Source organism: Litchfieldia salsa (assembly GCF_900104555.1).
Lineage (GTDB): Bacteria > Bacillota > Bacilli > Bacillales > Bacillaceae_L > Litchfieldia > Litchfieldia salsa.
Genome location: NZ_FNJU01000009.1, coordinates 115,343 through 173,013, shown reverse-complemented (window position 1 = coordinate 173,013; position 57,671 = coordinate 115,343). Strand labels below are relative to the sequence as shown.

Here is a 57,671-nt window from a genome sequence, read left to right as displayed (position 1 = left end):
GATTCTTTATCAACTCCCAAATTCTGATACACTGTACTCTTATCCCATACAATCTTCTCGTTTAATATGTCTGGATTTGAGTAATTTTCATTCACAAAACGAATCTTATTCACCTGACTAGTTTCTTCATAGTTTACCTCGTAGTAGTCACCTTGATCAATCACTTCAACTGTATCTTTTCCCATCATATACTCGATTGCCTGTTTATATCCATAATGGAATAGATTGAACGTCAAGATCGGGGTCTGGCTTTTCGGAAAAGCATACCAGGTATCTGGATCGTCTGCAGAGCGTACATATAACTCCTTTGTATTCCCTACATATTCTACTTCTACTCCCTCTTCCTCTGATTCAATTTGATACACAAATGGTTCAAAATTAATCGTATGGACTTCAAACCATTCTTCTTGAACTTCATCATTTTCGACTTCATAGTTAATGAAATCATATTGAACACTTGTTATGGTGTTTAGTTGATCAACCACGTTCTGAAGAATCTCTGTACTGTTCAGGTCTTCACTATTTTCCGTAACTACCGCTTCTACCTCTGTATCCTCAGTAGCGACTTCCTCTGTAGCTTGTGAATCTACATCCTTAGCTACTTTTTCCTGAACTCCACATCCAGTAATTACAAACAAAGCCATACAACCAATTAACCACTTATTCACATGAACACCCCTATATATTTGTGTAAATTCCACATATTTCTAGTTTAATTCTCCATAATCGACGAAATCTCCTTTTTTTCTGCTAAAAATGACAAAAGTCGAGGGCTCGGGTGCACGGGGACGGTTCTCGTGCACCATTTTCTCTGCTGAATTTGAGTTTTAAATCAAAATAAGGTTCAAACCCAAACCCTGATAAATGAAACACGAGAACCGTCCCTATGCACCAAAAACAGCACCCTGTCCTAGATGTAGGACAGGGTGCTGTTATGATGGATGCTTATTTGGTCTCCATCATCTGAATTAAGTTTCCGCATGTGTCGTCGAATACTGCTATTGTGATTTCACCCATTTTTGTTGGCTCCATTGTGAACTTCACACCGTTTTCCACTAATCGTTCATATTCTTTGCGAATATCTGGAACACCGAACATTGTTGCTGGTATGCCTTCTGCGAATATCTTTTTTTGATACTCATTAGCGGCTGGGTGTTGATTTGGTTCAAGCAAAAGCTCAGTGCCGTTTTGTTCATCGGGTGAAACAAGGGTGATCCACCTAAATTCTCCTGTGGGAACATCATGCTTTTTTACGAAACCTAGAATTTCTGTATAAAATGTTAGTGCCTTGTCTTGGTCTTGCACGAATAGACTGGTAACAATAATTTTCATTGATTTTTGCCCCTTTGGATCGTTGTGGTGTATGTAGACCTTGTCTTCTAACGATCTTTTTTAATTAATTCAACCCATTTTCATCCGGACTTTCAACCACATGTTTAAGAATAGACAATTTGTTATTCCAAAATTGTTCATAGTAGGATAGCCATTGTTTTACTTCAGTTAAGGGCTCAGGCTGCAGGTGATAGATCTTTTCTCTGCCAACTTTTTTTCCAGTGACTAAATTCGCTTCTGATAGGATTTGCAGATGTTTTGCTATGGCAGTACGACTAATTGGAAAATGAGATGTTATTTCTGAAATCGCTAGTTCTTTGTTGGCAAGTAAACGGAGGACTTCTCTTCTAGTGGGGTCAGCAATCGCTTGAAATACATCATGCTTTGCAGCTCCCACTTATTCTTCAACAACCTTTTGAAGGCCACTAATGATGCCAACCCAGCCATGATTCATTCGTTCACGGATAACAGAGCTTTTCTCGTTCGCTTTAGGAAGGACAACGTCTGGAGACTTCCAGCCACTATGTATAAGTGTGAATTCTGTCTTTTCACCTAAATCTTTAAGTAAAAAGGAAACAATCCAGCCGTCTGTATCCCATGAAAAAGAAATTTTGTTTGGCTCATCGATTTCTAATACTTTACAAGGTGATGGACCAAATGGGGATTGTATATGAAAGTCATGTCCAACTTTAGGCTCAAAGTCATTTGGCATAAACCAAGATTCAATTCCTGTAGAAGTTGATACTGTCTCCCAAACCTTTTGGATAGGTGCTTCAAATACAACTGTTTGTTTAATATCTTGTAATGTTTCCATGTTCATTTCTCCTTTTGAGTAAAGTGAAACCATTTGGTTTCGTTTTATACAATATAACACCTTTTGGTTTCATGTCAAGCGTGGCGGTCCTCAGGCATGTCAAACAGGGACGGTTCTCGTGCACCATAAATATTAGGATTATTATTTCCATTGGTCTCTATTTTACTACCTTGAAATGTTATCCAAACAAGGGTCAGTAGAATAGATCTGTTTTGATTATTTTTCACTTGGTTGGGGAAAATAAAATTTCGAAAGGTCTTTAAGAATTAGAGTGATTATTTTCGGATGACCCAACCATATTTAATTCCTGCATAAACATATTAAACATTATTGGGAGGTCGCAATCCATGACTCAGTCAGATGAAATATTATTATTACCTGCCGTTGCAGAATCTGTTTTACAAGCAGAACAAGCTGTGGCAAATGCTCAATCGAACGATCTTGAGGGGCTATTAGAGGAAGCAGAACAAGCAGTTTATTTTGCACAACAGCAGGTGCAAAATTATCAAACATCAGATGTGCAAGAACTTAAGCAATTAGAGAAATTACAGCAACAGGTTCAACAGGCGTTCCAGAAGCTTCAAACAGAAAATCAGCAGCTACTACAAGCTCAACAAAAGGTTCAAACGGAAAGCCAACACTTATATCAAGCTCAACAGCAGGTAAATCAGGAACAGCAAGATGTTCAAAAAGCACAACAAGAGCTTCAACAAGCTCAAGCAGCTGCGATGGATTTTCAAGATCATCGTAACCAATAATCTTAACTCCACCTCGGTGGGGTTTTTAAATTTGGGGACGGTTCCGATGTCTCAGTGGAAAATCACTTAAAAGATTACGCTTGATGAAGGTTCATTTATTTAAATCATAAACAAGAGCAGAAATGGGGCGCGAGAACCGTCCCCTGTTCTAACTAATAACAATGGATAATTTATAGTTAGCATGCTCGTTTAACTCTTCTAAATATTGACTCATTATTTCATTAGATGGAAATTTACATTCAAGAAGGTAACAACCATCTCCACTGATTTTATAGTTTCGCACGAGGTATTCTTCCTGCGTTTTGATAAATGCTAAGTATGGTTTATGATTCATGCTTTGAGTAATAATGGTTAGAAAAGCATGTATATGATACCCTAATTTAACTTGATTAACGGTAATGGTGTAGCCCTCAATGACCCCTTGTTCCTCTAATTTCGTCACTCTTGCTGAAGCTGCTGGTCCAGTTAAATGGACTTTTTCACCCAGTTCTTTCATCGTCATCCGACTATTCTTGGATAGTTCATTTATGATCAGCATATCTGTATGATCTAACATTTCGTTAACTCCTTTCACAAATAAAGTAAAACCGCTAAAAGACTTTATTTAAGCTATGTATCCGTCATTGTTCATAGTATAGAATATACACTGTTCGAAGGAATTTACAAATAAAAGGAGCTTATTAATATGAATATACAGCAAATCCGTAATGCAACAATCATTGTTGAATTTGCAGGGATAAAGTTTTTAATTGATCCGTATTTAGCGGAAAAAGGAACATATCCCCCGATCCCAAATTCAGTCAGACAGGACCAAAACAATCCACTAGTAGAATTGCCAATATCGATCGACAAGATTATTGAGGGTATTGATGCAGTGATCGTGACTCATACACATCCTGATCATTGGGATGAAAAAGCGGTAGAGGTATTGCCGAAGAATCTGAAAATATTTGTCCAAAATGAAAAGGATGCGACTAGAATTCAAGACGCAGGTTTCAACAATATCGAGATTTTACAAGAGGACACAGTCTTTGAAGGAATCTCTTTAGTGAAAACAAAGGGTGAGCATGGAAGAGGAGAAATCTTAAAGCTTGCAGGAGATGTGTGTGGTGTTGTGTTTAAGCACAATAAGGAGAAGACGTTATATGTTGCAGGTGATACAGTTTGGTATAAGGGTGTTCAAGAAGTGATCAGAACACATAAGCCAGAAGTGATTGTAGTGAATGCTGGAGCAAATCAGTTCCATGAAGGCGGATTACTAGTCATGGGGAAAGAGGATGTTTATGAAGTGTCCAAGGCTGCTCCAGATGCAAAGATCATTTGTGTTCATATGGAAGCTGTTAATCATTGGACATTATCCAGAGAAGAATTAAAGGGCTTTGCTAGTGAACAAGGAATCTCGTCTAATGTTTTAGTACCAGATGATGGTACAGCATACAGATTTTAATAGGATAGATAATCAAAGACCTCTTTTGGGGTCTTTTTTTGAATATAGAAAAAAGGTACCGTCGTTTTAAACAATACCTCTTTGTCAGGGGAATTTTATATTGCCTGGTCGAACATTTCAAATTCCACCCAAGCCCTGTTGCCTATTCAACTTGACCCTCAAGCGTAATATAATTCTTACGATTCTTCAGTTGATATAAAATGGATAAAATCCATATTGAAAATATAACCACATAGGATAATGTTGCCCAGGAATGAGATAAACCTTGGGTTTTAATTAATGTGATCGAGTTTGTAAAGATAATTAAGCCTCCTACTAAAACCCCTAGCATGTAAGAAGGGATGATTCTTACTAGATATGCTGCGATTGGTGCGGCAATAACTCCCCCAATCATGAAGGCAGCAACCCAAAGCCATTGGAAGTGTTCTACACCTAGGAACAAAACGAATCCTAATGTGGCTGATACGGCGACTGCAAACTCACTAGTAGCAACTGTTCCAATCACCTTATTAGGTGCGATCCCTTTTCTGGAAAGCAAAATTGGAGTAGTAATTGGTCCCCATCCTCCACCGCCAACAGCATCAAAGAATCCTCCAACTAACCCTAATGGAGTCATAAATTTTTTTGAGAAAGTTTTGGACTGGTCACTAGATGATGAATGATTAAAGAACAGAAATCTTACTAAAATATAGATGCCTAATAGGATAAGAAAGATTGAAATAAAAGGTTTTATTTTATCTGCTGGTATACTGCTAAGAAATGCTGCTCCAACAAATGCACTAATAGCTCCAGGAATTGTTAACTTAAATAAGATGTTCCGGTCAACATTTTTGAACCAAATATGAGATGCTCCTGAAGCTGCTGTTGTAGCAATCTCAGCCATATGAATGGAGGCGGAGGCAACGGCTGGAGCTATGCCAAACATTAGTAATAATGAAGCGGATGTGGCACCAAAACCCATCCCCAAAGAACCGTCAACAAGTTGTGCTAGAAAACCAATGATTGAAAAAACAATAAGCTTATTCATTTTTACTCCGCCACCCTTAATCCTAAGTATTCTTATCAGGATTATATGTTATAAAAGTTAGATTTGTAAACAAAAAAATTTTTTTAATGAAAAAGCCTAATCCATGGGCGTTTTTAAACGGTGCATGGGTGGTGCATAGGGACGGTTCTCGTGCGTCATCCATTGAAATAATAAAACCAAAATCCTTGGCCGAGTTCACAAGCTTATTAGAAGAATCAAGGAGACTATTAGACATTAATCAAACGGTAGTACAAGCGAGCTGAATACACGTAGACTCCTGCGGGACAAGTGGCCAAAGCTAGGCCCCGCAGGAGTTATGCTGTGAGGAGGCTCACTGGCTACGTCTCCATAGCACAATTCATATGAAAACAGCCTTTATAAAAAAACTTAAATGAAATAACCCTTTTTCCACCTCCAACCCTATAACTAGTGTGAAGGAGGTGGTAAACATGGCAGAGCAATTCTTAGCAAGTTCACAACTACGTTTAGTATTTGAGCTTGGTGTCGATGAGAAGGGTGAAATGAAGTACAAGAACAAGAACTACAACGTGAAAACAACTTCTACACCTGAACAGCTTTTCGCAGCGGCATCAGCAATCTTAGGTCTTCAAAGCCTGAAGAACGCGGGGTTCGTTCGTAATGATTCACATGACTTGATCTAAATTTGGATTATGAATTAATGAAGAAAGGAGGGACCTTATATGGCAAAAACATTAGAAATGAGCTTTGGTACAGCTGATGGAAAAATTGCGAAGGTAACAATCGAAAACCCAATCGAGCCTGTAGACCAAGTTGCATTAGCATCAGCAATGGACGCAATTATCGCATCAAACGTGTTTTACTCAGCTGGTGGTGATTTCACTGACAAGCGCGGAGCACGTGTGGTTGAGCGAAATGTAACAGAAGTGGTTATTGGTTAATAAGCATTTATCATAAGAGTCTGTCCCCTAAGACATCATGACGACAGTCTGTGGGGGATGGGCTTTTTCTAATAATTAAAATTGGTAAATAGTAAACTTTGTTATCGTGTCTAGCTCCAGGCGCCTAGCCCCTCGGGGTCATAAGTCAAATCACTTCAGAAACCAAGGTTTCCTGCGTGATTCGCCTTATGCCTGTCGGGGCTGAACGAGGCGCCTTGCGCATTTCAAATAGAAAGGAGGCAACCTTATGGAGCAATGGATTCCATTTATTCAAGAAATCGGATTTCCGATCATCGTCACGTTCTATCTTCTTCATCGAATTGAGACGAAGTTAGATACCCTGATTGATTCAATTCAATCCCTTTCTGATCACATGGCCCCTGAGCAATATCAGGTGAAGAAGATTATTTAACATAATGGGTAACCACGTAAAAGGTGCTGTTACCTGAAGGTAGTAGTCGATTTCCACTCCAGGTGTGATCCTTGGTGTAGGGCTGAACCTTTCGTTGCAAGCTCCTGTAGGGTCTCATCAGTCCTGCGCATCCCACAGGAGTCTCACACCTTACGTTCCATCGACTAGTGCTAGTAATTTTGCATAAATTAACACTCTTTTAGAAAAGAGTCAAAGTTTTGATTCTCTGCTGCGCCAAACAAAAATAGGCTCGTATCTCTAGGTCAAACGTCTAGTCATAATGCTCACCCTCTACATATGTTGTAAAGTGACTAGAGTGGAGGTGAAGTAAAAATGCATTGTGGATATGGTTACGCAGCTCCTGTTGCAGCAGCTCCAGTTGGTGGTATGAACCCATTCGTATTGATCGTTGTATTGTTCATTTTATTAATCATCGTTGGTGCTTCTTGGTTATAAAATAAACTTATAAATGAAAAAATCCTATTGCGGGTCAGCAATAGGATTTTTTGAGACTATTTAGGTTCGAATTCAAACTGGTTTAATAAATAAGCGGAGAAACTTCCCTTAATTTAGGACTAGCACAGTAAATCGCTTAGATAGACGGAAACATTCCGCCTATTTGCTCAAAAAAAGTGAAAATGAATAGTTTTTCTCTGCTTAGGCGGAAACCCTCCGCCTATTTCCACCAAACCAACCTTCCTCTGAAAAATAACCGGAAACCCTCCGCTTATTTTTGTAAATATATGATGTTTAGACAAACCATTAAAATGTTACTTACAAGCAGGCTGAAGACCCGGAGACTCCAGCGGGCTACTTGTCACCCACCGACGCGGAGTGCATTCAGCCTGCATGTTTTAAAAGCAGCAGCACGCAGATACCCCAGCCATCAGCCCTTCACCAATAAAAAAGAGCATCAATTCCAAAAAGGAAACTGACACTCTAGGCTAAGCTGATTTCTCCATTTTCACTTTTACTTTTAGTAGCTTAATACTCGTTAGTTTTTTCCCTAAAGTCATTGAAGGTAATTCAACATATTGATAATAAACAACTGAAAGTAAGACTGAAAGCAATGGTACAACTATGATGATAGAATAAAGTGGTAATAAATTCTGAAAGAAAAATACATACACTAATAACACAATAGGGTGAATTAAATATAAACTATATGAAATTTTCCCTAGGAAAAGGAATGATTTTTTATTTAAGAAAGTTTTAAGTTCCTTGGTTGATATGACAAATACGAATAAAATAATGACTCCTACGGAAATAAAGAAATCGATAATAAATTTACTTGCGACAAAGTTGCCGGCATATTTCAATTGCCCAAGCACTGGAAAGTTCCATTCAATCGTATAAAGGATGATACAAAGCGTCATTAGTACGTATTTATATGCTTTTCTCGTTTGTTTAAAGAAAGCAATCACAACATCCAAATACTTTGCTAAAAGAGCCCCTAGAATAAAGAAAATCGTATAGTAAACAGTTTGTGCAAAAACAGCCAAAAATGTTGCAATCATTCCATTATTGATATGCCATGAAGCATAAGTTGTGCCTAGATAGATTAAGGCCCATGCCAAACCACCGAAGGTTAACAACGGTGTAAATGAATATCTATTAATAAAATACATTAAAAATGGAAAAATAATAGAGATTCTTAGTTCTAACACAAGTGTCCATGTAACGGTATTTATATTATGTGTATCAATACCCGTCATTAGTAAAAAATGTAGAAGGGTCTCAAATGTGACTGGACTTGACCACATGTCATTAAACCAATAACTTAACTGTTTATTGTCATTTTGCCCTAAGAAAGAATAAAGGGCTATAGATACAAAAATGGTAATGATATAAGGTAAATAGATCCTACAAAATCTCTTAATGATATATGTTAGATAAGTTGGTTTATTTTCTTTAAGAAAAGCTAAAGCAAGCACAAAACCACTTAATATGAAAAATAGGATAACAGCTTCATGACCAGCCCATAAAATATGCAAAGGTGAATATGTGAAAATATTCAAGAAGATGTTTTCTACAGCGGTGTGTTTGTGAGCCAATAAGAAAACGCTAAAAGCTAGCAAACAATGATGAAAAACTACAGATATTGCCGCTATACCCCTAAGCGAATCTAGTTCATAGAACCGTTTATTGTTCAATATAGTGGTCTCCTTTTTGAAAAAGTATAATTCATATACTATCAGATTACCGACTACTATAAAATAAAATTTTTTTGGAAATTGGGGAATAGTCCTATGAATATAAAGGCTTTCACACAGTAATTCCCATAAAAGGAAAGCGTTTCCCAAAATTCTCAGGTCAACATCCATTTCTTTTTCCTCAAGTTCAAAATCGACAGGGTTCGATAAATTAAGCGGAGAACCTTCCCTTATAAGGAACAAGCACTGAGAAACGATTAATATAGAAGGAAAGATTCCTCCTATTATCTTATAAAAAGTGAATATGGGTTGTATTTCTTTACTTAGCCGGAAAAAATCCGCTTATTTCCTCCGACCAAAGCTCTATTCTGAAAATAACCAGAAAACCTCCGCCTATTTGCATTTTACATACAACGCACAAAAAATCCTATCGCAAATCAGCAATAGGATATCAAGTATATCATTTTTCATAAAGCTCTAACGGCAGTCCATCTGGATCTGCGAAAAAGGTAAAGCGTTTCTCCGTGATTTCATCAATTCGAATCGGTTCAACTTCAATCCCTTTTTCCTCAAGTTCACTAACGGCTGAGTCGAGGTCATCCACTTCAAATGCAAGATGGCGCAACCCACGTGCTTCAGGATAGGAAGGTCTTTCAGCTGGGTTAGGGAAGGAGAATAGTTCGATCTGATACTCGTTTCCTACCGCAAGATCTAATTTATAGGAATTTCGTTCAGCACGAAACGTTTCCTTCACGATTGTAAGACCTAGCGTATGTACGTAGAATTCTTTTGATCTTTCGTAGTTTGAGCATATGATGGCGATGTGGTGGATTTTATTCAGTTTCATGTATTGCCTCCGTGGTTTTGTTTGGTTATATTTTACCAAAATAGAGTGGGAGTGTGATACTCCCAAGTAATTTATAATAATTTAAAGAAGCCCGTTAAGTATAATACGAGTGCAAATATGGTGAAGGAAAATAAATAATTACTAATGGTGACTTTAAATGCATTAGGATTTTCTGCATACTTTCGTTCCATAACGGCTCTAACTATTTCAGTGATAGAAAGAAAAATAATAATGATCACCCATGGTTGAAAATATAAGTCCGCATCTCCAGGAGCTCTCGTCATGTTTAAGGGGATTGTTAACAAAATACAAGCTGCTGCGATAATTCTAATTGTAATGTCAATCTTCTTATGTTTTTCATTAACATAGTTGTATGAAAAGAACTTTTTTCTCTCGACCTTTAACCGTTTTCTGATGATGATATCGAACGCATGCACTAACAGTATACCGATACCTAATACCAAGATGAAATTCAGTGGACTAGTAGAATCTTCAACAACCATCATTAACCCTCCAATACTTACTTATCTCCAATTATTGTAAGTCATCGTTTCCTCTAATGCTAACATAAATTCCCTAATCGCTCATTTTATTCTTCCCACTGAATAAATATTCGACTAAAACGTGAAAATAGACCTATTAAAACTTCGACATTTTTCGCCGATATCTATTAAACGTACATGATGAACTTATTCTTCTTATGATTTTGGGGTGATCTGTAGTGTTAAAACGTGTATTCATCATCTGGCATACCTTACATATTAAGTACTACAAAACGCTACTTAAAGATTGTCTTGATGAACAAATAAAGGAGAAATTAATACAAAAGGTGATTGCACATAGTAATAAAATAAATAGATTAAACAAAAGTAAATAACTTTCGACAAATTATGAGGGTAATAAGTTATATAGGATGTTTATCCTACAATATTCCTATTTTATTTCCATGTATTTTTATGTAAGATAGTCATAAATAATCACATCTAGGAGAAAATGATCAAATGATTACTGAAGAGATCTATAAAGATATAGAGAAACTTAGATTGAAATTGATAAAGTGTGGTTTAAAAGAAGGACTAAACTCGCCGCAAACAATCCGTTTGAGTGAAGAGTTAGATAAGATTATTCTAAAAGTGCTCTTAAACAAGGTTTCATAGATCCCTATTTTAGAGTATTACTATAGCTCCTATATGCTCTACCCACGTGGTAAAGAATCCCCCCTAATGATTATTATGGTTAGGGGTAGTGTAGCATCAATCCATAGACTTCCGATCTAACCTAGCTAATGCAGCCTGAATTAACTCTGTCTTAACCTTTCCACGCTCAACAACCATACGATGGTCATTTCTCGCATAAACCTCAAACTGATTATCGATATTGAAAATATCCACACGTATTCTCCCTTTTTCTGTTGGGATCAATATGATCTCTGACCTGGCCCCTGCAATCACAAACATCCATCCTTCCATTAAAAATGTTATTCGATAACATTCGACAAGAATCAGCTCAATCCCTTGTGAAAGTATTGTGAACTAACTATTAAACAAAATCTACTAAACTAAATTTAGCTAGATGAAGGACAAAATGTGGCTGAACACGATTAAAATGTCATTCATAAGCAAGCTGAAAGACAAAATATAGCTGGGGCACAATAAAATGTCTTTCATAAGGCAGCTGAAAGACAAAATGTAGTAAAACAAGCTCAACAATGTCTTTCATAACGAAGGAAACAACGAAACCTTCAAAATCCATCCAATAAAAAAAGACTCCCCACAAGGAATCTTCCACTCTACTACAAACTGCTTAATACAAATGTAATGATTAATCCAACTGCAATTGAGATGATTGGCAGTGAAAGGTAGAATAGTAGCTTCTCTCTCTGCTTTTTTAAGATTGCTTGTTCTGGTGTTAGAAATCCATGGCTCATGTCCTAATCCTCCTCATATTCGGTAACAGGGCCGGCTTGGTACTAAGACTTTAGCCCCTCTGTTTTGCGTCATCACCTTTCAGTGACTTTGCCTTTTCGTTTGAGACTTACCTACTATATTAATCGACAGGATTTGTAAGTTGTTAATAGGAATATATACCTATCTTTTGTCGGTTTTTAGTACTATTTGTAGAGTTGCTAAATCGCTTAAGAGAAACCGCTAGGAATAAGGTTGTGTAAATGTGGAATTAATTTACTTATAGTGAAGTGAAGGATTTGAAAATTTTTTCATAAAGTTTACATGCCGTAATGTAAGCGTTAACAACCTTGCGTTTCCTGCTAAAACCTATATTAAAATAAAATCTCTCCACTGACATTTTCTGCAAATAATGTAAGTGTTTATAAGAGAATTTGACGTTTGTTGTAGATATCTATCAGTGGATTGATTTATAATGAGGGCATTGTAAGTTATTAGGAAGTTTTCCATGCAATTCAAATATACATATCACCGGAGGTCAAAATGGAAGAAACGATTAGTTTAAAAGAGTTATTTCAGACGATTCGAAAGCGTCTTTGGATGATTATCATCTTAGCGGCGTTTACAACAGGAGTGGCTGGTGTTGCAAGTTATCTATTAATCACCCCAATCTATCAATCTTCTACGCAAATTCTCGTCAGTCAAAAAGCGTCAGATCAAGCAATGTTTAATCAACAAGATATTAGAGCAAACCTAGATTTGATCTCTACCTACACTGTGATTATTAAAAGTCCAGCAATACTAGAATTAGTAAAAGAAGAATTAGATCTTGAACGTTCAACCAGTCAGTTAAATGGTCAAATTTCGGTTGGTGCAGAAGGTAATTCACAGGTTGTCAAGATTACCGTTGAGGATGAAGATCCACAAAAAGCGGTTGATATTGCAAATACGACAGCGACTGTCTTCCAAGATGAAATAAAGTCGCTTATGAATGTAGATAATGTAAGTATTCTAGCAGAAGCTGAAAATGCAGAGAACCCTGCACCAGTTAAGCCACAACCAGCTTTAAACATGGCGATTGCTTTAATGGTTGGAACGATGATCGGAGTGGGACTAGCGTTTCTATTAGAATACTTGGATAACACGATTAAGACAGAACAAGATATTGAGAAGTTATTAGGAATACCAGTCTTAGGGGCGGTTACGGAAATTGATCTTGCAGCAGAAGGATTAGATCGTAAACTACCACAACAACGTACAGTAAGAGGTGAAACCATTGGCTCGTGATAAGAATACTCGTAAAATGCAATTTGCCGCACAAAATCGTAGCTTAGTATCGCTCAAGAATCCGAAATCACCGATTGCGGAGCAATTCCGGACAATACGAACAAATATTGAATTCTCATCAGTGGATCATGAAATGAAGAAGATTATGGTTACCTCTTCTGGTCCTGCGGAAGGGAAGTCAACAACGACCAATAACCTCGCAGTTGTCTTTGCTCAGCAAGGGAAAAGAGTGTTATTAGTAGATGCGGATTTAAGAAAGCCAACTGCACATTATTCTTTTCGATTAGAAAATCATACAGGCTTGTCGAATGTGTTAACAAGACAATCAACCTTTGATCGTGCTGTTCGCGAAACCGAGCAGGAAAATCTATTTGTCTTAACAAGTGGACCAGTTCCACCAAATCCATCAGAGCTATTAGGTTCAAAAAGAATGGCAGAGCTGTTAGAAGAAATAACGGAGATATTCGACATTGTCATTTTCGACACACCTCCAGTGCTTGCGGTAACAGATGCCCAAATCTTAGCGAACAAATGTGATGGTGTCGTTCTAGTAACGAGTAGCGGAAGAACGGAGAATGAAGCAGCATTAAAGGCAAAGGAATTAATTGAGAGTGCAAAAGGAAAGCTAATCGGAGCGATCTTAAATAATAAAAAGGCGAAGGATAGCCAATATTATTATTACTATGGTTCGAGTTAACTACCAAGGATATGTCAATTTAATAGTCAAAAAGATACAAAAAGTCATGATTCGACAAAATAACCCCGTTTCATGACTTTTTTTTCTATGATACTATTAATTTCGAGCCCCAAAATGGTAGTGAAATCCAACAAAGGATACAGTTGTAAAAAATACAATTATCTTGAAAAAGTTATGAGACATAGAGGTGAGCATCATGATTGATATCCATTGTCATATTCTTCCTAGTCTTGATGACGGTGCTAAGAGCTTAAATGATAGTCTTTCGATGGCTAAATTAGCTGTTGAAGAAGGGATTACATCTATTATTGCCACACCTCATCATCATAGTGGACGGTATGAAACAAATAAGAACCAAATCCTACAAGAAGTTGAAAAGCTTAACCAAGAATTAGTCCAACATCAAATACCACTAACCATCCTTCCAGGGCAGGAGCCTCGAATTTATGGAGAAATGGTAGAGGGGTATCATACAGGACAGCTACTCTCACTTAATAACACGGGGAAATACATCTTTGTCGAATTACCATCAAACCACGTGCCAAGATATACAGAGAAGCTTTTGTTTGATATTCAGCTACAAGGACTCACACCAATCATCGTTCATCCAGAACGAAACACTGAAATCATTGAAAATCCGGACCTTTTATATAACCTTGTGAAAAAGGGTGCATATACCCAAGTTACAGCAGGAAGTATAACTGGACACTTCGGAAAGAAAATAAAAAAGTTCTCCTATCAACTCATTGATTCAAACCTGACTCATTTCCTTGCATCTGATGCACATAATGTGACAAATCGAAGTTTTAAGATGAGAGATGCGATGACTGAATTAGAAAAAGAGTATGGAATGGATCTCATTTATATGTTTCGTGAGAATGCTGAATTAGTGAAAGAGGCAAAAATGATTTATGCGGATTCTCCAACAAAGATTGGTCGAAAGAAGTTTTTAGGGATTTTTTAATATGATCTTTATGGGAAAACGACCAAAAGAATAGAGAGATTTTGGGTTTGCTATAAAAGTATCTAGCTATGTTGTTTTGTGGAAGACTATATAGCTAGATACTTTAATGCGTTAATTTGAAAAGGAGGGATAACCATGACTTATAAAATGAGGATGGGATTATTAATTGCAGTTGATTCGATAATTGTACTTTCTGCCATTTATTTTAGTTATTTTATGTTTCAACCATATTTAGGGATTTTTACATATCCATTACTTATGGTCAGCTCAATTAATCTATTAGTATTCCATCACTTATTTGCTTCAATATATAAGCTGTATCATAAAGCATGGGAGTATGCGAGTGTTGGAGAATTAGTTATTATCTTGAAAGCTGTGACGTTCTCGATTCTCTGTGTGTCTGTTGTTCAACAGATTATCTTTGGACATATTTATCTTCGAGTCTTATTTGTGACTTGGATGGTTCATATGATTTTCATTGGTGGTTCCCGATTTTCATGGAGAATTGTTAGAGATTCTTTAATTAAAGACAATGAAGTAAAAAAGCGTGCATTAATCATTGGTGCGGGAGCAGCAGGATCAATGGTTGTGAGACAGCTCGTGAAATATCATGATTCAGAGCTTGTCCCAGTAGCCATCATTGATGACGATGTGAAAAAGCATCACTTACAAATCTTCGGGATTCCAGTCATCGGTGGCATTGAAAAAATAGAAGATGTCGTAAAAGAACTAGAAATTGAAAATATCATTATTGCGATTCCCTCCATGAGTAAAAAAGAACTGAATGCGATCTATGCAGAATGTCGTAATACAAAGGCAAAAACGCAAATTATGCCAATGCTTGAAGACTTAATGCTTGGGAAGGTGTCAGTTAACCAGCTTCGTGAAGTAGAGGTAGAGGATCTACTAGGAAGAGAACCAATCGAACTAGATATGATTACAATCTCTGAGACGATTACAGATAAGGTTGTTCTTGTGACAGGTGCAGGTGGATCGATTGGGTCTGAAATTTGTAGACAAATCTCAGCGTTCCAGCCAAAGACACTTGTATTACTTGGCCATGGTGAAAATAGTATTTATCAGATTGATATGGAGTTACGGAATACATATAAAGACCAGTTTGAAATTGTCCCTGTGATTGCAGATGTTCAGGATCGAAATCGTATTTTTGAAGTAGTGAGTTCATTCAAACCACATGTAATCTATCATGCAGCTGCACATAAGCATGTTCCGTTAATGGAGTACAACCCAAAAGAAGCGGTGAAAAACAATGTGATTGGCACAAAGAATGTTGCAGAGGCAGCAGATACATTTGCGGTTGAGTCGTTTGTATTAGTGTCTACTGATAAAGCAGTCAACCCACCCAACGTGATGGGTGCATCAAAACGATTTGCTGAAATGGTTGTTCAATCATTGGCATTAACAAGTAAGACGAAATTTGCTGCGGTGAGATTTGGAAATGTATTAGGAAGTCGTGGGAGTGTTATTCCACTTTTCAAAAAGCAAATTCAAGCAGGTGGACCCGTAACGGTTACGCATCCTGATATGACTAGATACTTTATGACGATACCAGAAGCATCGCGCTTAGTCATCCAAGCAGGATCTCTTGCAAGAGGTGGAGAGATTTTCGTTTTGGATATGGGAGAACCAGTGAAAATTGTTGATCTTGCGAAGAACTTGATTAAGCTTTCAGGCTACTCTGTCGATGAAATGGGAATCCATTTCACAGGAATTCGTCCTGGAGAAAAGATGTATGAAGAGTTGTTAGATGAAGATGAGATCCATGAAAAACAAGTATTTCCTAAGATTCATATTGGGAAGGCTAGAGTATTTGATTATCATGTGGTTCAAGATTTGGTCGACCAGTATGAAGCAATGAGTATTGATGACATTCGAGCGTATTTATTGGGATATGCAAATAAAAAGGCTGTTGTAGGAGAGTTAGATCAAGTATCTGTATAAATAGGTTATGAGGTGGATGTTTGATGAAAAAAGTAAGAAAAGCGATTATTCCAGCAGCAGGACTTGGGACAAGATTCTTACCTGCAACAAAGGCAATGCCAAAGGAAATGTTACCGATCGTTGATAAACCAACGATTCAATATATTGTTGAAGAAGCAATTGAGTCCGGGATTGAAGATATTATTATTGTCACTGGTAAGGGGAAACGCGCAATTGAAGATCATTTTGATCATTCATTTGAACTGGAACAGAACCTGATTGAAAAGGGGAAGTTAGAGTTATTAGATGAAGTGCAAAAATCTTCGAAAGTGGATATTCACTATATTCGTCAAAAAGAGCCAAGAGGACTAGGACATGCTGTGTGGTGTGCGAGAAAGTTTATTGGAGATGAGCCGTTTGCAGTGTTGCTTGGGGATGATATTGTTCAAGCGGAAAAGCCGTGTTTGAAGCAGTTGATGGATGAGTATGAAGAGACGTTAGGTTCGGTGATTGGGGTACAGACGGTTCCTTCGGAACAGACGCATCGGTATGGGATCATTGATCCATTGGTTCAGAATGGTCGTAGGTATCAAGTAAGTAAGTTTGTTGAAAAGCCAGAACAAGGTACGGCTCCTTCTAATCTTGCGATTATGGGGAGATATATTTTGACTCCTGAGATTTTTATGTTTCTTGAGAAGCAAGAAACGGGTGCGGGTGGAGAAATTCAGCTGACAGATGCGATTCAGGGGTTGAATGAGATTCAGAGGGTGTTTGCTTATGATTTTGAAGGGACACGCTTTGATGTTGGGGAGAAGTTAGGGTTTATTCAGACGACGATTGAAATGGCATTGAGACGTGATGAGCTTAGAGGGGATTTGTTGGAGTATTTGTCTTCTGTTTTGGAGCGGAGTGTAGTGAGATAAGGAATAAGTTAGTTGATATATACATATGATGGTAGATTTGTTCCTTGGTTAGGGATGAATCTACTATGGTGATGTCTCTTTACCTTTATCAATGGGGGCACTCGGCTGTGCTGTGGGTTATGGACCTTAGATGCTGGTAGTTGTCATTGGTGTGGTGTGAGGGTGGGTTGGATGCCCGGTTTTTTAAATAATTTATACTAAATACGTTTAGGATTTAGATTTAAATGAAGAATCGTTTGGAGGTGCTACATCATGGGACCTACAACTGAGAGACAAGATATTAGAAGTGATGTGAGTGGTTTCATTTTAATTGAAGTGATTTCAATACTTTCAGTATTGATGATTATTAGTTTAATTGCTGTTCTTTCTGTTCGAGGAATTGTTGCTAAAGCAGAGAGTGATGTTTGTGAGGTTAATAGGTTAGAAGTAGAAAGAATGTATGAGGCTCAATTGGATCTTAATGAGATTGAACATTCAGATACAGTATTTGAGCAATATATATAAGGGTATGGAGATAAAGAAGTATGTCCAGTTCATGGTCAGATAACTTATGTTGAAGGGGTGATAGAGTGTAGTGTTCACCCAAGTGATAATGATAGTGAACAGGATGATGAGGAAGAGGAGAGTGTTCCTTTTTTATGAATGAAAGGTTTGGGGGCTGAACAGAGTAGATTGTATGGAATTTTTTTACAGCAGTTTCAGCTTTAACTTGTAATTTTAGGATGGGTATGGAATAAGGATTGAATGGGATAGGGGAACTGACTATCGTAAATAGATTTGATGTTGGAAACCTTGCAGGATAAGGGTTTGAGGCGTTTTTAGTGAGAATTATAGATTGATTGAATGGTTTATATAATAGGAAGAAACTCCGTTAGAAGTGACAAAAACCTAAATATCTATTTCGTATTTGCCTTATAGATTGAATAGATATTACGAGGTGGCTATTAGTAGTAGATAACAATTTTAGTGGTTTAGTAGTTGGTTAGAAGGAAGATCTTCTAAATAAGTCCTAATCTACTAAAATATTAACTTAACTAGGGAAGGAAGTCTAGAAAATGGAATCGACAAAAGTGAAAGAAAGAATATTCCTCTCTTCACCACATATGAGTGATGAGGGTTATGAAATGCGATATGTTAAGGAGGCTTTTGATACAAACTGGATTGCCCCCCTTGGTGAAAACGTAAATGGATTTGAAAGAGAACTTGCTGAGAAGGTTGGTTCTAAAGCTGCTGCAGCACTGTCTTCAGGAACAGCTGCTATTCATCTAGCTCTTAAAGCTGCAGGAGTCGAAGAAGGGGATATTGTATTCTGTCCAACACTTACTTTCTCTGCTACTGTAAATCCAATCATCTATCAAAATGCTATTCCTGTATTTATCGATAGTGATTATGAAACTTGGAATATGAGCCCAAAAGCATTAGAAGAAGCTTTTGAAAAGTATCCAGAAGTAAAGGCAGTACTGGTCGTTCATCTATATGGTTTGTCAGCAGATATGGACAAAATTATGGAGATTTGTAAGAAACATAACGTAGCGGTTATTGAAGATGCTGCTGAGTCACTGGGTACTTACTATAAAGGTAAGCATACTGGAACTTTTGGTGATTATGGCATCTTCTCATTTAATGGAAATAAGATTATAACTACATCTGGTGGGGGGATGCTTGTTTCTAATAATGAAGAAAGAATTGCTAAGGCAAGATTTTGGGCCACTCAATCTCGAGATCAAGCGAGGCATTATCAACATAGTGAATTAGGGTTTAATTATCGAATGAGCAATGTGGTTGCGGGGATTGGTAGAGGGCAGCTTAAAGTGTTGGATCGGAGAGTTGAAAAAAAGAGATATATTTTTGAGTTTTATAAAAGAGAACTTGGCGGACTTGAGGGTATTGAGTTCATGCCAAGTAATGAGTGGAATGAACCAAACTACTGGTTAAGCTCGATGACTTTGACAGGGAAAGTAAGGCCAATCGATATTATGGAGGCTCTTGAAAAAGAGAATATTGAATCAAGACCAGTGTGGAAGCCGATGCATATGCAGCCTTTCTTTAAAAAGTATGATTTTGTTGGTACTGATGTATCAGAAAAGTTATTTGAGAATGGTATCTGTCTACCTTCTGATACCAAGATATCGGATGAGGATTTGGAAAGAGTAGTTAAGATTATAAAAGGGTTGTGGTTGAAGTAATGAAAAAGTATAAAGGCGGAATCTATAAAAACTTATTAAAAAGGTCAATGGATTTTATACTTTCTTTGATTGCGGTTATAGTGCTTAGCCCGGTTCTATTAATAGTAGCCATTCTTGTGAGAGTTAAGTTAGGGAGTCCTGTGCTGTTTAAACAAAGAAGACCAGGACTTAATGAGCGGGTTTTTATGATGTATAAATTTAGAACAATGACTGATCAAAGAGATGACAATGGAGAATTGCTTCCTGACAGTGTAAGGTTAACGAAGTTTGGAAGATTTTTGCGTTCCACATCGCTTGATGAACTACCGGAACTTTTTAATATCCTAAAGGGAGATATGTCCATTATAGGACCAAGACCATTATTGGAGCAGTATCTTCCACTTTATAATGAACATCAAAAAAGACGTCATGAAGTTAGGCCTGGTTTATCTGGCTTAGCTCAGGTTAGTGGCAGGAATGCTATTAGTTGGGAAGATAAGTTTAACCTCGATGTAGAATATGTAGATAATATGAGTTTTATGAATGATTGGAAGATTATTTTTTCTACTATCAAGAAGGTATTTGTAAGAGAGGGTATTAACTCACAGACAGCGGCAACAATGGAGTACTTTAAAGGTAGTAAGGTAGGGGATAATAAATGAATGAGATTAACATATTAATTTTAAGTGCTGGAAGACGTGTAGAACTGGTTCAGTGTTTTCAAAAAGCAGCGAAAAAATTAGGTTTGAAAAGCAATATCGTAGCAGGGGACTGTTCGGATACTGCTCCCGCACTATATTTTGCAGACAGAACTTATAAGTTACCACGCATTATTATTGAACGTAATTATATTGATGCAATTATTGATGCTTGTAATCAAGAAAACATTTCCTTAATAGTTCCAACTATTGATACTGACTTGTTACTACTAGCAGAGAATAAAAGCATAATCGAGGAGAAAACAAATGCAAAAGTACTAATCTCTAATTATGAAGTTGTTGAGGTATGTAGAGATAAAATCAATACACAAAAGTTTTTAGAAGAGAACAGTTTTGGAATTCCTAAGATGTACACAGACGAAGAGATTGAAAATGGTGACCTACAGTTTCCGTTGTTTATAAAACCTAAGTCTGGAAGCTCAAGTATAAACACGTTTAAAGTAAATAACATTAGTGAATTAAATATCTATAAAGATATTGTTAAGGATCCTATAATTCAAGACTTCATGGAAGGTGAAGAGTTCACCGTGGATGTCTTTTTAGATTTTGATAGTAATATTATTTCAATTGTTCCAAGATTGAGGATAGCTACCCGTAGTGGTGAAATTTCTAAGGGTAAGATAATTAGAGACAGAGAGATTATTGATGATGTTACTAAGTTAATGAAGGTATTCAAGCCTATTGGGCATATAACTGTACAACTTATGAAGACAAACAAAGGCATAGAGTATATTGAGATAAATCCTAGGTTTGGTGGAGGAGCACCAATGAGTATAATGAGTGGTGCAGACTCTTGTGAAAATCTGTTTAGATTATTGATGGGTGAAAAACTAGAGTATAACGAAAATTATAAAGATAACCTTACATTCTTAAGATTTGATAGCAGCATTTGTTTAGATGAGAACAGGGAGCTAATGAAATGATAAAAGCAGTTATATTTGACTTAGATGATACCCTAATTTCAGAGAAGGAATATATCAAAAGTGGCTATCGACATATTGCTCAGATAATAAGTAATAGGTATAACAAAGATACAATAGAGTTATATGAATTGTTAATGAAACTATTTAAAGACAGTCCTAGGAATGTTTTTAATAGACTTCTTGACACTCTTGGGATATCGTATACTAAAAAAAATATAATAGAGCTCGTTGAAGAGTACCGTAATCATTTGCCAGATATAGAATTCTTCAATGATGTATTACCGTGTTTTGAATTGTTAAATAGCAAAAAAATTAAAACAGGTGTTATTACAGATGGTTATGCAAATGCTCAACAACAAAAGTTAAATTCTGTTAAAGCAAATAAATATTTTGATGAAATTATTGTTACTGATGAATTAGGAAAACAGTATTGGAAACCGCATCCTAAAGCATTTGAAATAATGAAAGATAAATTGAACGTAGAATTTAATGAAATGGTATATATCGGTGATAATCCAGAAAAAGACTTTTATATAAGTTGTGTATACCCTATTAGAACAATAAGAATTCATAGAGATGGTATTTACAAAAATAGTCTATATTTAAAAAATATTAAGGAAAATTATTCAATCCAGTCTTTAAATGAATTAAATTTAATAGTTGAGGACAATAATCAAAATAAACAGAAGGTGTAGTCTCTTGGTATAGTAAAAATGATTTAGAGACTGTTTGGTTCTAGTAAGGGGAGTAAAGATGGCAAGGATTTTAATTTTAGCCAATAATGATATAGGGTTATATAAATTCAGAAAAGAGTTAATTGAAGAGTTAGTTAAAACTTATGAGGTATATGCCTCGGTGCCGAGTGGAGAGTTCATACCTAAGCTTGCTGAAATAGGTTGTAATATAATTGAAACGCCGATTAGTAGAAGAGGAACAAATCCAATTACCGATTTGAATTTATTAAGGGAATATCTAAGAATTATAAAAAAAATAAAACCTGATGTAGTTTTGACATATACTATTAAGCCTAATGTTTATGGTGGCTTGGCTTGTAGATTGAGTAAAGTTCCTTATATTACAAATATCACTGGATTAGGTACAGCGGTTGAAAATGAAGGTGTATTTCAAAAAATTACATTATCTTTATATAAAGCAGCTCTGAAAAAATCTAAATGTGTATTTTTTCAGAATAAAGATAATGAGAAGTTCTTTATTAATAAAAAAATTATTAGCGATAATTATAGGTTGTTACCTGGATCTGGTGTTAACCTTGAGTATTATTCTTTGCTAGATTATCCAGCAAATAAATCTATAAATTTTTTATTTGTTTCTAGAGTAATGAAAGAAAAAGGTATTGATCAATTTTTAGAAGCTGCAGAATATATTAGAAACAAGTATCCCAACACCATCTTTCATATTTTAGGTTATTGTGAACAAGATTACGAAGAAAGGTTAAAAGAATTACAGAATAAAGGAATTATACAATATCATGGGATGCAAAATGATGTTAGAGAATTTCATAAGATTTCTCATTGCACAATCCATCCAACTTACTATCCGGAAGGTATGTCAAATGTTCTTTTAGAAAGTGCTGCTTGTGGTCGTCCTATTATAACAACTAATAGAGCGGGATGTAGAGAGATTATAGATAACGAGGTAAATGGTTACATTGTAGAACAACAAAATACTCAGGACCTTATAAATAAAATCGAGAGCTTTTTAAATTTAAACTATGATGGTAAAAAGCAGATGGGGCTAGAGGGTAGAAAAAAGGTAATAAATGAATTTGATAGACAAATAGTAATAGATGCTTATTTTGAGGAAATAAAAAGTACAATTAAATAAATGTAAAAGGATTGTTGTTTTTCATGCAAAAAAATGAACATATTACTGATATTGAACAGCCAGTACGTATATTACATGTTTTAGGGCGCCTAAATAGGGGCGGTGCTGAAACTATGATAATGAATATATATCGTGAAGTTGATCGTTCGAAGATCCAATTTGATTTTATTATTCATACAGAGGATAAATGTGATTATGATGATGAAATACGAGAGTTAGGAGGGAAAATCTATAATTTTCCTAGATATTCAGGTGTAAATCACTTTTCTTACAAAGATTATTGGAGAGCTTTTTTCAGAAGACATCCTGAATATAGAATAATTCATGGCCATATGAGAAGTACGGCAACTATATATTTGAGAATCGCTAAAAAATTCGAATTAACTACAATAGCTCACAGTCATAGTATATCTTCAGGTAGCGGTACTTCTGCGATAGTAAAAAATATATTTCAATACCCTATCCGCTTTATTGCAGATTATCTTTTTGCATGTTCTGAAAGTGCAGGAATTTGGTTATATGGAGAAAGGGCATGTAGAAGAGATAATTTTTTTATAATAAATAACTCAATAGACGCTAAAAAATTCCTCTATGATAGAAACACTGATATGAAAATAAGAGGAGAGCTAGGGATTGAAGGTAAATTTGTAATTGGTCATATTGGGAGATTTGCAATTCCAAAGAATCATGAGTTTCTATTAGACATATTTAAATCAGTACATGAAAAATTTGAGAATGCAGTTTTACTCTTGGTAGGAGATGGGGAACTTAGAGAATCAATAGAAAAAAAAGTTGTTGACTTAGAACTACAAGATAATGTTATTTTTACAGGGAAACAATCCGAAATTTATAATTTATTGCATACAATGGATATCTTTGTTTTCCCTTCGTTTTATGAAGGACTTGGTTTAGTAGTAATTGAAGCCCAAGCTTCAGGATTACGTTGTATTGTATCAGACAAGATACCTAAAGAAGCTTTTATTACAGATTTAGTAGAAGTAATCTCGTTAAAAGAAAAGAAAGATCGGTGGGTTAATAAAATTGTAAACATTGCCATTAGCCATAAAACAAATGAGAGAAAAAATACCTATAAACAGATTTTGTCAAGTGGTTACGATATTAAGAGCACAACAGAGTGGCTACACAATTTTTATTTGCAAGCTTCTAAATAATTAAATATAAAAAAAACTAAAAACAATTAAAATACTTACCGTAATAAAAGGCTAGCAATCACTAAATTATTGGTGAAAGGAAATAAACATGTATTTAATAATGGCATTTTTACTGGGAATATCATTTTATTTTGGGAACATACTATTGCCATTGTCAGGATTGAATATTCCTGTTTTTTATACAGAAATTTTAATTTTGGTCTTAACTATGTATTATCTAATAGTGACTAAAAGGGCATTGGTTGATAAATATACAATTGTTATATTCATTCTAATCTTTATCCATTCAGTTACTTTGTTTATTACACAGGATTTTGTAAGAGCACTTGAGGGAGTAAAAACGTATCTATTTCTATTTGTAATTTATTACAGCATAAATAATTTCCTTATGCATTTAAACCAAAAGAAAATATTTAAGTTCATTAATACTTTTGAATTTACCTTTTTCTTATTTGCAATTTTTGGTATATACAAAATAGTAATATCTAATAATCTATATTCAACAAACACTATTTATATGTACAAAAGTTATTTCATATTGCCATTTGGGAGTAGTAATTATATTTCTCAGATAATGTTATTTTTCACTATTACCTTTTTAATCAGTGCTTTAAATAATAGAAAGATTATTTATTATTTATTTTCTACTTTGGGGATAACCTCCTTATTTTTATTAAATTCCAGATCTGCTATCTTATCTCTAATTATCACAATATTAATATTCTTTATTACGTCAGTAAGAAAAATGAGATTTAACTTAAAAGCCTCTGTATTGTTTAGTTTAGTAGTTATATCATTATTTATAGTGGGTAAAGAAACTGTTTTCTTTACTTTAATACTTGATAGGTTTAACTCTGAGAGTAGTAATATATTATCGAGATTAAATCAATACAACGACATAATCAATTATATTTTTAATAATGGAATAATTAAATTTTTTATTGGTAATGGAATGGGGACAGAAAAAAGTATTTTTAGTGATGGTTTGCTCATACACAATATATTATTAAAACTTATCTTTAGTATAGGTTTATTAGGCATTTTACTCTATGCTATATACTATTATTTCTTTTTATCTGATTTATTGTTAGTCTCGAGGGAAGAAACTGAATTAAAAAAATACTTTTATTCAATTATTGCCTTAGGAATCTCTTCTTTTGTAGAACCAGTACTATACACTTCTTTTATTGAATACTTTCTAGTAATTTACTTAGCTTTAGTAAGTACCTTGAAAAGAAAATTAGTACAATAAAGAATATATGCAGAGAGACATTGACTTACTAGGAGGAATTTTATGATCGGGATAGTAATTTTAAATTATCTAGCATATAAAGAAACAATTAATTGTATAAATTCTATTTTTGATACTTGTAAAGAAAACTATAAGGTATATGTTATAGATAATAATTCGAAAAATGAATCCTATGATATGTTAAAACAGACGTTCGATCAATATGAAAACATTAACATAATAAAGAATACAGTAAATTCAGGTTATTCAGCAGGGAATAATATAGGGATTAAACAGGCAATTCAAGACGGATGTGAATTCATATTAATATCTAACAGCGATATTATTTTTCACAGAAATAGTATAAAAGAATTGAAGGATTATTTAATAAAACATAATAATGTTGGTATCGTTGGGCCCAAAGTTTTAGAAATATCAGGTGAAATTGATAAAAAATCAAGAATGTTTTTAAAGACAGGTGTAAAGGAAAAATTATTTGCTAGAACAAAATTACGTAGATTTAATTATAAAAATTTATATAGAGAATATTATGGATTAGATAAATCATTTGAAGAAGAACAAGAAGTATTTGCATTATCCGGATGTTGTTTTATGATGAGCAAAAAAATTGCAGAACTTATTACTCCTTTTGATGAGAATACCTTTTTGTATGAAGAAGAAGTAATAATTGGTATAAGAGCCGCCTCTACAGGTCTAAAGACATTTTATATACCCAGGGCTGTAGTCACCCATTTTCATGCAGTTAGCTCAAAACATATAGGAGCATTTAGCTTAATACATCTAGTAAATAGTGAAATATACTATTGCAAAAATTATTTAAATGCAAAAAACTACGAAATATTACCAATTTATTTAGTGAGAGTTTTATTATATTTATCTAGATGTATTAACGATAGTAATTATAGAAAAAATTTAATTGTATTTTTAAAACAAACGCAAATGAGGTTATGGTCTAAGGATGGACTGGGGAATACTTAACAATTACCATATAATTTTCATCGAGTAGATAGCTTCTTTTTATCATGTTATTATAAAACGTTTAAATCATAAGGAAGACCATTAGTGCCAAATCTTTGATGAGTTAAATGAAGGGGAACAATATGATTAGACTAGCAATTAAAAAAATAACAAATTCTGTGAAATTACTATTATTTAAGAGAAGTTGGAGAAAAAAGAATATCCATAATAATACAACAGTAAAAAACCTTTTCCCGATAGATAAAGTATTGGTAGGGAAAAAAACTTATGGGCCGATTTTTGTAAAAACATATGGTAATCCAAATGAAAAATTAACTATAGGTTCTTACTGCTCAATAGCAGGTGATGTTAAATTTCTTTTAGGCGGGGAGCATTCATACACAGGCTTATCTACATTTCCTTTCAAAAAGTATGTATGTGGTTTAAATGAAGATACATTAACAAAAGGACAAATAATTTTACAGGATGATGTTTGGATTGGAGAAAGGTCTTTAATACTATCTGGTGTTACTATTGGTCAAGGAGCAATAGTTGCTGCAGGTTCTGTGGTCGCTAAAGATATACCTCCATATGCTATTTATGCAGGAGGAAAAGTAATAAAATATAGATTTCCTGAAGATGTAATTAAAAGATTATTGAAATTTAACTATTCAAGTTTAAGTGATGAATTGATTATAGAAAACATAGATACATTATATAAAGAGCTTAATATTGATATGTTAAATAATAGTTTTATTAAGGATTTACTGTAATGATATGATAGGAGTAAAGTAATTGAATACAAAAGCGAGGTCACTCATTGAAAATTTTTCCTATGCTATAACCGCAAATATTATATCACTTCTTATATCAATTTTAGTAGTTCTGATTGTTCCTAAGATAATTGGCGTCCAGGAATATGGCTACTGGCAATTATATTTGTTCTACGCTTCATATGTTGGTTTTTTACAGTTTGGATGGAATGATGGAATATATTTAAGATATGGAGGAGAAAAATATAGCCATTTAGATAAAAAGCTCTTCTTCTCCCAGTTCTGGACACTGGTAAGTTCACAAATAATTTTTGCTGGTCTAATAATATTATTAACATTTACTTTTACTAATGATATAAATAGAAAATTTGTGCTATTTATGGTATCGTTTTGTACAATAATTTTGGGTACTAGAGCAATGCTTGTTTTTCTTCTCCAAGCTACAAATAGGATTAAAGAATATTCTAAAATAATAATGGCAGATAGGATATTATATTGTTGTCTGGTCATTGCAATAGTAATAATGGATATTACAGACTATAAATCATTGATATCTGCAGATTTAATTGGGAAGTTTATCTCTCTAATGATTGCGATGTTTTTTTGTAAGGATATTGTTTTTCAGAAAGTAAATACTCTATATTTTAATTTTAGGGAAACGTTTGAGAATATTAGTGCTGGAATAAAATTAATGTTTGCAAATATAGCTAGTATGCTAATTATTGGTGTAGTTAGATTGGGCATAGAACGATCATGGGATATCTCAACATTTGGTAAAGTCTCCTTAACATTGAATATATCTAATTTTCTCATGATATTTATAAATGCTGTGGGAATAATTCTGTACCCTGTCTTGAGAAGAACAAATGACAAACAATTATCCAATTTATATGTAACTATTAGGGACAGCTTAATGGTTATTTTGCTAGCTATTTTAATAATATATTATCCTCTATATTCTGCCTTGTCAGATTGGTTACCTAGTTATTCAGAGAGTCTACGATATATGGCATTTTTATTACCAATGTGTGTTTATGAAGGTAAAACAGCTTTACTTACTAATACTTATTTAAAAACATTAAGAAAAGAAAAAGCAATGCTTAGAATAAATATAATATCACTATTCATGAGTGTTATTATTACTTTGTTTACTACTATTATTTTTCAAGACTTGAATTTATCGATATTTTCAATAGTTTTTTTATTGGCTGTTAGGTCAATATTAGCAGAACTATATTTATCAAAGTTACTTGGAATTCCGATATATAAAGATATACTATTAGAATCTTTGATGACGCTTTGTTTTATTTCTACTGCATGGTATATAAACTCATGGGTAACAGTTATTTTATATGTAGTAGCATATCTAATTTATTTGACTATAAAGAGAAAAGATATTGTTAATACGACAAAGAGTATACGTTCTCTTATAAAAACTTAAAAAGAAATTTGAGTGGAACTTCTAAGAATTTAGGGAAACTGCAAAAAGTAGTGAAAAGGGTAATTGTTTTATTAAAAATAATATTTTACATTTCAAATATCAGTTTTAATAAGGGGAGAAAGAAGTTATGAAAGGAATAATTTTAGCTGGGGGTAGTGGAACTCGTCTTTATCCTTTAACTATGGTAACAAGTAAACAATTATTACCGATTTATGACAAGCCAATGATTTTTGGAACACTGGGGCCAGACCCCCAATCAACTAAAGTTTAAAGCGTTAAAGTGTATAAAAGGGGTCAAGGAGGAACTTTGTTCCGATCCTTACTAAAATTTCTTGTCACAGATATAAGACTTTAAAAACCTGATTGATATTAATTTCTCTCTCTAATGCGTTAGGTACATGAATTATGGATGAATATCAGATTAGCAAAAGAAAGCTATCTTAAGATATTTAAGTAGGAAAATAATTAAATCTGGAAAGTAAAGGACACTCAGTATTATGAGATGTCTTTTTTGTTTTTTATGAAGAAAGGAAGGGTCACTATGTATAAAATAGCAGTAGCAGGAACAGGTTACGTCGGTTTAGTAGCTGGCGTTTGTTTTGCTGAAGTAGGTCATCAAGTAACCTGTGTTGATATTGACGAAGCTAAAGTAAACTTAATGAAGTCTGGAGTTTCACCAATCTATGAAACTAGTTTAGAGGAGTTAATGCAGAAGAATTATGCTGCGGGAAGAATAGATTATACGACTGACTTCAAATCAGCTTACAAAGACGCTGATGCAATTTTTATTGGTGTGGGTACACCTGAACAACCTGATGGATCTGCAAATCTATCATATATTGCAACTGTTGCTAGACAGATTGCTGAATCGGTGGAAAAAGATTGTCTAGTTGTTGTGAAATCTACTGTTCCGGTTGGAACAAATGATAAGGTAGAACAGTTTATACAAGATTTCCTAGTTAATGGTGTAAGAGTAGAAGTGGCGTCTAATCCAGAATTCTTGGCTCAAGGTTCTGCTGTTCAAGATACTTTACATGCAGAAAGAATCGTTATTGGTACAGAAAGTAAGTGGGCTGAAGATTTATTAATGAAGATTTATGAACCATTTCACTTACCAATAGTATCAGTAAATAGAAGATCGGCTGAAATGATTAAGTATGCTTCTAATGACTTTCTTGCTCTTAAAATTTCCTACATGAATGACATTGCTAACCTGTGTGAATTAGTTGGTGCCGATATTCAAGATGTGGCAAAAGGTATGAGTTATGATGAGCGTATTGGTAGCAAGTTTCTAAATGCGGGTATTGGTTATGGGGGCTCATGCTTTCCGAAAGATACAAAGGCGTTAGAGTATATTGCTAGACAAAATGGATACGAACTTAAAACCATTAAGGCGGCTATAGATGTTAACAAAGAACAGAAAACAATGTTATATAAGAAAGCTAGTAAGAGCCTCATTACTTTTAATCTTCTTAAGGTAGCTGTACTTGGTTTAACGTTTAAGCCTGGTACAGATGATCTAAGAGAAGCAGCATCTCTTGAAAATATTCCTTTACTATTGGAACAAGGCGCCAATATTTTTGCATATGACCCGGTTGGAGCAGAGAATTTTTCTAAAGTTCATCCAGAAGGTAAAGGTGGTAGAGGTAGTATTACTTATGTTTCTAACATAGAACATGCATTACAGGATGCTAATGTTTGCTTTATTTTCACTGAATGGGGAGAAGTTAAAGCAGTCACACCAGAAAATTATAAAGACTTAATGAGAACACCTTTAGTATATGATGGAAGAAATCTTTATCGTTTAGAAGATATGCAAAACGCAGGGGTTGAATATCACTCGATTGGTAGAAAATCCACAGTAAAAGAAGCTAAAAAGGAGTCGAAGAACCTTGAACTACAGAACTCTTGATCGTAGTAAAACCTATTTAATTACTGGGGCAGCAGGTTTTATTGGATACTATTTATCTAAAAAACTACTAGAATACGGTTGCAAGGTAATAGGTATTGATAATATCAATGATTATTATGATGTAAATCTTAAACATACTCGTTTGGACCAATTGGAGCCTTATGAATTGTTCACTTTTATTAAAGGTGATATTTCAGACAAAGAGCTGATCATGGGGATCTTTGAAGAGTACAAGCCTAATGTGGTAGTCAATCTTGCTGCCCAAGCAGGGGTACGCTATTCAATAGAGAATCCAGATGTATATATTCAAAGTAACATCATTGGTTTTTATAACATCCTTGAAGCATGTAGACACCATCCAGTAGATCATCTCGTATATGCTTCATCTAGTTCTGTTTACGGAGCTAATAAAAAGGTTCCTTTTGAAGAAACTGATTTTGTGGATACCCCTGTATCACTATATGCATCTACAAAGAAATCAAATGAGTTAATGGCTCATACATATAGTCATCTTTATAAGATTCCAGCAACTGGACTTCGCTTCTTTACAGTTTACGGACCGATGGGTCGTCCTGATATGGCTTACTTTGGATTTACAGACAAATACTTCGCGGGTGAACCAATCAAAATCTTTAATAATGGTGATTTTGAAAACGACCTTTATCGTGACTTTACCTATATTGATGACATTGTTGAAGGAATTGAACGGCTAATAAGTACTCCACCTACAGGAGAGGTACAACATAAAGTCTTTAATATTGGGAACAACAGTCCAGAAAAGTTAATGGTGTTTATTAATACATTGGAAAAAACTTTGAGTAATGCAATGGATAAAGAAGTTGAATTTGATAAAGTTTTTGAGCCAATTAAGCCAGGTGATGTTCCAGCTACTTATGCTTCTACCGACGCATTACAAGAAGCAGTTGGCTTTAAACCGAAAACCTCAATTGAAGAAGGGCTTCAGAAGTTTGCTGATTGGTATGTGGATTATTATAACAAGAAGAAGGTACCAGAAGTCACGCGTTGATATTTGAGGATAGGGGCCGAGTGGTCCCTGTTTAATAATGGGGTTAGACCCCTCTGCTAAAGAGTTTAAGCAGTTAAGACGTGGGGGTGGATAGACCTTGCAGTGTTTCTGCAAGGTTATTGGTGTGTTTATTAACTTCCCATATATATAATTAAACTTCAATTAACTGTTTTCTGGTGATCATAACAATAGATTTTGCCGTTGAATTTTTTATTTGATAAACAATAAGTTTTACTTTATTGAAACATGTTTATTACAGATATATAAGTAGAATTAAAGGTAGTCTTTTCTTCTGGTATTGCTGGGACCGTACACTTTTGTAGAATAATAATTTTAAATGAAAGAAGAATCTTATGAAATATATAATTACTGGATTAGTTTTAGTTATCCCACTCTGTATTTCATTCCTAATGCATTTAAATGTCTTTTCTAAGGCTTTAGGTGATGCAAATGGTTGGTTAGGATATTGGGGTGGTTATTTAGGGGCTTTAATCGGAGCTGCGACAGTTTACTTACTTACAAATAAACAAATTCAAGCACAAAAAGAATTGCATAAGGAAACACTTAACGGACAATTAAAGCTCCATGAAAGCAATCTTATACAACAAAGAAAGCTTCAAATGGATAGTATTGAAGAAAGTGCGAAAGTCAATGATCAAAGACAGCGGGAACTGATAATTGCTCAGTTGAAAATAAGTAAAATTGAATTAATAATACAGGATTTAATTACCATTCAGACGCTTAGTACAGAAAGGTTTAATAGTCTTAGACATTATAATCAATATAACGTATTGAAAAAGTCGTTGGTCAAAAGTATAAAAAACAAAAGAAGTAGAATAAGAGCTCAAATGATTTTAGATAGAAAATCAGTTACTATGAGTAAATCTACAATTACGATACAGTTAGGGAGACTGAACAATATACAAAGAAAGTACAAGAGGTTTAAATTAGATAAAGCCTTAGAGTTAAGAAAATATTATTTAGAAAAAATTGATGAGATATTAGAAAAAGAAACAGATATTAGAAATGAAATAAGAAAGCACTCCGCAAAAATTAAATCAAATGCAATGATTAGTAATTTTGATGATGAATTAAATGAATATAGGGGTTATCTTAATAATGTCTCAGAAGTATTTTATGAAATCGTATCTAAAGATAGATTATCAGAACTAGGTTTTTATGGATTGATTGATTTTCATGTTGATAAGCATCTGATTGAAACGAATAAGGCATTAAATAAATGTAAGAAAAGGTTAAGTGAAGAGCTTCTTTTATTTTCTAGAGGGGAGGTTAAACCTTAAATACAGGGGAGAGACACCCACTCAGCTAAAATAATTTAAGCGTTGAAGAGTGGTTTGGATTGACCTTGCAGGGGATTCTGCAAGGTTATTGGTGTATTTGTTATTAACTCTTTAATTTAACCTCAATCAACTGTCTTCTGATGATCATAACAATAGATTTTGCCTTCAAATTTTTTATTAGATAAACAATAAGTTTTAACTTTATCTGAAACATGTTTATTACAGATTATACAAGTAGAACTTGATCCAGTCTTTTCTTCTAGAACATTGGTCTTTAATGCACGTTTATGCTCTTCTCTAACCTCCGGATCCTTAATGTTAGCTTTGGAAAAGATATTGAAAAGGGTTAGGATTTCTCTTTCAGTTAGGAGAGGTTCTTTGTATTGAATCTTTAAAACAGAGATATCTTCCTATGGATAAACTCTGACAATTCAATGTCATAAACAATCATTTCATTGGATGATATTTTACGGTAATCTAAATCTACTTTAAATGTGCAACGTTTTGTAAAAGATACCATAGAGATAAATAAATCATGGTACTTCTCATCAATAAGTGAAGTTAATGCTTTTATATGCCCATAGTTTTGTATAAAGGGGTTCATCATTTTAAACTTCCCATTAACTAACCATGTTTTTCGATCCTTCCCGCCATAGATCGTTCCTTGATAGTTCTTCGTTTCTATAGAAAAGATCCCGTATGGAGTCAAGACTACATGGTCAATTTGTGAATATCCTGACTTTGCTTTCGGGTTCTTTATGAGTAGATCGCTTAAATAGCGACAATCCTTTGGTAGTTGATCAAGTTGTATATCAATCTTATATTCTCCTATTTCACCTTTTCTAGTAGCGACCTTTTCATCCGGTTTATTTGGTATAGGAGCGGTTGTATTAGCTTGTTGTTTAGGATTTTCCTCGTTCTTTTTCTTCTTTAAAAAGTTTAGGAATAATAACATGAACAATCTCCCTATAATTTAATAGATGTAATTATAACTTTTTGTAGGAGTTTTCACCATACTTAGTACTAAAAACGAAAAATCCACCTATACAAAAGGTGGACTAGCTTTTTGTTTTTCATTTGCCTCAAGGTCTAGGGTCTTACTCACCTACCATACCGTCACCATCACGATCATCCATATATTTATAGAGCCAATGATCACTCGTTATTGGCATACTAAAACCTGCTTCTTTTGCTTCTTTAATCGTCACCTGTCCATTTCCGTTTGTATCAACACTAGAAATATCACCGCTTGTGTTTGAACTAGGTGTTTCAGTTGGCTTACTGCCTGTTAAACCGAGTGATGCATTTACTTCATCAGGGTTCACATTATCAAATGTATCAACGATCTCGTTACCCATTAAAGTATAGGTATACTGATAACTTGAAGGAATCTGCGTTTCCGTATTCGGATAAGTGATAATTGCTTCAAAATTAGTAGCTCCACCTGCACTACGGATCATTTCTTCCATATAAGCTTGATCACCATGTCGGTTGAGCTTACTATCCTGCGGGGTAATATTATAAGCATTCGCTACCCCACCGAGAGAATCAGCAATGATATGTCCTTCATCTAAAATGTCACTTTCGACACCTGGAACCTTTGCCTCATCAGAATAGTATCTACCAGACGATAATACTGGTTCATTACTATCATCTTGTAGAATGATTTCGTCAGCGATGACACGTACTAGTTGCCCGTATTCATTCGTAAATGCCCAATATTCACGTTCCCCATAACCAATGTCAACGACGACGTTAGGTTCACGATATCCAGACAAATCACCACCATCAACTTCAATAAGTTTGTATCCTGAGAACAGTTCATTATTTGGTTGGGTTGGTGTTTCCTCTACTATCGGTTCATCAACAACCACACTGGTCGTTTCTTCTTTTTCACTATTTTTATTTGTTTCAACTGTGGTTACTTCTTGTGAATCTGTTTCTACATCTGTAATTGAAACATCTTCTACGTTGGTACAACCAACCATAAAGATGGTGGTTAAAAGTAAGATTAAATAGTTCATTTGCTTTTTAATTTTAAAACTCTCCTTTATCGTTCCACATTGTTCATTCTAAAAACTCGGATTATTAACATTGTTAACACATAGATAATAGTATAATCCAAGATTAACTTTATTTCAGTAGATACTTTATTCCAGACCGGAAAATCATCTAACACGCTTAATATGTATTCTTAATTGTCGTGCTCGGTCAACTGTCACATATCCAGCCGAGTAGTTTCACCATACTTAGTAGTAGATGACCCATCCAATGTCAACACAACCGTGTTTCTCTTTTCTTTCTAGCCAACGTCTCAAACCTCTCAGCTCTTTCCTTCGTTCTCTTTTCTAGCTCTTTATTAAGATTGATTCTTTTATTCAGTAGTATTCTAATATGCTCTTCTTCAAGTAAAGGGTGATATTGCTGGACATCTTTTATAATGGTTTCAGCAGCTTTTCCTAAAGAAATACCAATGCGGATTAGGTCTTCAGCTTCTGGGATATCCTGTTTTTTAGGTGGTTTTGTTTTCTTAGATATTGATGTTCCCTGTGGTTGAGATCTTTGCTCCTTGTACCGCTGTCTAGCCGCATGTACATCTGATACCGATGTATATTGTTTATCCACCCAATCTCTTAGAATGGCTTCCACGTATGCCCATGTTTTAGAGCCTCGTTCTATTGCGTATTTCATTGCTTCGATGATTAGCTCGTCTGATAGAGTAGTAGACCATGCTGAAATGGTTTCAGAGATATAGGGACCAAGGGTTCCAAATCCATTTTCCTCGAAAAAGGAATGGGATTGGAGTTGATTTTCCGCGGGCGCTTTTTTTACATCTTCTAAAATCTCTGTAGTACTTTCTGAAGTGCTCTCAGGTAATGGTGTGTTCAAACTGTCGTTGGCAGAAGACCAGGTTGAGTTTGGGGTCTGTTCAGGTTGGACGTCTGGTCCTACTAGATTGTCAGGCTGGGCCAGTTGTTTAGCTTCGTTGGCTAGTTCCTCTAGCTTTCTATAATTAATTCGATACCATTTGGTGTTGTCGATTTTCATTTTGTTGAAATTACCAGAGATGACAAGACCTAGACTTTCGAGCTTTGTAATGGTTCTACGGATGGTGCTGATCGACCAGAAGGGGAATTGCTTTGCCCAATCTTCATAGGAGTTGTAGACCCATTTGTAGGAATCATGATTGTTTGTACTTTTTTCAAGCCAGTAGTGCATTTGTTGAAGGATGATGCTTTCGTTTAGTCCGATTTTATTGGCTAATGAGGGAAAAACGAGTAGAGGACTTTCATTGATATAGAGAGTAGTTGTCATTAGTGGGAAAACTCCTTTAGGTTTTTAGTTTGGTAATGGGGTAGGGTGTTTATTTTATAATAAATGCTTGTAGATTTAGGGCGTGCTAGTGATTCGTGAATTGCAGGATACAGATGGCTGTTCTTTGCATTTGTTTCTGTAGGGTGTAGTGTGATTCATTCATGGGAAGGGATTGTTCATTTTTAAAGAGGATGATTGATTGTGCAGGTGAGTCTTTTTGCTGCTTGGCTGGTAGGATTGATTTCACGTGGTTGTAGAAGATCCAGTTGCATTGGAAGGCGTTTGGTGAATTTGTCGGGAAGGCGAAGATGTGAGATAGCGGGTTAATTGGAATTGGGACTTTTTGTAGGGAACCGGTTAAGTGGGTGACTGCTTTTTGTCTGCCCTCGAAGGTTGAGCCACCGTCCAAGCAGGAGGCTTTGATGAGTTGGAGGGGTGTTTTGGTGACATATAGCTTTCGGTTAGTTTCGATCACGATTGTGCTATAGTCGGTGTGGGCGGCTGATAATAGGGTCATTGTGTTTGGGTTGATAGAGTATTCATTTTGTAGATTGTGCATGTTTGCATACACTCCTTTTTGTATGGTGATTGAGGATTGTAAGAGGTGGAAGAGGGGGACTGACTGAGACTCAGGTAATAAGGAGGAGGTTTCTGAACGAGTTACTTTTTCTGATCGAATGTTTTTAATACAATTTCAATGATGTCGGACACTGACTTCTGTTCATCTACGGTGCGTTTCGATAGCATATCGACTATTTCAATTAACGTGTGAGACTGTTCGATCTGTCCTAGTTGCTCTGAGTAGGCTAGTAGTTCAGAGAGGGTCGTATCGAGAGCTGCCGCAATCGTTTCTAAGTTTTCCAGTGTACCAGACTTTACTGCGCGCTCTAATTCTCCGAGATATTTGGTTGATATTCCAGCTGCTTGTGCTAAATCGTCTTGATTCCATCCTTTTTTCAAACGTAAATTTCGAATTCGAATGCCAATTACCTTTCGATTATACAAAAAAATCACCTCTTGGCTTAAGTTAATCCTAGAGGTGGTTTTATTTGAACAAGCGCATAGGTTGTATTTTTTGATTATAGATGCTGGTGGATGGTGTTTTTCTTTTTTTATACTGGGACTCAAACACCGATCATCAATAGTATCTCGACTGATGAACCAGGTACCTTTAAATGGCCAGATGGTTCCACCTATACAGGCGATTTTAAGCAAGGAAAGCCACACGGGATAGGAACGTTAAGTTGGCATAACGGAGATTCCTATACAGGTGAATTTATAGATGGACAACTATCAGGAAGCGGAAAGCTGGAACGTGTCGATGGCAGTGTGTATGAAGGTCAATTCCATAATGGAAAGCCGCATGGTCAAGGTACCTTTTATTATCCAGATGGCTCTATTTATAAGGGGCAATGGGTAAATGGGGAGCCGATGTAGGTTGGGAGGTACCTCATCCCGCCATATTTTACAGTTTGGTGGAATTAACCTGCATCCTTCACCCATCTTCAGCAGATGTGAAGGTCAGGTTACATTCGTTTGGTTGATCTCCCTTTTGCTTTGAGAACTGCACATTATTGTAGGTGTAAATTTCTTTTGCCTGTTGTGGGTACTTGTTGTGTATAGGGATATCTTCTTTGGGATTAAACTCTATACTTAGATTAAGATTTTCTTGTTGTTGTTTTTTATTTTCTTTTTCTTTTTCTTTTTCTTTTTGCCCCCCTATCGTAGTACGAGTCGTGAGTGTTTCGTCAATCGTGTCGTGATTTTCCTCTTCAGATAGATCTATACCTTCTTCGCCAATTGTACAAAAGCATTTGTATATCGCTAGAATTTCATCTTTCTTAATGTGATTCGCGACATATGAGATGAGTGATGTGTCATCGACTTCCTGTAGCTCAGCGAGAAGACAATCCTGGATTGGTTTTCCGCCTTTGTGAAGGTTGTAGTTTCCCCAGTATTTAATCGCAATCTCTCTCGTTTGGGGGTTGTAACGAATCAACTGGAGATGGTTCATCAGTCGATCCATCAACACATTAACGGTTTCAATTGAATATCCCATGTCAAACGCGATCGCTTTTCTTGTAATCTTGTAAATTCCATATTGAGAGGTATACATAGTTGTATGGAGATACAGCCAAAAGTACCTATCCTCCGGTGTCATCTCCTCTGAAACCATCGGATTCATCCAAAAATCAGTGCGAACCATTCGATACTTTGCCATCCTTTATCACAATCCTCTCCATTAGCATTAGGGTGATTATCTCCGAATAGATAACTTACCTATATAAGTTATAGAGTTTAATTGTTAAAGAGGGGCATTGATTTAAAATTAAATGCAGGGACGTAGGGACATAGGAACCGGCACTCTGTCCAATTCAATATGAAATAGTGATTTTAAATTTTTTGAAGTCAAACAGGATCCAGGGGGATCGTCTCCCTGGATATTAGTATACTTACATCTCTTTGCAAACTCCCTTTCATGGGACTAGATCAGTTACCTCATCCTTCCTCCTCCCGATTAAATACGGAAAAGCAAACAGTAATATCCCTTTGTGTCCTATGATTCGAGTTAAAAACCAAAAATGTGTCAAATTTATAGTAAAAAAGATACGAAACGACATGATTCGACAAAATACACCCATTTCGTGACTTTTTTTTCTATGATATTATTAATATCGCACTCTATTGGAAGAAAAAACCATATGAGGATATATGTGTTATTTCTAACATTATATTGAAAAAATTAATAAGAGGGAGATGTGATTGTCATATCTTCATATTCTTGAGGACGGTGCAAAGGACATAAATAAATCGTATACCATGACGAAAATGGCGGGTTGAAGGAGGAATCACATCCCACACCTGACCATCTTAGTGGACGATATGAAACAAATAGACGGTAATAATAAAGTTAAAGATTTTGGCTACTTTCTCAAAGATTGTTGTTTTAGACATCCATTTGAAGTGCTAGTTAAAAGCAGGCTGAATACACGTAGACTCCTGCGGGACCAGTGGCCAAAGTGAGACCCCACAGGAGCATTTGCGACGAGGAGGCTCACTGGTCACCCGCCGGACGCGGAGTGTATTCAGACTGCGGATTTACAAGCAACAATCTATACGAAAACAGCCTAAATTTTAAAACAATCGATATTATTAATGGCGAGGCTCTTAGCAAGTGTTGATCGTATTGATGTAAATGGTTGTCACCAAGAAAAATACGTAAATTTTGTTAGCAATGGTTTTACCAAAAGGACTAAATTTAAAACTAGAGTTCCTATGCCTTATAACCTTTATTAAAGGATGATAGGATATTTGGAGGATAAAGATGTGTACTCTATAGTTGTTGTTAACTGGAATGGTGAAAAATATTTAAACTCATTTTTATTGAGTCTAACCAAGCAAAGCTACAAAGATTTTATTCTATATTTCGTAGACAACGGTTCAGTTGATCGCTCCATTGAAATTGTTAATACGTATAGCGAAAGATTACAAATTAAAGTCATATATTTAAAGGAAAATGTAGGATTTGCAAGTGCAAATAATGTTGGTATTGAAGAAGCAATGAAAGACGATAGTAGATATATCATTACACTTAATAATGATACAGAGCTGGATGAAGATTGTTTGTATCATCTAAGTGAAACAATCAATAAGAGTAATAATGAATATATATACCAATTGTTAATGATCAATTTCTACGATAGAAGTGAAATTGACGCAGTTGGGATAAAATTCAATGAAGACTTTCTTGCAAACCAAATGTTTTATAAGGAGAATATTAGCAAACTAAAAAATGATATAGAAATTGATGGAGTATGTGCTGGAGCGGCAGCTTACCCTAAATCAGCATTGATAGCAACTAAGGAGAACAATCATTATTTTGATCAAAATTTCTTTGCTTATTATGAAGATGTTGATTTAGCTCTTAGGTTAAAAAGACTTGGTTATAGTAGTGTTTTAGTTAAAGATTCTATTGTTTATCACGTACATTCTGGTACAAGTAAAAAGGATTCTCCCTTTAAAGCCTATTATTTATCAAGAAACATTAGATTGTATTTATACAAAAACATACCTAAACAGGACTATCAGAGAAAAATTTTATATTACAATTATTTAAGTGTTAGAAGGACGGGTAGATTTCTAATTAAAGGGGAGATTATGAATTTTATAGCTTCGATTAGAGGAGTTTACGATTTTTTAAATTTAAGAAAATACTATTAAATAGGAATGTTAAATTGGTAAAAACTCTACTATGAAAACGCTCTTTACTAGTATTTAATTATGATCGTTCTTATATTGATCTCACTAAGATTGGATGTTTCTAATGATTAAATTTAATGTTTTTTTAAAACAGTTAATAGCTTATTTTCCCTCGCAAATCATTCCTGCATTGGTGAGTTTTGGGATTATCATTTTATTAACAAGATATCTTTCTATTGACCATTATGGATCCTATGTTTTATTTGTTACGACAGTGAGTTTAATCACTACTTTGATCACACAATGGTTGATTCAATCGATCTTTTACTATCGACCTAAATACGAAGCCATGCAAACTCTAGATGAATTTAATTATTATATAGATAAGTTTATTTTATTTGTTTTGGGTCTTTCATTTGGAATTGTACTCATTATTTCATTATTATGGTTGGTTGCGCCTGAATTATTGCCATACGAAATTATCGTAGTCATTATTATTCTTATTGCATTTCAAAGTGTATTTTTAATTAACCAGACATTACAACAATCCAGCATGGAAGTGAATAAGTATAGTTTTCATATTTCTGTTTCGAACATCTTAAAATTTATTTTTATTGTAATCACGATCTTATATTTTGATCGCAATATTATAACGATGCTTCTATTGGGAACAACCTTATCTATTGCAATATTTGTTTTACCAGAACTCTTTAATCAGAGAAGGAGAAAAAAGATTACACAAAAAAACTCTTCCGTTCCTTTTTTTAAAAGTATGCTAGAATATGGACTCCCTATGCTAGGGTGGTTTTTTGCTTTAACAATCATTAACATATCAGATCGATATATGATTGGTTGGTTAAATAGTTCACGGGAGGTAGGTATTTATTCTGCGAATTTTGCTGTTGTTACTTCAGCATTCGGTCTCTTATTTGCACCATTAACAAAAGTGATGCATCCTATTTTTATGAAGGAATCTGATCGAGATGATATTGATACAAGCCGTATTGAGTTATTGATGAATAAATTTACCAACCTTTTTATTATTTCTGGGTTTCCTATCATTGTGTTGGTAATTATTTATGCAAAGGATATTTCGTTGCTTCTACTAGGAAAATCATATATAGACGGAAGTGATATTATTCCAATCATAACTTGTGGATTCTTTATATGGAATTTAGCGATGATCGGACATAAAGGGTTAGAAATTAAGAAGCAGACTAGAAAAATGATGAATTTTGTTATCATTGCATGTGTATTAAATGTCGTTTTAAATTATGTCTTTATCATCATGTTTGGATATAAAGGTGCTACCTGGGCATCTTTTCTAGCCTTTCTTTCATATGCATTATTAGTATATATAGATTCTAGAAAGAACATAAAGTGGTGCTTTGATTGGAAAGTAGTCACCATTGTTTCAGTAGTTGGAATGTTTAATTATTTTATAATAACAATGATTAACATAGAAATGAAGTTAACTATACTTAGTCTTATTATCAACTCATCTATCTATATTTTACTTTATCTTGTATTAATTTTCACTGCTATTAAGTTGTTTAAAATAAAGTTGAGTTTCTAAACTAATGGTGCACGGGGACGGTTCTCGTGCATCATTTTTGTTGGTGTGTAGAAACAAGTGTAAGGTACTTTATCCATTAACTCCATCTTCTCGAAAGCACTGGAACATATCTATGAGGAAACTTTAAATTATGAAGAGGCTGTAGAAAATATCATAAATTGGGCTCTTCTAATAGGGAAAGAATGGGCTTTGAATGAAATTCTAGATTTCATACAGGAAACTGAATTTAATTATGATTTGATTGATGAAGTTATCATACGAATTAAGGAAAGATTCCATCATGAGCCTCTGAATTACTCATAAGAAAGAGCGAAGGAAAATCGGTATTAGGTACCGATTTTTATATTTAAGTGAGAGGGGCATTATCTTAAGAAGGCAGTCACTTCGGATACATTTGACTGTTCAATCTTAAACAATCTGTAACTAGTGTGAAGAAGATCAATATAAAAAAGTCTTCTGCTCCGTAGTACAAGGATACTTGTACTTAAATAATCATGTGAGGCGATCACTCTTATAGGGTGGTCTTTCTTCGTAGTTGACTATTACTGCGCAACAAATATCTTCATTTTTGGGTGTCTTGGAGAAAGGGAATACTTAAACTAACCTGTTTTAACTCTATAAGGAATAAAAATAAAGAGTCTAAAATATGCAGGTTTTTTAAATTTTAAACTACTTGTATATTTTGGCTCTTTTTACATCCATGAAAGATACTGCTGTTTTATAGCACTTTTTAATTACCAAACCTTTGAAAGATAAACTTCAAGTTTTTACTTTTTTCTGTTTAGTTTATATTGGATAAACGGTGATTTACTATAAGGGTTATTAACGGGCTATTCCACAATCGGGAACCGGATTGTGGAACAATTTATTATAAAGTTAAGTATTATTTGAATCGTTTTTTGGCTCTGTTTTATCTAATATACGAAAACGAAAAAGGAGGTGCCATATTGGAAACTAAGGTGAACTTAATATCCAAAGCTAAAAAAGGGGATATAAATGCATTTCAGACATTAATTCATATTGAGAAGGAAAAATTGTACAAGATGGCATATGTGTATATGCGGAATGAAGATGATGCATTAGAAGTGTTTCAAGAAACGATTTATAAAGCTTTTGCATCGCTGTCAAAACTAAAAAACGACGAATATTTCTCCACATGGATGACTCGTATTTTGATTAATTCAGCTATTGAGTTATTAAGAAAGAAAAGGAGAGTAGTTCCAATCAATCAAGAAGTGTTGGAAAACACTAGTGATACCTCATTTTTCAATTCTGATGTACAAATAGATCTTCTTAAAGCAATGGAAGAAATTGAGGAGAAATATAAAACGGTCTTACTGTTAAGGTTTTATCAAGATTATACGGTTAAACAGATCGCCTCGATGCTTAAATGCCCAGAGGGAACGGTGAAAACGAATATCCGGCGCGGGTTAGACAAACTTAAGGAGAAAATGAAGGGGGTTTACAGTGATGACAGACAAAATTCCATCATTCAAGGAAGACATTGATATGATTCATGTTCCGACTGATAAGCTTAATGCGATTATATCGAACTTTTCATTGGACTCTGATACAAGAAAACAGCAGGTAAAGCGAAAAAGGAATCGAATTTTAATCGCCGCTGCCTGCTTATTGATTGGCATACCGACGACCGCTTTCGGTGCAGTAAAAGCCTATGATATGATTGTCCAAAAACAAAATTATGAAGTGAATATTTCAGTGGTAAATAATATTTTCAAAAAGAGAGACAGTTGGTATAAGTTGAACGTCGGCTATTTACCAGAAAATATGGAAGCAAACGATAGTTTGTCTATGAAATATTCCTTCAAAGATAACTACGCAAATGGTGGATTTTCATTCATTCTATGGAGATTAGGGAAAAATTCTGATTTTCAAACTTTGTATGCAAACGACTACGAAGAGAAGGAGGTCAATGGTAGGATAGCAGTGATTGTGAATAAAGATACTGGAAATAAAAATGTAATGTTTGATAGACAGGTCTTTCTCTTATTCGAAGAAGAGGGGATGATGTTAGAAAGTTATGTTGGAACTGATGTAAGTGATGAACAAATGATGAAAGTCATAGAGGGCATTTCACTTGAACCAACAACGGAGGAAAAGGCAACATACACAGCGGATTATGATGGAGCCCTTTTTAGTCAAGCAAAGGAACCAACAGAATCTCGCGTTATTCCTTTGAAAAAGGACAGCAAACAACTATTTAAGGTAGGTCAAACGGTTCCTGTATCCATAGAAATGAATGGAAGCGAAAGTAAACTTGAATATGTGATAGAAAAAGTTGAAGTCTATGATTCAATCGACGATTTTAAACAAGGGAACTTTAATGAATTGGGACTAAACATACTAAGCGAAAATAAGGCCTTAGATCAAACAAATAAATTGTTACCGTACAAACGGGATGTATATAAAGTAGGAAATGGTAAAGATTCTGTTGACGAATTAGTAGAGTCGCAATTAGTTAATCTGAAATTTGTCTACCTGACAACAACAGTGAAAAATATTGGTAAACAGGCAATAGAAGAAATCTATATGCATCCGTCCTTACAAGTGCTTAAATTTGAAAAAAATGCATGGAACTATGCTGGGGAAGATGGAATCGCCGAAGATAGTATTATGACGGGTGAAGTTGATTATCTAGAACCTCACGGAAACGGAAAAGGCTTTTACAATATTGGCAGAATCCAACCTGGACAAACGATGAAGGTTAACCTAGGTTATTTTGTAGATGCAGATAAACTAGATTCTATCTTCCTCGATGCTTTCCATTACAGTGGTGCCACTGAAGACATGAATGCAAAAAATCGACGGTGGATTGATATTCGTCAATAATAAAAACAAGTTGCTTAATTAGCAGTTTTTTAAGTACAAAGAACCTTTTTGATTTATCTCAAAAAGTAACAAATATTAGAAATGAAATAACACTTTATGATAATTGGAGAGATAGAGAATCGCTTATAACACAACGGCAAAAGGCTCTTATGCAAAGTCCTGAAGATAAGGCGGTACTAGAGAGCCTTCTACATTATTAAACCAAGAGGGACATTAAAGAATCGAATGCTGTTCTAAATAAACTAGAAAATTCATTTGTGAAGTTATGTACTTAAATTAACAGGTGCTTATGTTGAAGAACATCTGGATTTTCATGTGGCTCTCTTTATGCACATACAAATCTACTTGTAATTAAACAACCATATGTGGGCGGTCACTTTTAGAGTGACCGTTTTTTTTATTAGAATCTTACCGTGTAATAAGATTCTTTACTTTTAAATGATTAGAGAAAGAATGTACATAAGTAACCGTAGTAAAACTTAATGAAAGTACTGGATTTAAATGGTTCACAGATAATATAACAAGATGGAGGAGAATCAAATAATACCACAAAGTTATTTACTGCGCAGTACAACCATACTGTTCAGCACTTGAACTTTTTCTAGGTTAAAAGCAATAATATCACCGTTAAAAAGTTGAAGAATATGTGATAGATAAATCTCGTTATTAAACTTTTCTTCCAATTTACAAGTTAGCCGCGGACCCTGCCCGTACTCCTTAATGATTTTGAGCGACCTGAAGTGTTAACCTATTCATTGGAGTCAACTATAGCAGAAAAGATTGATGCAATTATTGTAATGATGGAACTAACCGGACGGATGAAGGATTTTTATGATATCTATTATTTAGCGACAACTTTTGACTTTGATGGTAGAAAACTACAGGAGGCAATCTATGATACACTCACCAATAGAGGTACTCCTTACGAAAGAGACTCAATTTTAGCTATTAATGATTAAATAGAAAATCAACAGATTCAACAAAGATGGTCCATTTTCTGTAAAAAAGTACTCAAATTCGAAATTGAGTTACAAGCTGTCATTCAAATCATGACGGATATGCTACAACCACCATTTGAAGCAATTGTAAATGAAAGTGAATTCTTTGGTATGTGGAATGCTGATGAACATAAATATATCTCCTAAGTTATATCCTATAAATTTTATAACGGGGCTTATGCGAAAAAATGCATAAGGTTCTAATTTTGTAGAAAATGCACTTAATAATCCGCTTTTTGATTTACAAGCGGATTATTAAGTGCATTTGAGGGACAAAGGTAAAGGCACATCCAACCTGTCCCTCAGCCCCACATCCACTTCATTGTAATGACCTGTCGACTTTTCGAGAGTTTCAACTTTTCTACACGTCTAGCTACAGATTACAGGCTCCACGCCACTTATTGTAATTCCTTCTTCCGTTTCAGCAGCTCATTTAACCGCTGATCAATCTCTTTGTAGGTTTCATCTTCCTTTGATAAAAGTGATATCTTTCCAAGAAGTGTGGTGATTTCATTTTGAATGAGCAATCGTTCTTCTTCATGATCGACTTTCTCTTCTATTCGATTTTTTCGTTCTAGGTATTCTTTCATCGACATCTCTTTACGATGAATGAAGCTTTTCTCGAAGGATAGCAGCTTCTTACTAATCTTTTCTAGAAAATACAAATCATGCGAAACCAATAGAACTGTACCTGCGTATTCCGTTATGACATGTTCAAGACTTTCTCGACTTGCGAGGTCTAAGTGATTTGTTGGTTCATCTAAAATAAGAAAATCAACCTGCGCAAGTAACATCATCACTAGTTTAATGCGTGTTCGCTCACCAAGACTTAATGCTTGAATGGGCTGATTTAGCTTATCTTCTTTTAGACCTATATTTGCAAAAATCGTTCGGGCTTTACTCATTTGCTCTCTATCTGTAATTCCAGTCGCTTGTATTGGCGTTTTCGTCACATCCAAGTCGGTAACATCCTGGCTAAGATAGCCGATTTTAAGTGATTCGCTCATCCAAATCATTCCGGAAGTAGGGTGTTCTTTACGGAGAATCATTTTAATTAGGGTTGTTTTCCCACACCCATTTTCTCCAATCATCCCAATATGTTCTCCTTGCTTGATATAAAAATTACTTTTATGAATTAAATTTCGATCTCCAAACCGTTTCTCTAAATCCTTCGCCTCAAGAATACGTTTCCCTCTTTTGGCACTTTGTTGATAGGTGAACTTTAGTTCAGTCTCTTCTTTAGGTTTATCTACCTTATTTTTCTCAAGCTCACTTTCTAATCTCTTTCTTTTCGACTTCACCTGAATATCCATCTTCTTGGCTTTGGCACGAAGGTATTCTTTTAGTCCCATTTGTTTTCGTTCAGAAGGGGAACCCTGTTTTGTCGATTGTCGATGTGCTTTTTCAGACCAATTTTCTAAATTGGCAATTTGCCCTTCGATTCTGGCTTTCTTTTTCTGTTGCACCTCGTATTGGTGGAGTTGTGATTGATAGAAAGCTTCCTTCTGTTGTTTATAGTTTGTATAATTGCCGTTATATAGTTTAACTAATCCATCCTCTAATTCGGCTATTTGTGTAATGGTGCGATCTAGAAAATAGCGGTCATGCGAGATAATCACAACGGCCCCTCTAAAGGCTTTCAGTTCATTCACTAGCCATTCAAGTCCAACTAAATCGAGATGGTTTGTTGGTTCATCAAGTAGGAGTAGATCAGGTTTTGATGCCCATACTTTCGCAAGTGATATCTTTAACTTTTCACCACCGCTTAAATGGGCCATTCGGTCCTTCTCCCATGACTTCACTTTAGCTAAGCCTAATTTACTTGTATGGTGGAACACTTGACTTTCACTTTGATGATCGACTACCTCAAGAAAATCATTTACAGAATAGTCACTGGATTGATGAAGATAGCCAATTTTAAGTGTTTGATTGAGTACTTCAATTTCCCCTTGATCTGAGGATAGTGATCCATGAATAATATTCGCGAAGGTCGTCTTCCCGGCACCATTGTTCCCAACAAAACCAATACGATCGCCTTCTTTTATATCAAAATTAATCCCTTTTAATATCGTTTTATCACCGTAGCTCTTGTGAATGTCTCTAATTCTCATTAGTACCAAATAAATCACCTCATATAATTTGTCGTGTTTGTTAAAAGACCATTTATAAGTAAGGTGTTGTATCCAATATAAAAACCCCCCTAGTGTCCTAGAGAGGTTTTCGTCTGCACAAATATCGAAAAAATAGAAATAACTGAACAAGCCTAAATATGGATAGACTTACCCGTTAAATGACATTTTTCTCCATTTGTATTGGTAAAATGGACAGACTAATCCTACTCTCTATACACCATGTTTTTTCGTATTCGAAAAATTGGTTAGAAAATAAGATTAATTCCACATCAGCCATTTACCTTTCCTTTCATCATATTACTGAAAGTATAAATAGGTGAAGAGGGTTTTGTCAAGACTTGGAAAACAGGGACGGTTCTCGTGTTTCATTTGGTACAGGGTTCTACTGTTTCATTTCTAGTTCTGTATAAAGTTTGAGACACGAGAACCGTCCCTGAATGCTCTAAAAGTTCTATTTGTATGCTATTATTTAAGTGATTTCACATACTAGATTAGTGGATTAAGAGGAGAGTTGTAATGGTAAGAATGAAAGGTGAAGAAATGGATTCAAATAGAGAAGTTATAGATGAAAAAGACGAAAGAATTGCACACCTAGAAAGACAATTACTAGAATTAATGGAGGCACAACAGCAAAGTGCTGCAACGATTGCGGTAGATCATCGCTCAAGATCTTTCTCTCCACCGAAAGGAATATTTAGGTTTTTCTTAAAGGCGAAGATTATGTTGGCCATCCTTATTTTATTAGTTTTAGTCATCACTTCAGGAGCAATTTGGTTATCTACGGGCAGTAACGTCAAACAAGAGTCTTTCACGTTTGTTGAACAAATTCGAGACCTAGCCACATTGGCAACAGCTGAAGCTCATGTTAAAGAGGTTATACACCAAGAGGATAATAAGAAATTTTTCGATATTAATCTACCAGGAACAAAGCGAGAGCTTCTATTAGTTGTACCTGCGACGGTTATTGCGGGTGTTGATTTAAAAGGGATTACTTCTAAGGACATGGATATTAATGAAGAAACGAAAGAAATAGAGATTACCCTTCCACATGCAGAGCTCATACAGGAACCATCCATACAGATGGATAAAATACAAGCCGTTGTCGATGGTGGGCTTTTCCGTGGTGATATTAAATGGGATGAGGGTTTTGATCTGGCTGCTGGGGCACAAGAGCAAATTCGTGAAGAAGCCATCTCTGTCGGTTTACTAGATACTGCAGAGAAAAATGCAGAAAAAGTGTTAAAGGAATTCTTTAAGAACATTGGTTATACGGTAAATGTCACGTTTGAGTAATGGGGACGGTTCTCATGTATCATTTTAATGTTTGGGTAAAGGAGCCAGGCCACCGATCAGCTCAAAACTAGTAAAAAATCTGATATGCAATTTTTGTAGCTTAATTCTAACGTTATATGTAACTATTTGTAGATTACTTCTAATGTAACTTGATAGATTAGCAAGTTATAATAAGTCTATAGTTAATTACATAATAGAAAAGGGGTACAAAAGATGATAAAAAAGATCGCTAGTTTTATGATAATTGGTGCACTTGCGTTGTCAATCCCAACGTATAGTAGTGCAAAAGCAGAGAAAAAAGTGGATGTTGATTATGTTAGTTTAGGAGATTCTCTTGCGGCGGGTCAGACTCCATACCATGAGATTAACCTTGGTTATGCTGATTACCTAAAGAGTCGCATGGAGCAATCTCAATATGAAGTTGACTTTGAAAATTTTGGTGAGTCAGGGTATACCTCTACCCATTTATTAAAAGATGTTTTATATAATAATGATGTGCGCAATGAACTAAAAGAGGCAGACATGGTTACGTTAGACATAGGGGCTAATGATGTATTAGGCGCTTTAAGATTTAATCCCCAACAAGCGGTTGCTGCGGTTGGAAATGTCGGTCAAAATTTACATGTAATTTTAAACGAAATAGATGCTTTAAATCCAGATGTGGATGTTTATGTTATGGGCTATTATAACCCATTCCCATATTTATCTGAAGCGGAGCAGAATCAACTGTTACCTTTAATGGATGCATTAAATGCTACCATCGAAAAAGCTTCAGTAGCAAACGGTGATGTATTTGTACCAACAGAAGATGTGATCGCGGAAAACCCAACTCTTTACATTCCGAATCCAACTGATATTCATTTAAGTCTTGAGGGATATAAAGCAATATCAAAAGAATTCTGGAAGCACCTTGATAAATCGAATAAATAAGTGATAAACGGGACAAGGTGCAGGGGCTTGTCCTGTTTTTTATTCCTTACCTTTATACTAGTCTGCTATGGATTGATAAATACTAATTAAGGAGGCTCTAAAATGAAACAAAATACTAGTACAGAAGAAGCGATTAAAAGATGGGATGGTTTTGCAGATACATATGCAAAGAGTCATCATGAACAAGGAGACTTACATAAAGAAGTATTTTTGAATCCTACCTTAGCTACACTAATGGGGAACGTAACTAATAAGAGAGTTTTAGATGCCGGGTGTGGTGAGGGGTATTTAAGTAGAATTATAGCAAGGTCTAACGCAACTGTAACAGCAGTTGATTATTCTTCGAGAATGCTCGAAATTGCTAAAGAGAGAACCCCAGAAGATATATTAATTGATTATCGACATGGTAATTGTGAGGACTTGAATATTCTAGAAGATAAAAGTTTTGATTTAGTCGTATCCAATATGGTTATTCAAGACCTTGCTAATTATGAAAAAGCCTTTCAAGAGATGTACCGTTTATTAGTAGATGGAGGTGTTTTTATCTTTTCGATCTTACATCCTTGTTTCATTACTCCAGAAAGTGGTTGGGAACGAACGGAAAACGGCGAAAAGCTGCATTGGAATGTAGATAAATACTTTTATGAAGGTGTATATGAACAAAGTGGCTTAGGTGATAAAGAAAAAATGTTATTATTCCACAGAACCTTAACGAGTTATATAAACACTTTAATTAAAACAGGTTTTGTCCTAGAAAGCATAGTAGAGCCAAAGCCTTCAAAAGAGATGCTTGAAAAATACCCGTCATTTGAAGAGGACTTTAGATGTGCTGATTTTATCGTGTTTAAATTAAAGAAGTAAGTTTGAAACTAGTTTATTGAACTAATGGAACATTACTTAGAAAAGACCGTCTTTGTGACGGTCTTTTCTGTATTAATGGGGACGGTTCTCGTGTGCCAGTTCTTGTTTGGAAAGTTGGATTTTGAGACACGAGAACCGTCCCTATGCATCGATCGGCCACATTTGCTTGTTATAGGCCATGTCCCAGAACATGTATTCATAGCGAGTTGTATTTAGGAAGATTTCTTCTAATTTAGACTTTTCACTTTCTGATTTCCCTGCTGCTAGTTCATCCATTAGGCCGATACACCACTGAGCTAATGTACCAAATTCATCAGAGCTATACATGCTAATCCATTCGCCATATAGTTCATGCTCAGCTGCACCTGGTATTTCACTTAATTCCTTTCCAATTTCCCAGTAACTCCACATGCATGGTAATAGGGCTGCTACTAATTCAGCAAGTGTTCCATTTTGCGCCACATGTAACATGTAGTGAGAGTAAGCTAACGTAATAGGAGAGGGGTTAGCATTTTCTAGATCATCCTTAGTAATACCAAACTTTTTTGCATATTGACGGTGTAATTCCATTTCTTCATTTAGTGTAGAGTTTAATAAGGCTGCGAATTTCCCCATTGTCTCTAAGTCATCCGCTTTTACTGCTCCTAACGCAAATAGTTTTGCATAATCAATTAAGTATAAGTAGTCTTGGACCATATAGAAACGAAATGATTCCTGATCTAATGAACCATCACCCATCCCTGTTACAAAAGGATGATTGTGATTTGCTCGCCAAATGGGTTCTAATTTTTCATGAAGACGTTGTGAAAATTTCATTGTTCCATTCCTCCATTCTATTTTTTTGTATTACACCATTGATAAATGAACTTCAGCATCACCTTTGTAAAGTGAGTTAGTTGTTCGATTGAAACTTTTTCGTTCACAGCATGTGCGTTCTCTAAGTTACCAGGACCATAAATCGCGGCTGGAATCCCGACATCTCCAAACCAACCTCCATCTGTTACGGTCGGTGAGACACCAACAATCGCTTGTTCACCCGTTACATCTCCGTGTGAAACCATCAATGTTTTTACAGCTGGATGCTCAGGATCTACCTCAAGTGAAGGAAATACTTCACCGCGATCGACAATCATGGACGTTCCACCCCATTCAAATAGGGGAGGGTTTTCTCTAAGCCATAGATCTGCTGAGGCTACTCGTAGGATGTGCTCTTCAATTTCTTTTGAAACTTGTTCATACGTTTCATTTGGATAAAAATGGACAGTGATCCATAAGCGACATTCGTCTGCTATAAAAGCTGCATGTCTACCGCCTTCAATTACGGCTGGGTTGATGGTGTTTGTTCCTGGATCATAACCAGGGTAGCTTTTCATGACAGCCCAGTGTCGTTCTAAATCCTGCAAGCCTTGGACAACCTTCATCATTTTTTCAATCGCACTTGCACCAAATAGGTTCCCGCCAGCATGAATCATTCGTTTTCTCGTCGCATCATGGAATGTTTTCTTGCTTTTTACCGTAATCCAACCTGTAATCACGCCACCTTGACCTTGAATATGTAAATCACTTGTATCAACAACAACGGCGAAATCTGCGCTATAGCCACGTTTGCAGCATTCTAGTGTACCTGCCTCACCAACTTCTTCACCAATGACCGATTGAAAGGTAAGGTCGCCACCGAGTTCAATACCGGCTTCACGTAAAAGCTGAATCGCGAATAACGCTCCGCCAAGTCCACCTTTCATATCACTAGCCCCACGGCCCATAAGGAATCCATCTTTGAGAACAGGAGAAAAAGGTCCTGTTTCCCATTCTTCATCCTCACTGATTTCAGCCACATCCACATGCCCATTTACAATCAAGCTTTTATAAGAAGAGGAATCTGACCCTTTTAAAACTCCCACCACATTCGGGTCACCTGGATATACATCCCACTTATCAATGGAGAAACCTTTTTCTTCAAGGAAAGAAGCAATAAATTGTTGGGCATCCTCTGTATTTCTTGCTGGTGGAGCAGGTGTTTCATAACGAATAAGTCTTTCTACTAATGAGAGTAGCTCGTCTTGACGCTGATCAACTTGCCTTAACAAATCATTTAATGTAGCAACCATTTAAATTCCCCCAACCTAAAATTAGTAAATGAAATCAATGCAACAAATCCAAGCTCATAAAAGAGGAGCGAGCCCTTTAATCAGAGCATGTGCTGTGTATGTTTTGTTCAAAAGCAAAGGCTCTTTTCTCAAAAATTGTTGTTATTTCAGATAACAATATATATTATCTTAGTTGATTGGAACGGAAGATGCGAGACTCCTGCGGGATGTGCAGGACAGATGAGACCCCACAGGAGCTTTGCGACGAGAGGCACATCCCTGCACCAAGGAAAGATCGCATCTGGAGTGGAAATCGACGACTTGGTTAAATAGCAACAATCTATACGAAAACAGCCGAAGCAAAAATGGCGATAGAAAACAAAAAACCACTTCATTAGAAAAGTGAAGTGGTTACCATCCAAATATAACAGGATCAATTAGACATTTTAACTTGTCTGCCACTTCCCTTCGCTAGTATTACCTAGAGCAGGTTAAAAGGGTTAAGACTTTCATCTTTCTCAGCTATAAGCGCCCCTAGTGTTTATATGTATATAGTTATCTACTATTTTAAACATAAAAGAAATAGTAATGCAAATGGTGACGGTTCTCGTGTGTCATTTTATTATTTGGTACATAGGGACGGTTCTACTGTTTAATTTCTAGTGTTGTATAAAGTGTGAGACACGAGAACCGTCCCTTTACCTCAAAACCCCAATTCATGCAATTCATGGGTACTAAATGAGCATTCATTGTTAATGATACATTCATTAAAGTAGTCATTATAGATGATTGAGCCATAATAGTTAACATGGCTAGGATCACTGAAATATTGTTCATCTAGCAGTAGAATGCTACTAGATATTTTATCCGGATCAATTTGATTGTATAATTCACTCATTTTTCCGAAAGAAAGGTCTTCAATCACAGCTCTTCCTTCTGGCATTGGTGAGAAGAAGAAATAATAGTCAATATTACTGTTTTCCAGTGTTGAGAGTAGTTTTTCAAAATAGATCTTTGTTAGCAAGGGTACTTCTTCCTGCGTATATTTACTAATAAAGTTTCCATAATTGATTGAATCTTGTCTTCGTATGGTTCTGTTAATTTCACTGAAATCTAATGTGTCTTTTCCAAATAGAAAGAAGCCTTTATTAGTAAGTAATGTCTGAGTCATTTTATCATCACTTATTTTATCATCAAATCGTTTAAACATACCGTCTATCATCATTTTATTCGTTTTGTAAAAATAGTCATTGAAAGGGAAAGAGTGAATATTTTTGTACTTAGTTAAAGCAGCCTCTTCGTAGTTTGCTAGTTCTCTAATTTCATCTTTCTCTGCTACAAACCGTATAAATCGTTCACCTAAGGTCGTATTTACATCTGTATCAAAAGACGACATATTCATAGGATTTAATTCGATGTATATTTTCTTAGGCTTTATCTTTTTTTCTAATAGTCTTTCTAAAAAATAATAGGTTGAAGGTGCAGTTGCTCCTCCTACTGATAAATTTATGGTTTTCGTCTGATATTTTTCCTCGAGATACAAAGGATTTAATGCGAGTGTTCGAGATGTACCAAGGATTAAATAGTCATAATTGTAGTCATGAATGTTATCGATCATCCTATCTTTCGCTTCCCATGTGGCACGTTCTAGATCATAGACAAATTGTTGGCCGGAATACCTCAAGCCATACCCGATGGTGAGAATTGTAAATAATAGTGTCAAAAAGATGGTTAGCCATTTTTTATATGTCATTTACACACCTCTAAAAGTTAAAGTATAAAAACTCGCTTATTTTATTTAATTGAAAGATTGCATAGGCGGAAATCATGATCGTAAAAAGCATGGTTTTAATAGTTGGTTTGAAGTCCTTTGTTAATTGGATTGAGTTTTTAAAGAATAAGGTGATAATCCCAGCTAAAATAATTGCTAATAGCGCTTTCATTATTTCGAATTGATTAAGAAAATAGATTGGAAAACTGTTCAGACCAAACATTCCTTTTAATACTTTGATGGCATCTTCCCAAGTTGTGGCTCGAAAGAAAACCCAGGCGATATTCACAAAATTAAATGTAATAAACCAAGCTAACACTTTATGTAACTTGAAGCCAAGCGATTTCCAGTAGCGACTGATCAAACTAGCAGCACCATGAAGAAATCCCCAAAAAACAAACGTCCAACCAGCACCATGCCATAATCCACTTACAAGGAAGATAATCATGATGTTTATATAAGTCCTTTTTATCCCTTTTCTATTTCCCCCAAGAGGAATATAAATATAGTGTGTTAAAAAGCGGCTAAGCGTGATATGCCACCTTCTCCAAAAATCCTGGATATCTAAGGCCTTATATGGTGAATTAAAGTTTATTGGAAGTACGATGTTGAATAGCAATGCTGCACCTATTGCCATATCTGTATACCCACTAAAATCAAAATACAATTGAAAGGTATACGATAGTGAAGTGATCCACCCTTCAACGAAAGTGAGGGTTTCTATTTGGTCAAAGCCCTGAGTAGCCCAGATTGCAAAAGTGTCGGCAATGGCTACTTTTTTAAATAAACCAATTGAAAAAATAAAGATTCCTAGCGTGATATTTTTATAAGTAATCACTTTATTACGTAACATTTTAAACTGAGGCATCATTTCCTTATGATGAACAATCGGTCCAGCAATTAACTGCGGGAAAAAGGTAACAAATAGAGCGTAATTCAAGAAATCATATTCGTTTGTTTCTTTTCGATAAGCATCGACAAGGTAGGCAATTTGTTGGAAGGTAAAAAAGCTAATGGCTAAAGGGAGTGCTAGTTTTAAGAGTGCAAGATTTGTAGTAAACAAGCTGTTGATATTCGTGATGAAAAAATCGGAGTACTTGAAATATCCGAGTAAACCTACATTAAACAGTATTCCTATGGTTAGAACGGCTTTTCTACTAATCTTTGTTTGCCTGTCTTTCCCAAGAGCGAATCCTATCGCATAGTTAAAGAATAGCGATGTAAGGATTAAAGGGAGGTAGACGATATTCCACCAGCTATAAAAGAATAATGAACTAAAAACTAACCATGTTTTTGCTGCCACAATTAATCGCTTTTTATTAAGAAAAAAGTAGACTAAAAAGACGACCGGTAAAAAGACGAAGATAAATTCAAATGAGTTAAATAGCATAGTTCATTTCTCCAATTCCCGACATTTTTTTCCTTATTTCAAGTTTATAGTTAATTATGAAAATTGTAAACTGGGGACGGTTCTCGTGTATCATTTCGGGGGTGGTGAAGGGTGCGGTTCTCGTATTTCATTTCAGGGTGGTGCAGGGGGCGGTTCTCGTATTTCAATTCAGGTTGGTGCATGGGGACGGTTCTCGTGTATCAATTCTATTTCCGTATAAAGTATGAGACACGAGAACCGTCCCTATTTTTCAGTTGCTACTAGGTGGTTATTCGAGTAATCTAAGGTGTATGTTTCATTATATGTTTGTGACATATTTTGAATAAATTTCTTATTTTAAGGTGACGATCATGAGTACATTTAAAAACATCTTGACCTTTGGTGCATACGGACGAATTGAAGAAGCGATGGCTAAGTATAACAAAGTGAAGAATCGATATAATGCTAAATTACGTAAGATGAAAATAAAAAGCCGTGAAGTGGATGCTTTGCTAGAAACCGTAGTTCAGGTAAAAGTTGAAGCGATTAAAGATCTACATACTTTTAAGGAACTTACTGTAGGCAATCAAGAAAAAACATTAAACCAACCGAAACTATCAGATTTTAAAATAATAAATCAAACGTTGGCAAATGGCCAACTAGCATTGACAGCAGGTGTTGGTGCGACTCTTGGAGCAACAGCTGGAATCGGAACAGCTCTTGCTACTTGGGGTCTAGTATCGACATTAGGAGCTGCATCCACTGGAACGGCTATCTCAGCTTTATCAGGTGCAGCTGCAACGAATGCAACTTTAGCCTTCCTTGGTGGTGGATCAGTAGCAGCTGGTGGTGGAGGAATGATAGCGGGTACGACATTACTAGGTGGAATGGTTGCAATTCCAGCTCTAGTCGCATTAGGCGTGTTTAGTCATTTTAGCGCAAAGAAGAAGATTGCAGAAATAGAATCTGCTATAAACAAGATGCAGAGGTATATGAATAAAATGGATCGGAACATTATCCAGTTAAAAGTAGTGCGCAAAAAGGCTAAAAGGTTAATTCGATTAATCAGTAAAAAGTCTAAAAAACTTAAATACGAGCTAAACATTGCAAATCAAATGATAAATGGTGAGATGAATAAACTCACTTGTTATTATCATCAAGTACGAACGCTTCTATTTAACCGAAGTGCCTCAAAGCTAGCAGTTGATGTTGCTATTTTAATAGATACACCGATTTTCGATGAGGAATCGATCAATCAAGATATAGCCTCTTATAAAAGAACGGCTCTCATCGGTAAAATGATGGTAGTAGCTACTTGTGCAATAGCTTTTTATCTATTTGCTTTGCCCGTTCTTAAAGATGCTTTCCCTCAACAT

At 35.2% G+C, this 57,671-nt stretch carries 57 protein-coding genes, 1 pseudogene and 2 riboswitches (2 of these 60 running past the window's edge); of the genes and pseudogenes, 36 read left to right on the top strand and 22 right to left on the bottom strand.

Translation table 11 applies throughout. The annotated features are described in order from the left end of the window. From BLQ56_RS16725 to BLQ56_RS16710, 4 genes are all read right to left on the bottom strand, one after another. A protein-coding gene (locus BLQ56_RS16725) for a hypothetical protein (RefSeq protein ID WP_090856901.1) crosses the window boundary here: on the bottom strand, positions 1 to 668 show its 5' portion. The gene continues 181 nt to the left of window position 1, outside the view; the window shows 668 of its 849 coding nt (coding positions 1-668); its start codon is at positions 666 to 668; its stop codon lies beyond the left edge, outside the window. A 277-nt stretch (positions 669 to 945) separates the two neighbouring features. After that, complete coding sequence (locus tag BLQ56_RS16720; protein WP_090856899.1) at positions 946 to 1,332, bottom strand: VOC family protein; 387 nt, start codon at positions 1,330 to 1,332, stop codon at positions 946 to 948. Between the two features lie 64 nt (positions 1,333 to 1,396). Then, the gene (locus BLQ56_RS16715; RefSeq protein WP_090856896.1) at positions 1,397 to 1,729 is read right to left on the bottom strand and encodes an ArsR/SmtB family transcription factor; all 333 of its coding nucleotides are present in this window, start codon (positions 1,727 to 1,729) and stop codon (positions 1,397 to 1,399) included. Further along, positions 1,730 to 2,146, bottom strand: coding sequence for an SRPBCC family protein (locus tag BLQ56_RS16710; protein WP_090856893.1), 417 nt, complete (start codon positions 2,144 to 2,146; stop codon positions 1,730 to 1,732). 347 nt (positions 2,147 to 2,493) lie between these two features. On the opposite strand from BLQ56_RS16710, the gene BLQ56_RS16705 reads away from it, so the two are divergent. After that, positions 2,494 to 2,904, top strand: a complete 411-nt coding sequence (locus BLQ56_RS16705; RefSeq protein WP_090856890.1) for a hypothetical protein — start codon at positions 2,494 to 2,496, stop codon at positions 2,902 to 2,904. A 148-nt stretch (positions 2,905 to 3,052) separates the two neighbouring features. Here the strand turns inward: BLQ56_RS16705 and BLQ56_RS16700 are convergent, their stop codons facing one another. Then, positions 3,053 to 3,460: an Lrp/AsnC family transcriptional regulator gene (locus BLQ56_RS16700; RefSeq protein WP_090856887.1), complete on the bottom strand. Its 408-nt coding sequence runs from the start codon at positions 3,458 to 3,460 to the stop codon at positions 3,053 to 3,055. A 129-nt stretch (positions 3,461 to 3,589) separates the two neighbouring features. Between BLQ56_RS16700 and BLQ56_RS16695 the strand changes: the two genes are divergently transcribed. Then, positions 3,590 to 4,351 (top strand): MBL fold metallo-hydrolase, encoded by a 762-nt coding sequence (locus BLQ56_RS16695; protein ID WP_090856884.1) that lies wholly within the window; start codon positions 3,590 to 3,592, stop codon positions 4,349 to 4,351. A gap of 142 nt (positions 4,352 to 4,493) precedes the next feature. Here BLQ56_RS16695 and BLQ56_RS16690 read toward each other — a convergent pair whose 3' ends face one another. After that, positions 4,494 to 5,378, bottom strand: a complete 885-nt coding sequence (locus tag BLQ56_RS16690; RefSeq protein ID WP_090856882.1) for a sulfite exporter TauE/SafE family protein — start codon at positions 5,376 to 5,378, stop codon at positions 4,494 to 4,496. A gap of 449 nt (positions 5,379 to 5,827) precedes the next feature. Between BLQ56_RS16690 and BLQ56_RS16685 the strand changes: the two genes are divergently transcribed. The 4 genes from BLQ56_RS16685 to BLQ56_RS23765 all read left to right on the top strand — a co-directional run bounded on the left by BLQ56_RS16685 (position 5,828) and on the right by BLQ56_RS23765 (position 7,166). Next, positions 5,828 to 6,040, top strand: coding sequence for a DUF1659 domain-containing protein (locus tag BLQ56_RS16685; RefSeq protein ID WP_090856879.1), 213 nt, complete (start codon positions 5,828 to 5,830; stop codon positions 6,038 to 6,040). Between the two features lie 39 nt (positions 6,041 to 6,079). Then, positions 6,080 to 6,298: a DUF2922 domain-containing protein gene (locus BLQ56_RS16680; protein ID WP_090856876.1), complete on the top strand. Its 219-nt coding sequence runs from the start codon at positions 6,080 to 6,082 to the stop codon at positions 6,296 to 6,298. 247 nt (positions 6,299 to 6,545) lie between these two features. After that, positions 6,546 to 6,710 carry a YvrJ family protein gene (locus BLQ56_RS16675; protein WP_090856873.1) on the top strand — a complete coding sequence of 55 codons (165 nt, stop codon included), beginning with the start codon at positions 6,546 to 6,548 and terminating at the stop codon, positions 6,708 to 6,710. A 333-nt stretch (positions 6,711 to 7,043) separates the two neighbouring features. Next, a complete protein-coding gene (locus BLQ56_RS23765; protein WP_090856870.1) occupies positions 7,044 to 7,166 on the top strand; it encodes a YjcZ family sporulation protein in 123 nt (40 codons plus the stop codon). Between the two features lie 488 nt (positions 7,167 to 7,654). Here the strand turns inward: BLQ56_RS23765 and BLQ56_RS16665 are convergent, their stop codons facing one another. The 3 genes from BLQ56_RS16665 to BLQ56_RS16655 all read right to left on the bottom strand — a co-directional run bounded on the left by BLQ56_RS16665 (position 7,655) and on the right by BLQ56_RS16655 (position 10,213). Next, positions 7,655 to 8,863 (bottom strand): acyltransferase family protein, encoded by a 1,209-nt coding sequence (locus BLQ56_RS16665; protein WP_175490355.1) that lies wholly within the window; start codon positions 8,861 to 8,863, stop codon positions 7,655 to 7,657. Positions 8,864 to 9,323: 460 nt separating this feature from the next. Then, positions 9,324 to 9,710 (bottom strand): SMU1112c/YaeR family gloxylase I-like metalloprotein, encoded by a 387-nt coding sequence (gene gloA2 / locus BLQ56_RS16660; RefSeq protein ID WP_090856865.1) that lies wholly within the window; start codon positions 9,708 to 9,710, stop codon positions 9,324 to 9,326. A gap of 71 nt (positions 9,711 to 9,781) precedes the next feature. Then, a complete protein-coding gene (locus BLQ56_RS16655) occupies positions 9,782 to 10,213 on the bottom strand; it encodes a DUF4181 domain-containing protein (RefSeq protein ID WP_090856862.1) in 432 nt (143 codons plus the stop codon). Between the two features lie 498 nt (positions 10,214 to 10,711). On the opposite strand from BLQ56_RS16655, the gene BLQ56_RS16650 reads away from it, so the two are divergent. Beyond that, positions 10,712 to 10,867 (top strand): aspartyl-phosphate phosphatase Spo0E family protein, encoded by a 156-nt coding sequence (locus tag BLQ56_RS16650; protein WP_090856859.1) that lies wholly within the window; start codon positions 10,712 to 10,714, stop codon positions 10,865 to 10,867. Between the two features lie 96 nt (positions 10,868 to 10,963). Here the strand turns inward: BLQ56_RS16650 and BLQ56_RS16645 are convergent, their stop codons facing one another. Next, on the bottom strand, positions 10,964 to 11,167 hold the full coding sequence (locus tag BLQ56_RS16645; RefSeq protein ID WP_090856856.1) for a hypothetical protein: 204 nt from the start codon (positions 11,165 to 11,167) through the stop codon (positions 10,964 to 10,966). Positions 11,168 to 11,502: 335 nt separating this feature from the next. After that, the gene (locus tag BLQ56_RS24125) at positions 11,503 to 11,637 is read right to left on the bottom strand and encodes a hypothetical protein (protein ID WP_274380244.1); all 135 of its coding nucleotides are present in this window, start codon (positions 11,635 to 11,637) and stop codon (positions 11,503 to 11,505) included. A gap of 18 nt (positions 11,638 to 11,655) precedes the next feature. Continuing rightward, positions 11,656 to 11,740: riboswitch (cyclic di-GMP riboswitch) on the bottom strand. 417 nt (positions 11,741 to 12,157) lie between these two features. On the opposite strand from BLQ56_RS24125, the gene BLQ56_RS16640 reads away from it, so the two are divergent. The 19 genes and pseudogenes from BLQ56_RS16640 (at position 12,158) to BLQ56_RS16545 (ending at position 32,913) form a co-directional block, all read left to right on the top strand. Then, positions 12,158 to 12,901, top strand: coding sequence for a YveK family protein (locus BLQ56_RS16640; protein ID WP_090856853.1), 744 nt, complete (start codon positions 12,158 to 12,160; stop codon positions 12,899 to 12,901). After that, positions 12,891 to 13,598 (top strand): CpsD/CapB family tyrosine-protein kinase, encoded by a 708-nt coding sequence (locus BLQ56_RS16635; protein WP_386756478.1) that lies wholly within the window; start codon positions 12,891 to 12,893, stop codon positions 13,596 to 13,598. The genes BLQ56_RS16640 and BLQ56_RS16635 overlap by 11 nt, the downstream gene beginning before the upstream one ends. Before the next feature lie 196 nt (positions 13,599 to 13,794). Then, positions 13,795 to 14,562 carry a tyrosine-protein phosphatase gene (locus BLQ56_RS16630; RefSeq protein WP_090856850.1) on the top strand — a complete coding sequence of 256 codons (768 nt, stop codon included), beginning with the start codon at positions 13,795 to 13,797 and terminating at the stop codon, positions 14,560 to 14,562. Between the two features lie 135 nt (positions 14,563 to 14,697). Next, positions 14,698 to 16,524, top strand: coding sequence for a polysaccharide biosynthesis protein (locus tag BLQ56_RS16625; RefSeq protein ID WP_090856847.1), 1,827 nt, complete (start codon positions 14,698 to 14,700; stop codon positions 16,522 to 16,524). A 23-nt stretch (positions 16,525 to 16,547) separates the two neighbouring features. After that, positions 16,548 to 17,426: a UTP--glucose-1-phosphate uridylyltransferase GalU gene (gene galU / locus BLQ56_RS16620; RefSeq protein WP_090856844.1), complete on the top strand. Its 879-nt coding sequence runs from the start codon at positions 16,548 to 16,550 to the stop codon at positions 17,424 to 17,426. Between the two features lie 252 nt (positions 17,427 to 17,678). Beyond that, complete coding sequence (locus BLQ56_RS16615; protein ID WP_090856841.1) at positions 17,679 to 17,930, top strand: hypothetical protein; 252 nt, start codon at positions 17,679 to 17,681, stop codon at positions 17,928 to 17,930. A gap of 566 nt (positions 17,931 to 18,496) precedes the next feature. After that, positions 18,497 to 19,612, top strand: a complete 1,116-nt coding sequence (locus BLQ56_RS16610) for a DegT/DnrJ/EryC1/StrS family aminotransferase (RefSeq protein WP_090856946.1) — start codon at positions 18,497 to 18,499, stop codon at positions 19,610 to 19,612. Then, the gene (locus BLQ56_RS16605) at positions 19,612 to 20,253 is read left to right on the top strand and encodes a sugar transferase (RefSeq protein ID WP_090856838.1); all 642 of its coding nucleotides are present in this window, start codon (positions 19,612 to 19,614) and stop codon (positions 20,251 to 20,253) included. Before BLQ56_RS16610 ends, BLQ56_RS16605 begins: the two co-directional genes overlap by 1 nt. Beyond that, on the top strand, positions 20,250 to 21,233 hold the full coding sequence (locus BLQ56_RS16600; RefSeq protein ID WP_090856835.1) for an ATP-grasp domain-containing protein: 984 nt from the start codon (positions 20,250 to 20,252) through the stop codon (positions 21,231 to 21,233). Before BLQ56_RS16605 ends, BLQ56_RS16600 begins: the two co-directional genes overlap by 4 nt. Next, a complete protein-coding gene (locus tag BLQ56_RS16595) occupies positions 21,230 to 21,928 on the top strand; it encodes an HAD family hydrolase (RefSeq protein ID WP_090856832.1) in 699 nt (232 codons plus the stop codon). The genes BLQ56_RS16600 and BLQ56_RS16595 overlap by 4 nt, the downstream gene beginning before the upstream one ends. A 58-nt stretch (positions 21,929 to 21,986) precedes the next feature. After that, complete coding sequence (locus BLQ56_RS16590; RefSeq protein WP_090856829.1) at positions 21,987 to 23,078, top strand: glycosyltransferase family 4 protein; 1,092 nt, start codon at positions 21,987 to 21,989, stop codon at positions 23,076 to 23,078. A 23-nt stretch (positions 23,079 to 23,101) separates the two neighbouring features. Then, entirely contained in the window at positions 23,102 to 24,250 is a 1,149-nt protein-coding gene (locus tag BLQ56_RS16585; protein ID WP_090856826.1) for a glycosyltransferase family 1 protein, read from the top strand. 1,294 nt (positions 24,251 to 25,544) lie between these two features. Continuing rightward, positions 25,545 to 26,480 carry a glycosyltransferase family 2 protein gene (locus BLQ56_RS16575; protein WP_090856820.1) on the top strand — a complete coding sequence of 312 codons (936 nt, stop codon included), beginning with the start codon at positions 25,545 to 25,547 and terminating at the stop codon, positions 26,478 to 26,480. Between the two features lie 122 nt (positions 26,481 to 26,602). Next, positions 26,603 to 27,232, top strand: a complete 630-nt coding sequence (locus BLQ56_RS24120; RefSeq protein ID WP_090856817.1) for a CatB-related O-acetyltransferase — start codon at positions 26,603 to 26,605, stop codon at positions 27,230 to 27,232. 22 nt (positions 27,233 to 27,254) lie between these two features. Continuing rightward, positions 27,255 to 28,673, top strand: coding sequence for a lipopolysaccharide biosynthesis protein (locus tag BLQ56_RS16565; protein WP_090856815.1), 1,419 nt, complete (start codon positions 27,255 to 27,257; stop codon positions 28,671 to 28,673). A gap of 127 nt (positions 28,674 to 28,800) precedes the next feature. Further along, a pseudogene (locus BLQ56_RS16560) lies at positions 28,801 to 28,905 on the top strand (sugar phosphate nucleotidyltransferase); the annotation flags it as partial. A 309-nt stretch (positions 28,906 to 29,214) separates the two neighbouring features. Beyond that, positions 29,215 to 30,585, top strand: coding sequence for a UDP-glucose dehydrogenase family protein (locus tag BLQ56_RS16555; RefSeq protein ID WP_090856812.1), 1,371 nt, complete (start codon positions 29,215 to 29,217; stop codon positions 30,583 to 30,585). Next, positions 30,566 to 31,612, top strand: a complete 1,047-nt coding sequence (locus tag BLQ56_RS16550; protein ID WP_090856809.1) for a GDP-mannose 4,6-dehydratase — start codon at positions 30,566 to 30,568, stop codon at positions 31,610 to 31,612. The genes BLQ56_RS16555 and BLQ56_RS16550 overlap by 20 nt, the downstream gene beginning before the upstream one ends. Positions 31,613 to 31,965: 353 nt before the next feature. Next, complete coding sequence (locus tag BLQ56_RS16545) at positions 31,966 to 32,913, top strand: hypothetical protein (RefSeq protein ID WP_090856806.1); 948 nt, start codon at positions 31,966 to 31,968, stop codon at positions 32,911 to 32,913. Positions 32,914 to 33,304: 391 nt separating this feature from the next. Here BLQ56_RS16545 and BLQ56_RS16540 read toward each other — a convergent pair whose 3' ends face one another. The 5 genes from BLQ56_RS16540 to BLQ56_RS23630 all read right to left on the bottom strand — a co-directional run bounded on the left by BLQ56_RS16540 (position 33,305) and on the right by BLQ56_RS23630 (position 37,233). Continuing rightward, positions 33,305 to 33,868 (bottom strand): nuclease-related domain-containing protein, encoded by a 564-nt coding sequence (locus BLQ56_RS16540; protein WP_238457299.1) that lies wholly within the window; start codon positions 33,866 to 33,868, stop codon positions 33,305 to 33,307. A 142-nt stretch (positions 33,869 to 34,010) separates the two neighbouring features. Then, positions 34,011 to 34,949 carry a DNA/RNA non-specific endonuclease gene (locus tag BLQ56_RS16535; protein WP_175490357.1) on the bottom strand — a complete coding sequence of 313 codons (939 nt, stop codon included), beginning with the start codon at positions 34,947 to 34,949 and terminating at the stop codon, positions 34,011 to 34,013. 238 nt (positions 34,950 to 35,187) lie between these two features. After that, positions 35,188 to 36,228: a DnaD domain-containing protein gene (locus BLQ56_RS16530; RefSeq protein ID WP_090856801.1), complete on the bottom strand. Its 1,041-nt coding sequence runs from the start codon at positions 36,226 to 36,228 to the stop codon at positions 35,188 to 35,190. Between the two features lie 85 nt (positions 36,229 to 36,313). Next, positions 36,314 to 36,787 (bottom strand): competence protein ComK, encoded by a 474-nt coding sequence (locus BLQ56_RS16525; RefSeq protein WP_090856798.1) that lies wholly within the window; start codon positions 36,785 to 36,787, stop codon positions 36,314 to 36,316. Positions 36,788 to 36,888: 101 nt separating this feature from the next. Next, entirely contained in the window at positions 36,889 to 37,233 is a 345-nt protein-coding gene (locus BLQ56_RS23630; RefSeq protein WP_175490352.1) for a helix-turn-helix domain-containing protein, read from the bottom strand. A gap of 90 nt (positions 37,234 to 37,323) precedes the next feature. On the opposite strand from BLQ56_RS23630, the gene BLQ56_RS16515 reads away from it, so the two are divergent. Beyond that, positions 37,324 to 37,665, top strand: coding sequence for an MORN repeat-containing protein (locus BLQ56_RS16515; RefSeq protein WP_090856792.1), 342 nt, complete (start codon positions 37,324 to 37,326; stop codon positions 37,663 to 37,665). Between the two features lie 58 nt (positions 37,666 to 37,723). On the opposite strand, the gene BLQ56_RS16510 is transcribed toward BLQ56_RS16515, so the two are convergent. Then, complete coding sequence (locus tag BLQ56_RS16510; RefSeq protein WP_090856789.1) at positions 37,724 to 38,449, bottom strand: hypothetical protein; 726 nt, start codon at positions 38,447 to 38,449, stop codon at positions 37,724 to 37,726. Between the two features lie 1,091 nt (positions 38,450 to 39,540). Between BLQ56_RS16510 and BLQ56_RS16505 the strand changes: the two genes are divergently transcribed. The 5 genes from BLQ56_RS16505 to BLQ56_RS16485 all read left to right on the top strand — a co-directional run bounded on the left by BLQ56_RS16505 (position 39,541) and on the right by BLQ56_RS16485 (position 45,813). Beyond that, on the top strand, positions 39,541 to 40,449 hold the full coding sequence (locus tag BLQ56_RS16505; RefSeq protein WP_175490351.1) for a glycosyltransferase family 2 protein: 909 nt from the start codon (positions 39,541 to 39,543) through the stop codon (positions 40,447 to 40,449). A 103-nt stretch (positions 40,450 to 40,552) separates the two neighbouring features. Next, the gene (locus BLQ56_RS16500) at positions 40,553 to 42,004 is read left to right on the top strand and encodes an oligosaccharide flippase family protein (RefSeq protein WP_175490350.1); all 1,452 of its coding nucleotides are present in this window, start codon (positions 40,553 to 40,555) and stop codon (positions 42,002 to 42,004) included. Between the two features lie 947 nt (positions 42,005 to 42,951). Beyond that, positions 42,952 to 43,512 (top strand): sigma-70 family RNA polymerase sigma factor, encoded by a 561-nt coding sequence (locus tag BLQ56_RS16495; protein ID WP_090856781.1) that lies wholly within the window; start codon positions 42,952 to 42,954, stop codon positions 43,510 to 43,512. Beyond that, positions 43,475 to 44,854: an anti-sigma factor gene (locus BLQ56_RS16490; RefSeq protein ID WP_090856778.1), complete on the top strand. Its 1,380-nt coding sequence runs from the start codon at positions 43,475 to 43,477 to the stop codon at positions 44,852 to 44,854. Before BLQ56_RS16495 ends, BLQ56_RS16490 begins: the two co-directional genes overlap by 38 nt. Before the next feature lie 704 nt (positions 44,855 to 45,558). Then, positions 45,559 to 45,813: a nucleotidyl transferase AbiEii/AbiGii toxin family protein gene (locus tag BLQ56_RS16485; protein WP_090856776.1), complete on the top strand. Its 255-nt coding sequence runs from the start codon at positions 45,559 to 45,561 to the stop codon at positions 45,811 to 45,813. 437 nt (positions 45,814 to 46,250) lie between these two features. Here the strand turns inward: BLQ56_RS16485 and abc-f are convergent, their stop codons facing one another. After that, positions 46,251 to 47,963 (bottom strand): ribosomal protection-like ABC-F family protein, encoded by a 1,713-nt coding sequence (gene abc-f, locus BLQ56_RS16480; RefSeq protein ID WP_090856943.1) that lies wholly within the window; start codon positions 47,961 to 47,963, stop codon positions 46,251 to 46,253. A gap of 537 nt (positions 47,964 to 48,500) precedes the next feature. Here abc-f and BLQ56_RS16475 point away from each other — a divergent pair. The 3 genes from BLQ56_RS16475 (at position 48,501) to BLQ56_RS16465 (ending at position 51,068) form a co-directional block, all read left to right on the top strand. After that, positions 48,501 to 49,277 carry a DUF4230 domain-containing protein gene (locus tag BLQ56_RS16475; RefSeq protein ID WP_238457297.1) on the top strand — a complete coding sequence of 259 codons (777 nt, stop codon included), beginning with the start codon at positions 48,501 to 48,503 and terminating at the stop codon, positions 49,275 to 49,277. A gap of 213 nt (positions 49,278 to 49,490) precedes the next feature. After that, a complete protein-coding gene (locus BLQ56_RS16470; RefSeq protein WP_090856774.1) occupies positions 49,491 to 50,207 on the top strand; it encodes an SGNH/GDSL hydrolase family protein in 717 nt (238 codons plus the stop codon). Positions 50,208 to 50,309: 102 nt separating this feature from the next. Further along, positions 50,310 to 51,068, top strand: coding sequence for a class I SAM-dependent methyltransferase (locus tag BLQ56_RS16465; RefSeq protein WP_090856771.1), 759 nt, complete (start codon positions 50,310 to 50,312; stop codon positions 51,066 to 51,068). Positions 51,069 to 51,209: 141 nt separating this feature from the next. Here the strand turns inward: BLQ56_RS16465 and tenA are convergent, their stop codons facing one another. The 4 genes from tenA to BLQ56_RS16445 form a co-directional block, all read right to left on the bottom strand. Continuing rightward, the gene (gene tenA, locus BLQ56_RS16460) at positions 51,210 to 51,884 is read right to left on the bottom strand and encodes a thiaminase II (RefSeq protein WP_090856768.1); all 675 of its coding nucleotides are present in this window, start codon (positions 51,882 to 51,884) and stop codon (positions 51,210 to 51,212) included. Between the two features lie 17 nt (positions 51,885 to 51,901). Beyond that, on the bottom strand, positions 51,902 to 53,176 hold the full coding sequence (locus BLQ56_RS16455; RefSeq protein WP_090856765.1) for an acetylornithine deacetylase: 1,275 nt from the start codon (positions 53,174 to 53,176) through the stop codon (positions 51,902 to 51,904). 425 nt (positions 53,177 to 53,601) lie between these two features. Next, positions 53,602 to 53,701, bottom strand: a riboswitch (TPP riboswitch). 157 nt (positions 53,702 to 53,858) lie between these two features. Continuing rightward, positions 53,859 to 54,908 carry a DUF1574 family protein gene (locus BLQ56_RS16450; protein WP_090856762.1) on the bottom strand — a complete coding sequence of 350 codons (1,050 nt, stop codon included), beginning with the start codon at positions 54,906 to 54,908 and terminating at the stop codon, positions 53,859 to 53,861. Positions 54,909 to 54,918: 10 nt separating this feature from the next. Beyond that, positions 54,919 to 56,316 (bottom strand): MBOAT family O-acyltransferase, encoded by a 1,398-nt coding sequence (locus tag BLQ56_RS16445; protein ID WP_090856759.1) that lies wholly within the window; start codon positions 56,314 to 56,316, stop codon positions 54,919 to 54,921. Positions 56,317 to 56,666: 350 nt separating this feature from the next. Between BLQ56_RS16445 and BLQ56_RS23220 the strand changes: the two genes are divergently transcribed. After that, positions 56,667 to 57,671, top strand: the 5' portion of a protein-coding gene (locus tag BLQ56_RS23220) for a hypothetical protein (protein WP_139163111.1). Its footprint extends 450 nt past the window's final position; 1,005 of the gene's 1,455 nt are visible here — the first part of the coding sequence; it begins with the start codon at positions 56,667 to 56,669; the stop codon falls past the right edge of the window.

Coding starts and splice junctions, on each gene's coding strand:
- BLQ56_RS16675 (WP_090856873.1), top strand. CDS start 6,546: ATGGAGCAATGGATTCCATTTATTCAAGAAATCGGATTTCCGATCATC.
- BLQ56_RS16515 (WP_090856792.1), top strand. CDS start 37,324: ATGGTGTTTTTCTTTTTTTATACTGGGACTCAAACACCGATCATCAAT.
- BLQ56_RS16490 (WP_090856778.1), top strand. CDS start 43,475: ATGACAGACAAAATTCCATCATTCAAGGAAGACATTGATATGATTCAT.
- BLQ56_RS24120 (WP_090856817.1), top strand. CDS start 26,603: ATGATTAGACTAGCAATTAAAAAAATAACAAATTCTGTGAAATTACTA.
- BLQ56_RS16510 (WP_090856789.1), bottom strand. CDS start 38,449: ATGGCAAAGTATCGAATGGTTCGCACTGATTTTTGGATGAATCCGATG.
- BLQ56_RS16615 (WP_090856841.1), top strand. CDS start 17,679: ATGGGACCTACAACTGAGAGACAAGATATTAGAAGTGATGTGAGTGGT.
- BLQ56_RS16595 (WP_090856832.1), top strand. CDS start 21,230: ATGATAAAAGCAGTTATATTTGACTTAGATGATACCCTAATTTCAGAG.
- BLQ56_RS16540 (WP_238457299.1), bottom strand. CDS start 33,868: ATGTTATTATTCCTAAACTTTTTAAAGAAGAAAAAGAACGAGGAAAAT.
- BLQ56_RS16710 (WP_090856893.1), bottom strand. CDS start 2,146: ATGGAAACATTACAAGATATTAAACAAACAGTTGTATTTGAAGCACCT.
- abc-f (WP_090856943.1), bottom strand. CDS start 47,963: ATGAGAATTAGAGACATTCACAAGAGCTACGGTGATAAAACGATATTA.
- BLQ56_RS16475 (WP_238457297.1), top strand. CDS start 48,501: ATGGTAAGAATGAAAGGTGAAGAAATGGATTCAAATAGAGAAGTTATA.
- BLQ56_RS23765 (WP_090856870.1), top strand. CDS start 7,044: ATGCATTGTGGATATGGTTACGCAGCTCCTGTTGCAGCAGCTCCAGTT.
- BLQ56_RS16585 (WP_090856826.1), top strand. CDS start 23,102: ATGCAAAAAAATGAACATATTACTGATATTGAACAGCCAGTACGTATA.
- BLQ56_RS16555 (WP_090856812.1), top strand. CDS start 29,215: ATGTATAAAATAGCAGTAGCAGGAACAGGTTACGTCGGTTTAGTAGCT.
- BLQ56_RS16640 (WP_090856853.1), top strand. CDS start 12,158: ATGGAAGAAACGATTAGTTTAAAAGAGTTATTTCAGACGATTCGAAAG.
- BLQ56_RS16700 (WP_090856887.1), bottom strand. CDS start 3,460: ATGTTAGATCATACAGATATGCTGATCATAAATGAACTATCCAAGAAT.
- galU (WP_090856844.1), top strand. CDS start 16,548: ATGAAAAAAGTAAGAAAAGCGATTATTCCAGCAGCAGGACTTGGGACA.
- BLQ56_RS16705 (WP_090856890.1), top strand. CDS start 2,494: ATGACTCAGTCAGATGAAATATTATTATTACCTGCCGTTGCAGAATCT.
- BLQ56_RS16680 (WP_090856876.1), top strand. CDS start 6,080: ATGGCAAAAACATTAGAAATGAGCTTTGGTACAGCTGATGGAAAAATT.
- BLQ56_RS16685 (WP_090856879.1), top strand. CDS start 5,828: ATGGCAGAGCAATTCTTAGCAAGTTCACAACTACGTTTAGTATTTGAG.
- BLQ56_RS16465 (WP_090856771.1), top strand. CDS start 50,310: ATGAAACAAAATACTAGTACAGAAGAAGCGATTAAAAGATGGGATGGT.
- BLQ56_RS16645 (WP_090856856.1), bottom strand. CDS start 11,167: ATGTTTGTGATTGCAGGGGCCAGGTCAGAGATCATATTGATCCCAACA.
- BLQ56_RS16545 (WP_090856806.1), top strand. CDS start 31,966: ATGAAATATATAATTACTGGATTAGTTTTAGTTATCCCACTCTGTATT.
- BLQ56_RS16720 (WP_090856899.1), bottom strand. CDS start 1,332: ATGAAAATTATTGTTACCAGTCTATTCGTGCAAGACCAAGACAAGGCA.
- BLQ56_RS16625 (WP_090856847.1), top strand. CDS start 14,698: ATGACTTATAAAATGAGGATGGGATTATTAATTGCAGTTGATTCGATA.
- BLQ56_RS16695 (WP_090856884.1), top strand. CDS start 3,590: ATGAATATACAGCAAATCCGTAATGCAACAATCATTGTTGAATTTGCA.
- BLQ56_RS16655 (WP_090856862.1), bottom strand. CDS start 10,213: ATGGTTGTTGAAGATTCTACTAGTCCACTGAATTTCATCTTGGTATTA.
- BLQ56_RS16590 (WP_090856829.1), top strand. CDS start 21,987: ATGGCAAGGATTTTAATTTTAGCCAATAATGATATAGGGTTATATAAA.
- BLQ56_RS16445 (WP_090856759.1), bottom strand. CDS start 56,316: ATGCTATTTAACTCATTTGAATTTATCTTCGTCTTTTTACCGGTCGTC.
- BLQ56_RS16530 (WP_090856801.1), bottom strand. CDS start 36,228: ATGACAACTACTCTCTATATCAATGAAAGTCCTCTACTCGTTTTTCCC.
- BLQ56_RS16450 (WP_090856762.1), bottom strand. CDS start 54,908: ATGACATATAAAAAATGGCTAACCATCTTTTTGACACTATTATTTACA.
- tenA (WP_090856768.1), bottom strand. CDS start 51,884: ATGAAATTTTCACAACGTCTTCATGAAAAATTAGAACCCATTTGGCGA.
- BLQ56_RS16470 (WP_090856774.1), top strand. CDS start 49,491: ATGATAAAAAAGATCGCTAGTTTTATGATAATTGGTGCACTTGCGTTG.
- BLQ56_RS16605 (WP_090856838.1), top strand. CDS start 19,612: ATGAAAAAGTATAAAGGCGGAATCTATAAAAACTTATTAAAAAGGTCA.
- BLQ56_RS24125 (WP_274380244.1), bottom strand. CDS start 11,637: ATGAGCCATGGATTTCTAACACCAGAACAAGCAATCTTAAAAAAGCAG.
- BLQ56_RS16690 (WP_090856882.1), bottom strand. CDS start 5,378: ATGAATAAGCTTATTGTTTTTTCAATCATTGGTTTTCTAGCACAACTT.
- BLQ56_RS16600 (WP_090856835.1), top strand. CDS start 20,250: ATGAATGAGATTAACATATTAATTTTAAGTGCTGGAAGACGTGTAGAA.
- BLQ56_RS16575 (WP_090856820.1), top strand. CDS start 25,545: ATGATCGGGATAGTAATTTTAAATTATCTAGCATATAAAGAAACAATT.
- gloA2 (WP_090856865.1), bottom strand. CDS start 9,710: ATGAAACTGAATAAAATCCACCACATCGCCATCATATGCTCAAACTAC.
- BLQ56_RS16650 (WP_090856859.1), top strand. CDS start 10,712: ATGATTACTGAAGAGATCTATAAAGATATAGAGAAACTTAGATTGAAA.
- BLQ56_RS16630 (WP_090856850.1), top strand. CDS start 13,795: ATGATTGATATCCATTGTCATATTCTTCCTAGTCTTGATGACGGTGCT.
- BLQ56_RS16525 (WP_090856798.1), bottom strand. CDS start 36,787: ATGCACAATCTACAAAATGAATACTCTATCAACCCAAACACAATGACC.
- BLQ56_RS16500 (WP_175490350.1), top strand. CDS start 40,553: ATGATTAAATTTAATGTTTTTTTAAAACAGTTAATAGCTTATTTTCCC.
- BLQ56_RS16455 (WP_090856765.1), bottom strand. CDS start 53,176: ATGGTTGCTACATTAAATGATTTGTTAAGGCAAGTTGATCAGCGTCAA.